Source organism: Gracilimonas sp. BCB1 (assembly GCF_040117685.2).
Lineage (GTDB): Bacteria > Bacteroidota > Rhodothermia > Balneolales > Balneolaceae > Gracilimonas.
The window spans coordinates 57,672-115,342 of sequence record NZ_JBEDYP020000014.1; the positions used below are offsets into that span (position 1 = coordinate 57,672).

The following is a 57,671-nucleotide window of genomic DNA, read 5'->3' on the forward strand; positions in this document are numbered from 1 at the left end:
GATGGAAAAGGCCACGAGCAGGTACTGGCTATTTTAGATAAATACTGCACCGATTACGATGACGTTGAAATTACGGCCAGGAATAATGGTCGATACGATTATGAGTACCAAATCGAATTTATGCATGAAGGTGACAATCGTAAGTTTTTGGAAGAAATGAGAGCTATTGAGCATACGCTGAGGGTTCGTATCACTTTCAAAGGTTTCCAGGAAAACAATTAAAGAGGAGGAATAATGTTCAAGAAAATAAATTCCTTTTATCTGTTTATAGCACTTCTGTTTGCCGGACTTTTTGCTGTGAATTCTCAGTACTTCAAAGGGAGTAAATCTTTTGTTGGAGTCACGTATTCCAAGGTATATAATATTAATATTGAGAAGCCGGCCGTAGTTAAAAAAGTACATGTGGTTCCGGGCCAAACGGTAGAGCCGGGTGAGATTCTGGTGGAATTAGAAAGCCCCCAGCTTAACCTGGAAATAGCACAGCTTCGAAAAGAACTCGAGATTTTTGAATCACAAAAGATTGAGCAACAGAAGCTACTGGAATCCGAACTGGAGTTGTTGGAATCTCAAAAAAGGATAATTCGGAATGAAATTGAGAATGAAGTAAAGCTACTGCAACGGCGCATCCAGTTAAACCGGTCGCTGACGGATTCCATTTTAGAAAACAGAACGGCAAACCTCGAAGACGATACGTTAGGCACTCTTCAGCTTCAAATTAAATCCATCCGACAAAAGGGTGAACTTGAACTGGAAGCTGTGAACATCAGAATTACCGACCTGAATCAGGACCACACCTTTGATCAGTCTCAGTTGGAGGCTAAAATTGAATTGGCCCGACAGGAGTTAAACTGGAAGATGCAGGAAGACAGAAACCTGAACAAGTTTGCCTCCTTTCCGGGAGTTATAGAGAATGTGTATATCAAACCAAATGAGCAGGTTCAGGAATTTACATCATTAATCTCGATTAATCCTGTTAACCCTACTTCTGTAGTGGGATATCTGGTTGGCAAAAAAGACCGCAGCCAACAACTCGGCCAAACAGTAACGGTGCGTTCTATGGAACATCCGGACCTTCAAACTACCGGTTCTATTATTGGATTTGGTTCGGTGGTACTATTACCTGAGGTTTTGCAAAAAACAACTACCATTCAAACATTTGGATTGGAAGTCTTTATAGAAATCCCGGAGAAGAATGACCTGCCAGTTGGAGAGAAAATTATCATAAGATGAGAACCGCTTTTCTATTTCTGACCTCATTTGTGGGTTTTGTGTTTATTAACCCTCTCGATGCAAGAGCACAGCAAACAGTTTCAGACTTTTTACTAACCGCTTTTGAAAGTCGAAATACGGCTCATTTTGATGCTCAAAAAACATTTCTTAAACCCCGTAACTACAGATATCCCATCCTGGAAGAAGTGGAACTCCGTATGGGAAATGACGAACTAACCTATGAAGATCTGCAATATGCTTTACGGGTAAGGCCTGGAAATCCGTGGAGAATTCGGCGAAATAACGCCTTTTTTAATGCGACCCGAAAAGAGCTGGAGCTTCAGAAGAGGTTAGAGTATAAAGAGAACCTGATGATGCGGTATGAGCTGGCATTACAATATTTCTACAATCGGGAGCTAAAAGCACAGGTTGAAGAGAGTTTGGATATCATTTCCCGCAAAGCCAGCATTATGGAAGAAAATTTACAAAGTGAGCTCTTTGATGGTAAAGATTATTCAGAAGCCAAACTGGACCAGGTTGAGGCCATCGAAAACCTGGAAGAAACACTGGTGGAATTAAACTGGGTACAGGCAGAAATAGAGCTTATTGTTGATATTGGTGAATTAAACTGGGCAGATTTTCCGCTTATACAGGTGGAAACCATAAAAGAAGTTGCCGCAGATATCGTAACACAATCAAACCACTCGGCAGAGCTGGATTTAATTTCCCAACAGGCAGAGGTTGCCAGACAAGAGGGCAGGGTAGAGAAAGCGGATTTTGATATCGGGTATGCACAGATTGAATACTTTCCCTTTACCAACAGAAAATCCAATTACGGTTTTTCGGTGGGTCTAACGCTTCCAATTTTTAATGATAATAAGCCTCAGATTGCAGAAAGAAAGCTGGAAGAGCTGGAATTGGAGGGAGAGCTTGAATTTGAACAGTATCGTGATTCGATAAATAAAACCAGAGAGTACGAGCATCTGAAGAATATAATTGCTCAACACCGGCTAATGATCAAGAAAGTAGAGGTCCTGAATTTAGAAGTCATGCAAAACAACCTGGCCAATAGCGAAGATTTTGACCCTCTCACTATTCTGGATTTGCAGGAAGGTATTGCCAAACTGGATGAAGTAATTTTAAAATCGAGGTTCCGGGTATTATCACAGTTTGTCGATTTTCTTTATACTTATGATGCACTCACAAGGAGTCCGCTAACGAATTATTTGTCAGAAGACTTAATGCTCATAGAATGAATATCCTAATTACCGGTGCCACTTCAGGAATCGGCAAAGAACTTGCCATTCAGCTTTCATCAAAAGGACACAAGGTCGGGTTAATGGGAAGGCGAACGGAGCGGTTGCAAGAGCTGAAAGATGAAATCGGAGATCTCGCATTCATCAAGACCCTGGATGTAACAGATCACGAAAAAGCTGAAGAGGTATATAACAGCCTCATCGATGAAATGGGCGGAATGGATATCATGATTCTGAATGCAGGCATCGGACGTATCCAAATGTTGCCACCCTGGGAAGCAGAATCTAAACTGATTGAGGTTAATGCATTGGCTTTTGCCCATGGCTGCCATTTTGCAATGGATTATTTCAGAAACCGTGAAAGCGGCCATATTGTGGGAATGTCCTCAATGGCAGCGCTTCTGGCTCATCACCGTGCAGCTGCCTATACGGCATCCAAGCATTTCATTTCAAATTATATGAAAGGCTATCGGCAAAAAGCAAAGCGGATGGATGGTGATATCACGATTACAGAAATTCGTCCCGGTTATGTTTGGACGGAAATGACGGAACGAGCAAAAGGCATGTTTTGGGTTGCACCTGTAGAAAAGGCAGTCCAACAAATGATTACGGGTATTGAAAAGAAGAAGAACTATGTATATGTAACCAAGCGCTGGCAGCTGTTGGCCTGGGTTGCGAAGTTGGTTCCCGAATGGGTGTGGGATAGGCTCTAAGATTTGTTTCTGCGGCAGCGCTCGCTACAATATTTCACGTTTTCCCAGTCATCTTCCCATTTCTTTCGCCATTTAAAGGGGCGATTGCAAACCGGACACACCTTCTCAGGTAAATCCGATTTCTTTCTCATCTTAGTCATCGCTTTTGATCAGGGACAGCCGGGCTGACTTATTAGTTTGGCTAAGAACAACCGCTTTTGCTTTTCGGGTAATGCTTGCCAATTTTTCGCTTTGCAGCTCTCCGGCCATGGTTCGTACTTCGTCAACGTGATCTTTCCAGACATCGGTAAACAGGTTCTTGGTTACCTCAGTTGGTGAAACAGGGTCTTTCTGACCTCGATTTTTTTTCATCGGAAGGATACGACTTTTATTCTCTTGCTTTGATTTCTTCATAACTTTCCTCCAGGTTTATCATCGGCTTTGGATACGAGTCTCCAATCTCTACGGAATGTAACGTTTGTTGTTCGGGATTCATTTTGTGCGGTTCATGGATAAATTCTTTTGGGACCTTCTCAAGTTCCGGTATCCAGTGTCGTACATACTCACCCTTCTTATCGTACTTATCAGCCTGATTGATAATATTGAAATAGCGGTTTCTCGGGTCGTGACCAACGGTTGAGTTGTAAGCCCAATTTCCATAATTGCTGCACGGGTCGTAATCAAGCAGCAATGACTCGAAGTATTCGGCTCCCATTCTCCAATCTATATTCAGATTCTGAGCAAGAAAACTCGCTACATTTTGACGGCCACGGTTACTCATGTAGCCGGTTGCGTTTAATTCACGCATGTTAGCATCAATAAAAGGAATTCCAGTGTTACCTTCAGCCCATTTTTTAAAATCTTTACGATTGGTTCTCCAATCTCGATCTTTGGATTGGATTCCGGATTGCCAAAAGAGTTTATCCTCGTGCTTCCAGGCCGAGAACCGGAAGTAATCCCTCCATATCAATTCAAAGATCATCCAGTAAGTGGAGACATTGCTTGTACGTTCATCCTCATACTTTTTTACTTCCCAATAAATTCTGCGGGGAGAAAGACAGCCGTTAGCCAGCCATGGAGAAAATTTTGAGGAATAATCAGCTCCAATAAGACCGTTCCGCGTATATTTGTAATTCTTCAATTGGTCTTGTTTCCAGAAGTATTTCTGCAGGCGCTGTAAGGCTTCGTCTTCTCCACCTTTAAAACTTAGTACAGCCCGGTCATCGTTATCCATGGCTTCAATACCAAGATCCTGAAGGGTTGGTAAAGGGGCTGAATCAACATCCGGCACCAAATTAACCTCTTTCCGAAACTCAAGTTCCTTTCGAACTACCGACTGTTTTTCTGTTTTTTTTCTGAATTGCGTGAAAACATCCGGAATTTCGTTCTTTGAGAAAGGAATATCATTGATATGAAAAAGAGTACTGCCCCATACAAAACTCAGCTTATCACCAATAGAACGTTTGATGGCTTCCTCAACATCGATTTCCTCACGGGTAATTTCTTTATGAGTAAAGGCAAGGTCAATGTTATATTCAGACATGAGCTTTGGGATTACTTCCTCAGGTTTACCTTTTTTGATAATCAGATCAAGAGTATGTTTCTGTAAATTGGATTGGAGGTTCTCAAGCGATTCAAGTAAAAACCCGGCTCTGTGCGAACCGGTTTTAGGAAAGCCGAAGGAAGTAGTTTCATAATGCCGGGGATCAAAAATATAAACAGGTAAAATTTCCTCGGCCTGAGCAGCTTTAGCCAGCGCTTCGTTATCGTGCAGGCGTAAATCGTTACGGAACCAAATCAGTGATTTATTCATATTCCTTTTTGGTAGGTAAAAGCTTAAGCGGCTGGCTTTCATTCCAAAAAATAAGCAGGGCTCACATTTGGGAGTTTATATCGGTATATTTACCATTCGAAAATTTTGAAGCCAAATACCGACCAATAAATGAAAAATGTTGTTTTAATCCCCGGTGATGGAATCGGGGCAGAAATCACTAATTCCGTAACTACTATTCTGAAAGAAGCAGGAGCTGAGATTAATTGGATTGAATGCTCGGCAGGGCTGAAAGCCTATGAGGAAACCGGAAATCCCCTTCCTGAAGAAACTATCGAAGCGCTGGATGAGCACCGCATATCACTGAAAGGGCCACTGACTACACCCGTTGGATCAGGTTTCAGATCTGTGAATGTGGCACTTCGCCAAAAATTTAACTTGTACAGTAATATCAGGCCGGCTCGCACGCTGCCTAGTATCGACAGCCCGTTTCGAGGAGTGGATATGGTACTCTTCCGTGAAAACACTCAGGGATTGTACATCGGCAAAGAGGAATGGATTGAGGAAGCAGACAACAAGAAGCACGCAGAAGCTATTGCCGTTGTAACGGAAGAAGCCAGCGAAAAAATTATCAGGGCTGCTTTTGATTATGCCGTAAAAAATGAGCGGAAAAAAGTGACACTTGTCCACAAGGCTAACATTCTGAAACTGACCACCGGTTTATTCCTTGAGGTTGGCAGAAAGGTAGCTAAAGAATATAAAGACATTGAATTTCAGGATCTGATTGTTGACAATATGGCCATGCAGATGGTACTTCGTCCCCAGCAGTTTGATGTGGTGGTAACCACCAACCTGTTTGGCGATATTTTGTCTGACCTTGCATCAGGCCTGGTGGGTGGACTTGGAGTTACCGGTGCCGCCAACATTGGTGACGATGCTGCTATGTTTGAAGCTGTTCACGGTTCCGCTCCCGATATTGTTGGAAAAAATGTAGCGAACCCTATGGCGTTGTTGTTTTCTTCATTAATGATGCTTGAGCATATTGATCAAAAGCAGATTGCTGAAAACATTAGAAAAGCGGTTTATAAAACTCTGGTAGAGAAGAAAGTGTATTGCACCCCGGATATTGGAGGTGAAGGGACTACTTCTACCTTTACCCAAGCCGTGTGTGATAATATTTGATGACCGTTTAAATAACGTAGTATATAAAAAAAGGCTGCCGGGAAGGCAGCCTTTTTTATTTCAATTTGTTGGTTAGCCAAATAACTTAAACAAGGCCCAGCTGATTACAGACATCACCAGCCCAAAAGCCAGTGCCCAACCAAAACTTTTGACTTTGAAACCTTCTACCATGGCATCTACCAGCATAATAAGGGCAGCATTAATCACCCATACAAAGAGCCCAAAGGTAAGAATGGTAATCGGCAAGCTCAGAATTAGAAGAATTGGTTTTACAAATACATTTATAATTGCGAGAAGAGCGGCTACAAAAACAGCACTCCAAAAATTCTTAATTTCAACTCCTTTAAGTAAGCTTGCAGTGGCATATATGGAAACACTATTTAATAACCAGGCCCAAATCATAATGGTAGAATTTTGTTAAAAGTGGCCTTTCTGTACGACCCCGACCGTAGAATGGTTACATTAAACTAAAAATTGATTCGATGGAAATAATATATAAACGATTTGGCAAACTCAGTCCTGTTCAGGTTCAGGATATGTTAAGGCTAAGGCAAAATGTCTTCATCATAGAGCAGCAGTGTTTCTATGAGGATATCGATGGAGCGGATGTTAAAGCCGAACACCTGCTCATCTATAAAGAAGAAAAACTGGCAGCTTACCTCCGAATTTTTCCCTATGGCGTAAAGTATGATAAGGAGGCTAATTTGGGCCGAATAGTTGTTGCCCCGGAGTTCAGAGGTACCGGTTTAGGCGAAATACTTATCAAAAAGGGAATTGAATTGTGCGACAAGAAACCAATACGGATTGAAGCTCAGGCAGCTTTAGAAGTATACTACAATGAGTTTGGCTTCAGGGCAGAGGGAGAAGTCTATGTGGTTGATGATATAGACCACCTGCAAATGGTGTTAGCTTAGCTCGTCCTTTTTACTTGTAAGCTCATCTACTACTTCCAGATATCCTTGCTCAAGTTTATCAATTAAACCGGGGATCGATTTCAGATTGGTTGCCTCCTTACCGAACTTTTCTAAATCTTGGGCAATTTCATTTAAGGCGGTAAGACCCACATATAAAAACATAGGTTTCAGTTTGTGTGATTCGGCTCCTAATTCTTTCCAGCTTTGTTTCCCGTGAGCCTGCTTGATCTTTTTAATATGTTTGGGAGTCTCCGACAACATGAGATCTATCATCTCTATCATTACCTCGTTGTCGCCCCCGGTAATATTTTCTAAATAACTCAGATCAATTTTCCCCATAAACCAATAGTCCTTTAAACTTAATAAAACGAATGTAGGTAACTTTTTATAAATAAAGTATTCAAATATGGGGAATATTTTTCAGGAAGAGATTTTGGATACACAGAATAACCATGCCTTACAACAGGAGAGAAAAGAATAAATGCGGGGGTGAATCAGCCTGTAAATATTACAATACCCACCAGCACAAGCACCACGATTTTAAATATAAAAGCCTTCCAGTTTCTCATTTTAGGATAATTACTAACCAAAGAGGAACTGGATTGAAAGAAATTATCCGGTAAAAGTCAAGTTATCCACAGTGACTAAAATAAAATTTCCAGGGAAATAATTATTTCAGGCTACAAATCATATGTTTTTTGGGCTTCGGATAGTTCAGGCAACGAGTTATCCACAATACCGGTCCATTATTCTACAGTAACGCTTTTGGCCAGATTTCTGGGCTGATCTACATTACAACCACGGTTAACGGCAACGTAATATGAAAGCAGCTGGAGTGGAATAACCGTCAGTAATGGGGAGAGCACATCCATTGTTTCAGGCACAATAGATTTAAACTCAGCGAGTTCTTCCACTTCTTCATTTCCTGGAGTCGTTATAGCAATGATTCTTCCTTTACGGGCTCTAACTTCCTCAATGTTGCTGATCATTTTATCATTGGTATGCTGTGTTGCTGCTATTACAACAACAGGCATCATCTCATCAATCAGGGCAATAGGGCCGTGTTTCATTTCGGCTGCAGGATATCCTTCAGCATGAATGTAGGAAATCTCTTTCAGCTTCAGCGCACCTTCAAGGGCAACAGGGAAACTGTACGAGCGCCCTAAATACAAGAAATTGGGAGCGTAGGAAAACAGATTCGAAATTTCCCTGATCTCATCGGTAGATTCTAAAATTTCTTCTATTTTGGCAGGGATCTGTGATAGCTCACCAATAAGTTTTTTAGCTTCTTTATTGTCGATGGTTTTTTTGTAGAGTCCCAGTTTAATCGCCATCATGGTGAGCACAGTAACCTGTGCAGTAAAAGCTTTGGTGGAGGCAACACCAATCTCCGGACCTGCATGGATGTAAACACCGGCATCTGTTTCTCTGGCAATGGTTGAGCCAACCACATTAACAACACCCAATACCAGTGCTCCGCGGGCTTTAGCCTCCCGGAGTGCTGCAAGGGTATCGGCCGTTTCTCCACTTTGGGAAATCACAATCATTACGTCGCCTTCCCCTATAAGCTGTTCCTTGTATCGAAATTCAGAAGCATATTCTACTTCTACAGGCACTTTAGCCAAATACTCAAAAAGGTATTCGCCTACTAACCCCGAATGCCAGCTGGTACCACAGGCTGCGATGATAATTCTGTTGGCATTAACCAGCTGATCCATAATTCCCTCGATACCGCCAAGCGTAACGGTGCCTTCGTCCGCATTAATTCGACCTCTCAGGCAATCCGAGAGAGCTTTGGGTTGTTCAAAAATTTCTTTGAGCATGAAATGATCATACCCGCCTTTCTCAATTTCTTCAAGACTTAAAGCCAGTTCATGGATTTCCTTGGAGAGCTCAATTTGGTCAGCGGATTCTACTGTGTAATCATCTTTCCTGATTACCGCTATTTCACCGTCATCCAGGTAAATAACTTTGTCGGTATAGGCGGCAACGGCAGATGCATCGGATGCGATCAGCATTTCCCCTTCACCTACACCAAGCAGAAGAGGGGACCCCTTTCTTGCTACTACTATTTGGTCAGGAAAATCAGAATGCACCAATGCGATTCCATAGGTACCGTTCACCTGGTGCAAAGCCAGCTGAACAGCTTTCTTTAGATCCGAAGCATCTTTTTCAAGGAAACTCTCAATCAGTTTGGTAAGAACTTCGGTATCTGTTTCGGAGTAAAAGGTATATCCCTGATCGCTTAATTTCTTTTTCAGAGTGTTATAGTTCTCGATGATGCCGTTATGAACAAGAGCCAGTTTACCGTTTTTTCCGGTATGTGGGTGCGAATTTACGTCATTTGGTTCACCGTGAGTAGCCCATCGGGTATGGCCAATTCCTACAGTTCCATTCTCCGATGGGGTGATCATTTTCTCAAGAGAAGCAACTTTCCCTTTCCCTTTTTTGATCTTCAGCTCTCCGTTTATGACGGCTAATCCGGCGGAGTCATATCCCCTGTATTCAAGTCTCTTGAGTCCGTCAATTATAATTTTGCTGGCTTGCTGATCGCCAATGTACCCTACGATTCCACACATACAGTTTTAACTATTAAAAATTTTTTTTGGCTTATTTAATCCTTAAATATAATGCGAAGTTTAAAGAATGACGATTATAATTTCTTACCAATAAACACGGCTTTATATATGGGGATTTGTTTTTTTAATGATGATCAGGTTGAAAGGTTCCAGCCACTTACCCTGACACGCCCGATGGATGACCTGAGGGTGGGCATACTCACAATTCGGGAAAAATGGCTAAAATCACTTGGCAATACACAGTTTTACCGTTTGCTGCCGGATCATTTGAATGGTGTTTTTGAAACAGGAGAAATAGAAGGTGAGGACGAAGTGCTATGGATTAACTCACGCTTTTTGCCTTCAGGGAATTTTCTGAATGCTTTAAAAAACCTTCAGGAAGGCCAAAAAATAGTATTCAAAGATGTTACTGTTGCGGCAAAAGTAAATGCGCAGTCATCTAAGGAGATGTTCAGTGAAAACAATTTTAATGAAGAAGGTCTGGAAAAGGCAGAGGTTAAGGAAGTTATTCACCTTGAGCATTTGTGGGATTTACTCTCACTGAATTCATACGAAATAGAAAAAGACATTCAACTGTTGGGGCTGAAATCAGTTTCAGAAAAAAAGGGGGAGGTTCCTGAATCCGTTCACCACCCGAAAAATACATTTATAGGAAACGATGTATATATAGAGCCGGGCTGTATTTTTATAGCGGAAAAGGGACCAGTCGTAATTCAGGATGGTGCAACGATCGAAGCTGGTAGTATTCTCAGAGGGCCCGTTGTAGTTGGAGAAGGAGCAACGGTAAAAATGGCAGCGAGAATATATGACGGAACAACTATTGGTCCGGTCTGTAAAGTGGGTGGAGAAGTAGCCGGGTGTATTTTTCATTCCTACTCAAACAAAGCACATGATGGATTTGCTGGGAACTCCATATTCGGGCAATGGGTAAACCTGGGAGCAAATACGATTACTTCAAATCTTAAGAACGACTATAAAAATATCGATGTAACCGACTGGATTACAAAAGATCTTATCCAAACAGGGCGGCAGTTTCTTGGAACGGTGATGGCCGATCATTCAAAAACAGCCATCAACACGATGCTAAACACAGGGACGATTTGTGGGGTAAGTTCAAATGTGTTTATAGATGAACTTTCCCCCAAAGTAATCGACTCATTCACCTGGCTTGGGCCAAGAGGCCCTGCTATTTATCGGTTTGAAAAAGCCATAGAGGTGATGCAAGCGATGATGAAACGCCGTGATGTTGACCTGACCGATGACTACAGGCGAATGATGCAGCACATCTTTACTTCCCGATAATCAAGGGAAAAGTATGTCATCGTACATGTCATCGGTGCGGATTACATTACCTTCCGTATTCCCAAGGTAACGCCGTGATTCGAGGTAACGACCGGTGTTGTAGGCATCATAATTGGATGCGGTGGAATCTACACTGCTGATTCGTACCTGTCTTGAAGAATGAATAAACTGGTTATCCCCAATCCACATTCCAACATGTACTACTCTGCGACTTCTGTTTTCGGTAGCGGGACTTCCGAAAAACAGTAAATCGCCCGCCTGCAGTTGATCCCAGTTTTTCTCATCGTCCACTCTTGTGCCGGCATGGACTTGCTGGGAGGCATCCCTTGGAATAATCAAGCCATTCATCAGGTAAATGGTTTTGGTAAAACCACTGCAATCTACACCTTTTGTGGAGGTTCCTCCCCATAAATAAGGAATTCCCATCATACTGTGGGCAGTTTGAACCAGCGACTCTTGGGTAGCCTCTAAATTTTCATTCCAATCAACAAAAGGCGTGGCCTCATTTTTCGGGATGAAGCCCTCACGCCCATCCGGGTATGAAATTCGATAATAGCTTCCATTTGAATCTTCCAGTTTCAGAATGTTTCCGGCAGCCAGGTCACTTACTTTCTCAGAACTTTTTGAAGGGGATGAGTAAGCAAATCCATAGGTATCCATGTAAATGAGTTTCTCAGCTGACTTCCATTCGAGGTATTCAGTTTCATTCATCCGGTGCATCCCGCCACTGTCTATCCAGGATAAATAGTCTTCAGGAGTGCGAACGTAATACCATCCGCCATCCTTTTTAAGAACCTGAAGTGGCATTCCCAGTAAAGCCTGTGTTGCAAGCTGAGCTGAATGGCGTGGTTCCGACCTGATATTGGATACAGAATTATTGACTACTCCGTAAATTTTCTCTCCCAATTCAGCAGCTGGTAACACCTTAATGCTGTCTATAAAGGAGAAGTTAGCTTTTGCAAGAGAATCGAGCAGAGCTTGCTTAGCTTCAGCATTGGTTGTTTCTCCGGATAAGAGAAACGGACTTCCACCGGAAACCTGCACATTGAATTGATCTACTCTTGAGTCAGGTACAAAAGAATTTTCCACTTGGTCTATTAATCCCCGAAGGGTCTGTTGCCGGGGGCCGCTACAAGCACCCAACAACAGAATTAAAACCAAAGCTAGTTTTAATGGTTGTACTACGTATTTCATTGATTTTATTGATGTCTTTTTCATTAATTCTGATCCCACCACAGTCTGCCATAAATAGAATTCTCTCCACCAAACTGACGCTGTATAGCCTCTTCATAATTTTCGGTATTGTTGAGGGCTTCGTCAGAGGTGTAGCTCTGCCTTAGGGGAACAGTGTTGCCATTTGGCTGCACGAGGTTATCCGGATAACCGGTTCGCCGCCATTCTGCCCAGGCCTGATATCCATGCATAAACAAATGAAGGTATCGCTGGGTTGAAATTTGTTCAACAGCGTTGCCGGGATCGAAGATGATGTCTGGTTGAGCTAAATAAGCTGTAGCCTGGCTGGCATCCCCGGTCCATTGAGCTATTGAGTTTTCGATGGCATTGTTATAGTTGGTTGCGGGATCTTCGGTTGTCCAGTTTAAGGCTGCAGCTTCTGCACGTGCAAAAAGAATTTCCGCATAGGTTACCAAATAAACGGGGGCATCCTGAGCATAAATGTCAGAGCCTAACAGAGAGAAGTCTTCGGTTCCAATGCTGTCTTCTTCTCCAAACTGAAGCCCTGCATATCCGCCTCCATTTCTTACTTCGTTGCCGTAAACAGGCAGACGGGGGTCATTATAAGGATCCATTAAATCAACAAGGCTTACCGTTAAAGCCCACCACTCCCGGATCGGAGGATCTACAATCTGTCCATACCAGTAGTTTTGGTTATTTGCATCAGCTAAATGCCGAAACAGAAAGTTGTCCTCATTGGAAGTGAAAACACCGTCATTCAACGCATCATTAAATTCAGTTTCTGCTAATGATGCGTTTACCTCTGATAGCCGCAAAGCCATCAACAAACGCAAGGAATTGCTGAATTTCACCCATTTCCCCATATCACCTTCGTAAATGATGTCATTGCTCAGGCTACCGGATTCATCAATTTGCTCGGCTGCTGCTTTAAGCTCTGCAAACAAATCTTCATAAATAGATTCCTGAGAGTCGTACACAGGGGTGAATTCCTCAGTGCCTTGTAATGCCTCGGAATAGGGAATATCTCCCCAGCGATCGGTTACGTTCCAGAAAATGTACGCTTTCAGGATTCTGGCAACGGCTTTTTGGTTATCGGTTGTAGCTACTTCTTCTGCGGTTTTAAGATTAACCAGTGGCCCCTGGTACCATCCGTAAAAGCTGGTTCCGCCTTCAGGGTATAATGAAGCATCCACGTATTGCGTTTCGGCCAAATACTGGGCCATGAACTGGGCATTAGGGGATGAACTTAATCCCGGCAGCGAGAGCATCGCGTTTGCTATAAGCTGTGGTGCGGCCGCATCACTGGGCTGGTTGGGATTATTATTTATGTTGTTGAATTCGACCAGATCGCAACTGCTGAAAATCGCAAATGCAATCAGTGTAATAGGTATGAATAATTTTTTCATGGTTCTCTGATTTAAAAGATTAGTTTTACATTCAAGCCATAAGAACGGACGGTATTTAACTGTCCGGATTCGTACCAGGTAATGTCCTGGCTGCCTGATGACAACTCTGAAGGATCGAGACCCTGAGGTGCTTTTTGCCAAATCATAAGCGGGTTATTTGCAAATACGGCTACATTAATCGATTTCACAGGGATTCTGGACATAACCTTGTCCCCAAATGTATAGCCGAGTTTAACCTCGCTTAGCTTGATGTAGGAAGCGTCAATTACCCAATCCTCATAAACTTCATCACCAATAAGGTCGAAATAGTCATGAGCATCTACATAGGCTGTGACTTCCTGCCCTGTTGAAGCAGAGATACCATGTACTTTCACACCGCCACCTTCACTGACGGGGTCACGTACGTTGTTTCCTTTGTCGTTTTTAGCCGCAGTCTGGCTATGTAAACCCGTTCGGGTAGCAAGCATTTCTGACCGACTAAAAAATTGTCCGCCAACCTGGAAACTGATCATAGTGGACAGACTGAAGTTTTTATAGAAGAATAGATTCTGAAACCCACCGGTAAAATCAGGAAGTACAGACCCAAAATTGTGAGTGGCATCTGTCCAGAGTGGCAGGTTATCATCATCAAGAAGAATCATTCCCGTTTCCGAATCACGCTGGTAGGCGCGCCCAACCAGGCTTCCGTAGGTTTTGCCTTCATAGGAATTCAGATAACTGGCTGTTGATGAGTAAACCGTGGAGCCATGATTATATAAATCGATGTCGGGGTGCAATTTTACAACCTGGTTGGTATTGCGGCTCAGGTTAAAGGTGGAATTCCACACAAAATCTCTCTGCTGAACGGGAGTTCCGTTTAAGCTGACTTCAATCCCTTTGTTCTCAATAAGCCCGGCGTTGATAATAGCTGACCCGTAACCCGTGGTTCCGGATATGTTAAGCGGGATAATCTGATTCTTATTCTGTTGCAGGTAATAGGTAAAGTTCATTCCTACACGGTCAAAGAATCGGATGTCGAAACCTGCCTCATACGATGTAGAGAACGATGGCTTAATGTCCGGATTATTGATGTTTGATGGCACATCTAACGTATTCTGTCCATCATACACACTGCCCACATTGTAAACGGGGGTAGTCAGGTAGGGACTTAAATCAGAACCGGCTTGTGCAAAGCTGGCACGGAGCTTACCGAATGAAAGTGCCTCCAGATCTAATAACTCACTAAACACAAAGCTACCTGAGACGGAAGGATACAGGTATGAGTTATTGTCTTTAGGGAGGGTCGAAGATTTATCAGATCTCAGGCTTAAATCAAGGAAGTAGGTATCTGAGAAGCCGAGCGAAACCAGGCCGTAGGCACTTACAATTTTCTTTTGCTCCAGGTAATTAAACACATTTGGGCGATCAACCGAAGCGTTGATGTTGAAGTAGCCCGGCGAAGTAAGTCCACCAACCGTTGACTGGGAGATGTAAGAGTAATTACGATTATACAAGTTAGTTCCAAGGGTGGCATCTAACGATAGATTTGCCCAGCTTTTTTGGTACTGAGCTGATAACTCGTAATTCATCTCCTTGTTTTCGTACTTACCAACTGAATATCCGGGGGTAGAAGTGCCACCAAAATCGGTTTTTCCTTCAATATTCTGGATATAAATATCTCCCCGGATGTTAGCACTTACAACGAGATTGGGCAGGGCTTCAAAGTGAGCGCCTACGTTACCAAATACCCGGTCGCGGCTATCGGTACTTGTATTTTCATAAGCTTCGAAGTAGGGATTGGCCCAGTATAAGGGGGACTTGTTGGTGATTTCTCCGGTCGAAGAACTTGGAGACCTCATATTCCATTGCATTACTGTTCCATCGGGATATCTGTAATCTTTCAGCCTTCCCATGTCAAGGTTTCTTTGGAACCACTGACGGAAGTACCTTGACCCAAACTGAGAGCCCTGTGGAGGTCGGCGGGCTTCATTGGTTGCGTAATTAATATTAGCAGAAAAGTCCCATTTATCACTGGCTTCGATGTTGGCGCTTAACCCCAGGTTATTTCTGTTTAAATACGTATTGGGGTAGACACCGGTAATCTTGGTATCGTTGAAGCTGAGTCTGAAATTCGTGCGCTCTTCACCACCGGAAATAGTAACGCCGTTGTCGGCAGTATAACCGGTTTCAAAAAAGTTTTGAATATTGTTGGGATGAGCATCAAAAGGAGTAAGCTGTCCGTACATCGGATCTTGTGGATAGAAGCTGAAATATTCACGGACCAGAGTTCCATCCATTTTTGGTCCCCAGCTTTCATCCACATTAACCTGAACATACTTATCGCCATTAGGCAATGTTCTCCACGTTTGGGACGAGCCGCCCCCATACTTATTCTGGTAACGCATAAAGTTACCCGCCTGCTGGAAAGAAAGGTTTGAGTTGATTTGAACCTCAATACCTCCGGCTTCACTACCCTTATTTGTGGTAATCATAATAACTCCATACTGTCCCCTGATTCCATACAATGAAGAGGCAGCCGGGCCCTTTAACACGTTCACGGACTGAATGTCGTCCGGGTTTATATCCTGGGCAATGTTACCATAATCTTCTCCGGCACTTCCCGCAAAATTGGCGTTCGAAATAGGCGTGCCGTCAATAACGATAAGTGGTTGTCCTTCACCATTAATGGAATTCACACCACGTATTTTAATAGATTGCGTTCCGCCAAGGCTGGCCCCGGATGATCCCGTTACCTGCACACCGGCTATTTTACCGGCAAGAGATCCGATGACGTTATTTTCATTCGAATAGGTCAGGTCTTCTCCATTTACCTGCTGAGTGGCATAACCTATAGAACGCTCGGAGCGGTTAATGCCAAGTGCGGTTACTAAAAGATCCTGGCTTAGAGGAACCACTACCAGTGCCACATCGATTTGTGTATTTCCATTAATGGGCACTTCCTGTGTTTCATACCCTACAAATGAAAAAAGAAGGGTGTCTTGCAGAGAAGGGGCATCAAGCTCATAGTTTCCATTCGGGTCGGTGGAAGTACCAATGGTTGTTCCCTTAACCTGGATGTTTACTCCCGGTAAAGGTTCATTGGTTTCTGCATCCGTTACCGTTCCGGAAATGGTTTCCGGAATGGGACTTTGGTTAGTTGTCGGTACTTCAACAGGCAACTGTACCGCAAGGGTGTTATCGGTTTGCCGAAACCGCAATCCTGTTTGGCTGGTAACAGTCATTAAAACTTCTTCTACCGTTGCCGTCATTTTCGGAATGGTAATCCGTTTATTGCTCGACTCAATCGCAGAGGTTTCATAAAGAAATTTAAAAGCTGTTTGTTGCTCTATCTCTTTAAAAACGTCCTGAATGGTTGCCTGCTCAAATTCGACGGTTACATCTACTTCACTAACACTTTGAGCCGAAGTTGTTCCGGCCATCAATGCTGTTGCGGTTATGAAACTGAATATAAATCCCCAAATAGTACAGAAAGACATATAAAGGATTGTTCTGAAGGTTATTATTTTCATAGATTACCAATGTTAATGGGCATAAGATGCCTGTTAAAATTAGAGGTCCGTTTTAATCCGATGCGCGAACATGAGTGATTAATTCGGGCCTTTTTTTGTAAAAATCCTACTCGGCAGCTTGTATCGTCACAACCTGCTCTTCAATGGTATATTCTATTCCCAAAATAAATTGAATAGACTGCAACACTCGTTCAAGGCTCATATTCTTGTGTTCTCCTTTAAGCTTAGCATCCTGAAGCTGTTCGCCTTGTAAAATTATATCTACTCCGTACCACCTCTCCAGCATTTTAGCTACTTCAGAGAAAGGCTTATCATTAAAAATCAAAACCTGATCTTTCCAGGCAATCTGTTCCCAGACATTTCCTTCACCTTGTTCAAAAAACTCTCCGCTTTGGTGATAAGTAGCCCATTGATTCTCCTCGAGAATAACGGGTTGTTCGGGTACACTATCTTTATTTTCTTTTGATTTTCCGGATACTCCCACTTTGCCTTCAATTACAGTCACCTGCAATTTCTCATCATTCTTGTAGGCTTTGATATTGAAGGATGTACCTAAAACCCGGGTTGTGGTATTACCTACTTGTACGATGAAAGGACGGTTCTTGTCCGGGGCGATATCAAAAAACGCTTCTCCTTCCAGATGCACTTCTCTGACTTCAGAATCAAATTGTTCGGGGTAGCGCAGAGTGCTGCCTCCATTTAAGGTGATTACAGAACCATCATTGAACCGAAAAGTGGATGTTTGGCCATAGGAGAGTTGCCGTTCATGTAATTCGGCTGTTTGGGGAGTATCGGCTGGCTGGGAGGACTTACTTAGCTGTAGTGTAAAAATGAGGGCTATGGATACCACAACGACCAATGCAATACTCTTAACAATCAAAGCTGTTTTTTGGAAGCCGGTGGCCGAGGTGTCCTGGCTATCTTTTACTTTAGTAGGAGCCGTTTTAGAAAAATAATGGTCAGCAATTAAATCGGACTCAACTTGTCGAAATAATCTCTTTTTGGTTCGTTCTTTATTTACAGAAATATGCTCTGCTTTATTTAGTTTTTCTAAAACCTGTTCTAAAAGCTGAACATTGTCGGGGGATTGAGCCAACCATTGCTCAATGAAATCAAGCTCTTTTGGGGTACAGATCCCCAATAGGTAATTTACCAATACCTGATATTCCGGCTCTTTTCTCATAGGATTTAATTGTTGCCTTTATTACTAATATCCAAAAAAAAGGGCCTACCCTTACTTAAAATTCATATTCTAATAAAAAGAACTTCTGAATACGCTGAGGCGGGGATTTTTTTTATAGGTACTTGAAGTCTTTCAGTTCTTCCCGGAGAATTCGGAGAGCATGACTGATCTGTCCTTCCACTGTTTTAGGGGAAATGTTCATCGTTTTGGCGATTTCCTTGTAGTTCAGCCCTTCTTCGCGACTCAGGAGGTAAGCTTGTTGTGCGCGATCGGGAATTTTTGAGAGTGCTGTTTGGTAGGCATCGTCAAAATTGGGAGGATTTATAACCGGCTCTTTGGGTGGTTTTGTATTGGTCAAATCAAGAATGTGGTTCTGAAGCCAGTTTTCGTACTTCTTCTGATTTCGTAACTGCTTAAGGGCATGATTCCGCGCTGTTTTTATGATATATCCCTTTACGGATGGGTGGTCGGGATCAATGTTCTCTCTGGCTTCCCATATTTTAAGAAAAACTTCCTGGGTCCAGTCCTCAAGCTCTTTTGGACACGATGTGTAATAAGACAAGAAGGAAACAATATCATCGAAGTATTGCTCAAAAAAGAGTTCAAACTTTTTCCTTCCTAACATGCTTGATCTGTAACCTTATGAGGGCTATGCCTTTATGATTTAATCTGAGTTAAAATGTGAAATCAGGTCTAAAAATCATAATAAAAAATTAATGTGGACAGCGCAGCAGATATGATGTAAACGAAAGTTAATTTTATGCATCAGGGTGGTTCTGTGAAAACAGGAATTAACCATTCTCTTTTGTAAACCTTAGAAAAAGTAGTTTAGTAAATTCTTTTTGTGGTTAAATAAGTTTCCAGCCAGTAGGGATGATCCAAACCGGAAATTTTCACCCCATTGGTGGTGGAAGCATGCAGAAATTCCTCCCTGTTAATCATTACCCCCACATGATAAGTAGTCCGTCCGGTTTTGAAGAAGACTAAATCACCGGTTAAAACTTGCGATTTTTTCACTTCTTTGCCGGCCTGCAATTGCTCTCGGGTGGTTCGGGGTATCTGCATTCCAAAATAATCTTCAAACACCACCTGCATGAAATCGGAGCAATCGATTCCATCATAGCCTGATCCTCCTAAGAGATAGGGAGTACCTTTCCAGTCGTTGTAGGCGAGCTCTAAAAATTCCTGCTTTTCCTGAACGGAAGGAGGCATGGAAGACTCAACAAAGGTGCCCGACTCTTTACCGGATCTTGTATCATTTTCGTCAGCGTCAGAAGGAGTGGCAGCCGATGGATTTTTGGGTGAGTTCTCTTCCCACGGAATAGTACCCCTTTCTACCGTTCCACAACCCGCAAACAGAAATAAAGCCAAACCAATAAGTGAACCCTTTGTCATAGCCGGATGATCTTTTATTCTCGTCTGTAAATATAGTGTGATATGCTTACTTTTAAATGTCGAATTCTGATTTCAGAAAACCAACTACAATGCAATGAATTTATTAGTCAATATTGATCATGTAGCTACTCTCAGGAATGCGCGGGGTGAAGGGTATCCCGATCCAATTGAAGCAGCAGAGGTTTGTGAAAAAGCAGGAGCTTCGGGCATCGTATTTCATTTACGGGGAGACCGGCGCCACATCCGGGATGAAGATGTGTACCGATTGAAAAAATCAGTTCGTGGCACGCTGGATTTTGAAATGGCTGCCTCAGATGAAATGATTGATATTTGCACTGACATTGAACCGCATTTATGTACGCTTGTGCCGGAAGGAAGGGAGGAACTGACCACTGAAGGCGGGCTGAAAATGGAATCGGTATTCGATGATTACAAAAACCGGGTATTCCCGAAACTGAAAGGAACCAGTATTGAAATCAGTTTATTTCTGGATCCCAATCCTGAGGACATTGAATTGGCGGCAGAACTCGGAGCCGATGCTATTGAATTACATACCGGAACCTTCGCTAATGCCGATCCCCAAAAACGCAGACATGAGCTTACGAGATTGAGAAAAGGAGCCAAGCTGATCAACGAGTTAGGTATGAAAGTAAACGCCGGCCATGGCTTGAACCTTGATAATCTCCCTGATTTGCTGGAAACGGTACCGTACTTGCATGACGTAAGCATTGGCCATGCACTGATCAGTAAATCCGTTTATTGGGGATTGGAAAAAACAGTAAAGGCTTATTTAGAGATTATGGAGGATTATGCCTGATTGCTAATCCAGGTATTTTCTTAGCGTTTTTTCAAGCTTTGCACCTCTAAGTGCCCCACCCGTTTCTACAATTATTCCTTCAGGATTTACTAGAATTTGAAAAGGATATCCTTGTATTCTGAATAGCGTGTTGAATTCGCCATCGTCAATAACCTGAGGCCAATTTATATCATATTCAGAAATAGTTTTTTTTGTCGAATTTACGGCGTCATAAGCAAGCCCAATAATTTCTAAGTTATTGTCTTTAAATTTCTTGTAAGCCTTCTTTAAATAAGGCAGTTCTTCTATACAAGGACCACACCAGCTTCCCCAAAAATCAAGTAATACATACTTTCCCTTTAAATGTTCTTTGCTGATTGAGTTGCCCTCAAGTGTGGAAGCTTTCCATGTTGGTATCGGTTTTCCAATTTCAATAATAGCTAATTTTTCTTCTGGTTCTTCAAAAGAAGGTCTGAAACGCACCCAGGTTCCATGTGGGTCAACATCAGCAATCTCATACATCTGATTGCCAAGTTGAAAATGCGGGTAGAAATAATATCTATCAGCTCTGTTGATATCATTTACGTTGACACTTAAATCTTCATTTGTTCCCGAACCCATCTGCAACAAGTCATCACTATTACGGTCAACATATACCTGAAGGTTTTCGGTAAAGAGATACTCAAAAAAATTCAGAAAATAGATCGTACGACTTTCACCATTATTTGAAAGCGTAGCCTTTCGTTGTGCAGTTGGAAAAGCATAGGTCAAGTTCGGAGCATCTTTACGGTTACTGGAAGAATAAGCGCTCGGTAAGTCCCTGGCTAGCTTGATCTCAGCTTTTGTAGTGCGGCTAATTATTTTTTCTCCTTCAAGCCTGTCATACTGAATTAGTCCTTTCCAAGTAAAGCTGCTGTCTTGATCCTTGAATACATATTCATCATCAGAAATAATATTGTCGTTATTTTGGTCGACGTAGATAGACCACAGGCTGTCTTTAGGTTCTTTCCCCGAAACCACAATCAAGCTATTATCTGGCGCTTTGGATGTAATTTGATAATATACCACGGTATCCTCGAATACAGGGGTTATATTTCTCAGCAACCCTCTTATTTGATCACCATAGAAGTACCTGACAATATCGTCGGCATAAAGGATAGTACCCATCCAGTCAAAAACATTTTCATTGTACTTAAATGTTTTATTAGTCACTGGTTTAAGTTCTGCTACAGGCCACAGGTGCTCCATATTTTTAGCGGGAATATCATGCCATGCTTCTACGGTTACTTTGACAGTTTCCTCTTCCTCAAAGATGAGTTGGCGCGGATTTCGATAAGTAAAATCAATGTTTTCTTCAGCTGAATAAATAGTCCCCCGGGTAATTTTATAATGCACTGTATCTCCGACAGGTTGAGAAATTGTTAGCTCCCATGTACCATTATTTTTTTTAAAAGGCATGGACCTATCTTTCCAACCAAAACCTTGTCCAGGATCAAAACCATTGATAGAACTTGCAAAAAAGAATTCAGAATTTTTAGGGGTGTTCGCAGGTAATTCAAGCTGTATGGTTACTTGGACAGAGTCAGTATCAGATTGTGCTTTTATCTCAAAATCATAATTAAACAAAAGTATGAGTATGGTTAAAAAAACGGATATCTTCACGACGGATTGATTGTATTTAATGTTTACTAATAAAATAGTATTATACACCTAATAACCAAATTGAAAACCTCTGCCAAACATATCGCCGACCGTATCCGGTTGATGATTGCTACCAAGCAATTCCAGGTGGGTGAAATGTTGCCTTCTACCCGGGAACTCGGGCAACAGCTGGAAGCCAGTTTTCATACCGTAAGAAAGGCCTATCATATTCTGGAAGAAGAAGGACTGATTCTGGGAGAGCAGGGGCGCGGATTCACCGTAAAAAATCAAACACCGCTGCTGGATAAATCTGCCCGACTGGAAGTAGGCGGGGAAAAGATTCAGGCCCTGGTGGAAGAGCTTGTGGGCTATGGGTTGGATGAATCTGAAATAGAACTCCTTTTTCAGGAGCAGCTGGGATTTATGGAGTGGCCCGATCGTATTCAAACCTGCGCAAGTGTGGGGGAAAACTATGAGTTGGGTAAAATGCTCTCAGACGCAATCAAAAAACAGGTGGGTGTAAAAAGTCAGGTTATTGATGTTAACGAGTACGAAAGTGCAGCAAAATACGATGCCCTGTTTGTTCCTATTCACCTGATGAATAGCTTCAGAAGCTTGAGGGAAAGTCTGCTTATCATCCCAATTGTGTATGATTACGATCCGGATATTTTATTATCTATGGTAGACCGGGCAGCCATAGCAACAATCGGTTTGGTGACGGGTACTGAAGAAACCATCCCCAAGATTATAGACGAACTGAAGCGATCTATTCACTTTGAAGGCTCGTTTGTAGCGGGGACTATTTATGGGAAATCATTACCGCTTTTTGTTCGTGAATCAGACCTTATCTTATACACCCCAGAAAGTGCCCGGCTGGTAGAACAGAAAGTGCCGGAGAAAAACCGCCTGAGGCTCGAATACTTGCTCTCTGAGAAAAGTTCAGAAATGATTCGGTCTGAGTTGTGGGATCAGTAGGAAATTTTAAATTTGAAATGCTAAATGTTGAATTACATGAGGTACTAATTCAACATTTAGCATTTAATATTCATCAATACATTGATAAAAAAAGTTATTACGCAGGCCCTTGAAGCCATTGCCAAAGAAATTGAAGCCGTTCGGGAAACCCCATCTACCGATGTGCTGATGAACGGCGAGCTGGAAAAGATTTCAGGAGAGTATATCTATACATTTGAGTCTCAAAATCAGGGGCTTAAGTTCGCCGAAGAGATCCGTGCTAAAATGGATGGAAAGGAATTCAAAGTTCATCCCATAGAATTTAAGGACAAAAAAGTACGGCTTGAATTCCCCGAAAATAAAGGCCCTAAAGTAGATGAAGTATATCTGGAGTGGGAAAACGATTATGTACTCAAAAAGATGCAGGAGCACCTGTTTACCCTTCAGGAAAAATCGAAGGAAGTTCCTCAGCTTAAAGCACTCCTGAAACCGGAAAAGAACTTCAAAGAAAACAATGAAAGCCCGAAACCGGTTTTTGATGACCTTAGGAATCCATCTCAGAAAGAAGCTATCAAAAAGTCGCTGAAGAACAATATCCTATATGTTTGGGGACCGCCCGGAACAGGGAAAACAGCAACATTGGGCTTCATCATAGCTAATTTGTTGAAGGAGGGGAAACGGGTGCTTTTTGTCTCTAATACTAACAGGGCCGTGGATGTAGGGTTGTTGAGTGTGATTGATGCGCTCTATGAAATCGATCCGGGGTTCAGCATGCAGAATACGACCCGATTCGGGGAAGCCGCACTGGATGATCCGCGGCTGGAAGACATCCTGTTTGAGCATCAGGTTAAAACAAAACTGGACAGTAGAAAAGCCGATGCCGTTCAATTGAGTAATACGTTGAGTAAGTATGAGTCGCTGCAGGAAAAGATCGACGATATGATGCGGAATGGGGAGGAAGTGCCGGAGAAACTGGATTTAGAATGTCAGCTGGCGGGCAATAAAGTGGATGAACATGGAGGAGTGGAAGAGCTGGAAGACAAAATTGATCGCTTGATGAACCTGAACGAGCGATATGAGCTTAAAAAGAAGCAGTTGGTAGCAACCACGATGGCAAAGGTGTGTACTTCTGAGCTGTTTTATGGGATTAGTTACGATGCTGTGGTAGTAGATGAAGGCTCTATGGCAGGGATTCCGTATCTGTTGTTGATGGCCGCTAAAAGCAAGAACCGCCTGATTATTGCCGGCGACCCTATGCAACTTCCGCCCATTGCCATCACCAATGATCAGGAAGCGCGGGAATTCTTAGAGCAGGATATATTTACCTACGTTTCAAAATCGGATACGACGGAAGCATTATTTACATGGCACGACGATAATCCGGAGTTTACCTGTTTTTTTGATGTTCAATACCGGCTGAAAGATGATTTGGCAGGGGTGATCAGCTCCGTGTTTTATGAGGGCCGTTTAAAGTCGGATACCACCGAAGAGGAAATGAAAACACTCCCTGATACCTCAGGTTCTGTGGCTTTGGTAGATACGGCGAAATACAATCCTTATCTGGAGCAGGAAACAGGAGAGCGAGGCTTTAAGCCCGTAAATGAGGTTCACCATAAACTGATAGAGGAAAGTTTGAAACGGCTTACCCGAAACTATGCTCCGGAGAATATTGGGATTATTGTTCCATTTAGAAACAGTGTGTATAAAGTCCGAAATCACCTTTGGGAATCCGGGTTTAAAGACATTGAAGTGGGCACCATTCACACTTTTCAGGGGCGGGAAAAATCAGTGATTATCTTTGATACGGTGATGAGCGGAGAATGGCAGAATGGAGGTATGCGTCACTATTCTGTCCGACCGTTTGACGAAGCCAAAAATGGACTCAGCGTGCCACGATTATTAAATGTTGCCTTTTCCCGGAGCAAAGAGTTATTGGTCATCATAGCGGATATGCAGCATGTGGAAAGAGTGTATGGGAAGAAATTTCTGGGTCGCTTGTTGCATTCTGTTAAACAAATATCGATTTAGACGGGATGAGTGTAACTAATCAAAGAAGATTTGAAAAAATTGTGTGTTGATTCAAAAAAAGGTTGAATTGTAGTTCATAACACTCTTATATTTGGTGCTCTCTGAGAGGAGAGAAATTTACTGATAGAAGCGGGAATAGCTCAGTGGTAGAGCATCTCGTTGCCAACGAGAAGGTCGCGAGTTCGAATCTCGTTTCCCGCTCAAAAAGGCAGTTAAGGAGACTTAGCTGCCTTTTTTATTTTGGGGGAGAAATGCACGAAACGTATATCATTCATAGCGAAAGCAAAGACCGGTATTACATTGGGTCGACTTCGGTTGGGGTGGTCAAAAGGGTAGAACGGCATAACGCCGGATGGTCACGCTCCACGAAGTCGGGGATCCCGTGGATCATAAAATATGTAGAGACTTTTGCTACAAAGTCAGAAGCGTTAGCAAGGGAACGCCACATCAAGAAACAGAAAAGCTTAAAATTAAATAGAATAAGAAGGCAGGACCTCCAAGCGTCCGAAGGACCTTGGAGAGTTCGCCGGCAACTAACGCTCACGGTTCTAACCAATCATACCTCTACAACGCTTCCAGGACCTGCGGACGCTGAAAGGTTGCATCAGGTGAACAGTGCTTTGCCTTTCTCATTTCGGTTTTCTTGTTCATTCTAAAAATGCTTAATACAGATTTGGTGATAAGGAGACTTAGCTGCCTCCTAAATTACATAACCACATTTTTTGGTTTGTCGAATGTGTGGAATGTAATCCATTTTTAAGCTGTTCAGAATATTGACTTACAACCAAAACTAATTCAATTATTATGCCAACAAAAAAAGCAGAAGCAGTTTGGAATGGAAATTTGAAATCCGGAAACGGTACAATGAAAGTAGGGAGTGGTTCCTATGAAGGGGCGTATAGTTTTGCTACCCGTTTTGAAGATAAATCAGGTTCAAATCCGGAAGAATTAATTGGGGCGGCTCACGCCGGATGTTTTTCTATGGCATTTTCTAACGAATTGGATAAAGCAGGATTCACACCGAATTCCGTTCACACCAATGCCGAGGTAACTATTGATCCGGGTGCCGGCGCTATTACTACAATTAAGCTGACTTCCAAAGGGAATGTGCCAGATATAGAGAACGATAAATTCCAGGAAATTGCTGAGGCAGCAAAAAACGGATGCCCTGTATCTAAGGCGCTGAGTGGAGTCACCATAGAATTGGATGCCACGCTTGAAAACTAACCGGTAGATAGTAAGAAGTTTAGGTGCCAAACCCGCTTTTAAGCGGGTTTTTTTATATCACAACTTTTTTCATTTATTTAAGCATCTTAAAGAGCCGATAAACACATAAGGCAATAGTTTTTACTATAATCAGTAACCACTTTTAATGATTATGCCTTCAGTAGTTTATCAGTTACTCACTTATTTATTCATAATTATTGCGCTTCAACCCGTTTATGCTATTCAGAATACCAATAGCGGGAATGAAAGTGATAGTAGTCGTGTGCTAATTTGGCTCAGTGAAGCAGAGTCGGACCTTGAACGAAGTAAATTATCTGAGGCTCGAAGAAAGACACAGCTCGCTGACAGCCTTTCAGAGAAATTGGAATTTTCCGAAGGAAAAGCTCTATCCAGCCTTCGTTTTGCGGACATTCTGATTACGGAACGCAGGCAAGACTCCGCTATCGTTATTTTAAATGAAGCTATACGAAAGTATCCCGATAGCAAACTGAGGGCAAATTACAATAACTTGCTGGCAGCGGCTTATTCGTACCGTGGGGAAGAAGCGAAAGCGATAGAAGCTTTTAAAGAAGCGCTTAAATATGTATCCCGATTAGATAGCTCTAAGGTAGACAGAACGAATGCGGCAATTCGGCAGAACATGGCAAATGCTTATATAGACCTGGGGCAAACAGCGTTAGCTTTTGAATACTACCTGGATGCAGTACGTTTTGCGGAAATGACCCGCGACACTTCATTCCTGGCAACTACGCTGAATAATATTGGCCATGCTTACAACATGGAAGAGAATTTCGAACGTGCTGCCTTTTATCTTGAAAAAGCCAGGACCTTATCAAAGCAGAAAAACCTCCTACCTGAGTTATACCGAACAACACTGAATCTTGCAAATACCCGAAACGATCAGGAGAGGCTGCAGGAAGCATTAGACTTGTACAACGAAGCCCTGGAACTGAATAATCAAATCCGCCCGGATTCCCCTCCTGTAATCGTACTATATAACCTTGGAAGACTAAATGGAAAGTTAGGAAATCATGAAAAAGCAGAGGCCCAGTTTCGTGAATCTCTTGCACATTCCAGGCAGATGGGTATCATCCAGGGGGAATACTATAATAACTTCGGGCTTGGCAACTTATACAGAGAAATAGAGCGCTATGAAGAGGCTATTCAATATTTTGAAAATGCCAGGGATATTTCTGAGAGCTTAGGTGCTACTTCTTTAATGCAGGATGTTCGCCAAAAGTTGTATGAAACCAACCGGGAAGCCAACCGGTTCGAAGATGCCCTTCAGTATTTAGAGCTGTACAAAGAATTATCGGATAGTCTGACAAGCATCGAAAAAGAACAAGCACTAGCCGAACTTGAGAATCAATTGGAGTTGGATCGCCAGAATGAGGTAAACCGGTTGTTACAGGATAAACAGGCTCAGCAGGAGAGACGGCTTGAGGTACAATACATATTTATAGTTGTAGCTGCGCTGGTGATCGTATTGATTGTGGTACTCCTGTTTATGATGAGAAAAAGTGCCCGCGAACGGGAAGAAATAAACAGGGTGTTGGAAGAGCAAAAAGAGGAGCTTATAGAGGCCAACAAAGCAAAAGATAAATTATTTGCCATTATAGCTCACGACCTGCGCACACCCATGACTTCCATGCAGGGAATCCTCCACCTTCTTAAAGACAATGTAATCTCAAAAGAGGAACTCACTCAGCTGATTCCTGAACTTGAGATGTCCATTCAAAAGAATGTACATATAATGGAAGACCTGCTAGCATGGGCTAAGGATCAGCTATCAGGAGTTAAAATGGAAATTAGTCCTATTAACCTATACAGCGTTGTGGATGAGATTGTGTCGAGCCATACTTTTATTGCCCAAAAAAAGGGGGTAACAGTACATCACTGTATTCAGGAAGGTGAGCACGTATTGGCTGATCAGAATGCCCTGCAACTGGTTGTTCGCAATGTAGTCTCCAACAGCATCAAATTTACCAGAAACGGAGATGAAATAGAGATTAAAGCTGAGCCTAATTCCCATAATGTGAAGATTATTATCAGAGATACGGGCATAGGAATACCTGAAGAGGAATCCGACAAAGTATTTTCAAACAAAGCCTGGACAAGAGAAGGTACCAATAAAGAAAAGGGAACCGGATTTGGGTTGAGCCTTTCTAAAGAATTTGTAGAGCGTATGAACGGGGAAATCTGGTTTGAAAGCACGGAAGGCGAAGGGTCCACTTTTTACATTGAATTACCTAAAGCGTAACCGAACTAAAAGCAGGGATTCATTTATTGCAATGATGTGAACAATCTGTAGATAACTTCTGTGAGTTCTAATTCCCGAAACCCCGAATCATTTCTTATCTTCAACACTTACTTAATCACTCATTATCTGGAGCTTTGAATATGAGCGACAAGCCTCGCGAATATTGCGGAATCTACGGTATCTATAATCACCCCGATGCAGCCCTTCATACCTACTATGGTTTGCATGCTTTACAGCACCGGGGACAGGAATCGGCCGGAATTGTTACTTCTTATTTTGATGACGACAAAGGACGGTATTCTATGCCGGCTTATAAAGACTTTGGATTAGTGCTTAACGTGTTTAGTAAATCCAAGGTTTTTAAGAAAATATTGAGAGGTAAAAATGCCATAGGCCATAATCGGTACTCAACCTCAGGCTCCTCCAAAAACCCCGCCAACATCCAGCCTTTTCGGGTACACTACCGGAATGGTAACCTGGCCATCGGGCACAACGGGAATCTTTCCAATGCCAAGCAAATCCGCGAGCGGTTCCGCAAAGAAGGTGTTCTTTTTCAAAGTACCTCTGATACTGAGTTAATTCTGCATCTCATTTCCCACAGCGATAAGGAAGACCAGATGGAGCAGATTATGGACGCACTCGAACAAATTGAGGGTGCTTACTGTCTGGTTATTCTAACGGATGACAAACTGATTGCGGTCAGAGATCCCAACGGATTCAGGCCTCTTGCCTTGGGTAAAGTAGATGGTGCATACTGTGTGTCCAGCGAAACCTGTGCTTTTGATATCAACAATGCCGAGTATATTCGGGATGTGCAGCCCGGCGAAGTGATTGTGATTGACAAGGATGCCGACGAAAGCAACGAGCCGAAGTCCTATTTTATACCTCCGCAAGAAGGAACAGGTACCAGCCAGTGTATTTTTGAATATGTGTACTTTTCTCGTCCCGACAGCAAGATTTTCGGCGAGATGGTGGATAAGATCCGACGCAATCTTGGTAAACAATTAGCCAAAGAACACCCGCTGACCGATGTTGTTAAGAACAATACAACGGGTAAGAAGCCGGTTGTTATTTCGGTACCTGATTCCAGTAACACGGCTGCTCTTGGTTACGCCAGCGAAAGCAATAAATTAGGCAATGACTGTAAGTATGATATCGGCTTGATTAGAAACCATTACGTAGGGCGGACTTTTATATCACCGGGTCAGAAATCCCGCGAGCAGAAAGTACGAACCAAGTTTAATCCCGTTCGTGGTGTAATCGAGGGGCGGGTTGTTATTATCGTAGATGACTCGATTGTGCGAGGAACAACTTCCCGCTACCTGGTTGACATGATCAGGGAATGTAACCCGGCTGAGATCCACTTCTTGGTGAGCTCGCCCCCGATTATAAGTCCATGCTATTACGGAATGGATTTCCCGACTCCCAATGAATTAATAGCCAATAAGTTTGATCGGGATATCGAAAAAATGGCAGAAGAAATCGGGGTGGACAGCCTCCGTTATTTGTCTGCAGATGGACTTGTTGACGCCGTAAAAGAAGCGAACCCTTCCGGCCACGATTATTGCACTGCTTGTTTCACAGGTAATTACCCGGTGCCTGTCAATTTTGGTGTTGAGAAAGAAGAAAATGAGCTGGTTTAATGTTTAACGCCCAGCCCAAATTTATTACCAGTGCTACAAAGCTTGAAGAATGCCCACCGGCCACCTTACCTGAGGTATGTTTTGCCGGACGTTCTAATGTCGGGAAATCTTCTCTCATTAATGCTCTTCTGAATAAGAAAAACATAGCCCGGACATCAAATGTGCCGGGTAAAACCCAACAGATGAACTACTATAAAGTGGGAAATGAGTTTTTCATGGTTGATCTGCCTGGTTACGGATATGCCAAAGTTCCTAAAAAGGAGAGAGAGCGTTGGGGTAAAAACATCCGCGACTATTTGTTGGATCGCGAATCTCTGAGTCTGATACTTCACGTTGTAGATGTACGGCATGAACCCAGCCAGCTGGATGAAGACTTTTTCTATTGGATGGCTATGAATGAGAAACCCTTTTCAGTGGTACTCTCAAAGTCAGACAAAATTTCCAGGAATAAAGTAAATCAATCGAAAGCAAGAGTTCGCCGCATCCTGAAAGAAATGAACATTGAGATTCCGATTTTACCGTATTCATCTGATTCCAGAGAAGGTATTCCTGAGATAAAAGATCTGATTACCGAGTTTGTGAATCATTCAAAGTAAAAACCGATTTCGATCTTAGTTAGTCAAAATCTCCGCTTTGATATCGGCCGGCTAACCTTTCTTCATTCACACGTTTGAAGTTTTTGAGCATTTTCGGCGAAAGTGAAGCAACCGTCATTTCCCGCTTCCCTAAAGCACCTTGTGAACGCGCAACTTTCCATCCTGAGGCACACATAGCTCCACGTGCTTTCGAGGCAGCACAATAGGTGGCAAGAACTGCTTGATTAGAGGAATAGGAGGCTAGTTTGGTAAAGGTGTCGGCGGTCCAAAGCTCTTCATTAACTTCCGGTGAAAAAGGGTCATGAAAAATAAAATCGGCTTGTAAGTTTTGTGGAGAAAAATCCCCGAACCGGCCGTAAAAAAGATGGAGCGTAACATCCATATCCTTCAAAGGCTGAATCTCATTCAATCCGGGTTGAATACCGTCAAAGATACCCGGTAGCATATCATTGAGTTCAGGGTGATTCAGATGTTTTTTAAAGTCGAACCCAGAAGCAGTAGCCCGGTCAACGGGAAAAGCCTCTATCGACCAAAACTCCACGGGTATATTGAGCTTTTTCTGTTTAAGAATATCAAGGAGTAACAGGAAATTCAGCCCTGTTCCGAAACCAATTTCCAGAATTGTTAAGGAATTAGCTTTATCCAGAGTTGAAATCAACCCCGGTGTTTCAAAGAAAACGTGCAGGCTTTCTGAGGCCGCTCCATTGGGGTTATGATAAAATTGCTCAAAAGTATCTGAATAGAGAGTCGAAGAACCGTCTTTGGTTTGGTGAACTGTAGGTGTCATAGGTCAAAGATAATGCATCAGTCATCATTTAGAAACAGGTCATTCTGTTCGTCATCAAACTATTAGGCAGAGTAAAGCACAATTAAAAAAGGGCTTTAATTGCTTAAAGCCCTTTTGAAATAAAACTCGGTGAGTAGGTACTTATTCCTTCTCAACCGGTTCAAGTTCTATAATCACTTCTATGGAAGGTGATTCCATTTTGGTTGTTTTTACCTTTTTCTCGTACTCCTTATAACCCTCATGGTCAATTTTCAGAGTGTAGGTGTTACCGGTAGTTAAATCTTCAGTTATGAATTCGCCTTCTTTATTGGTTTCAAGGGATTCATCTAATTTTGTGACTTCAACCTCTACCTCCGGTATAGGGTTTTCTGTTTCAGCATCTACAACCGTCCCTATTAAAGTAACATCTTCATTAGCTTCAACCTGCATGTACTCTTGATCAGGGCTGGTCGTCTGGGCCGTCATCGCAATTGTGAATACTCCGAATAAAGCTGCGAACAATCCTGTACTTATTTTTTTGAGTGTACTCATAAAAGTAACCTCTCCTTATCTTTTATTAGCGATTTATGCATGTTATATGCACATATGCCAATGGCAGACACTTAGAAATGTTCAGAATTCTAATCTTTGTAAACCCTTTGATGTCAAAGAATAGGGTGAATGGTCTATAAAAGAGGGTTAAAGAAAGAGGATTTTAATTAGCAGACTTCAGCGTGACTCTTCCGTAGCTCGTTTTTGCTGATACTGAAGCCTCTCCGGAGCCTATGGTTCCGTTAGCAGCTCCGGAAGTCTGTGTCCCTTGAAAGCTAAGATCGCTGCCGATTTCAACTTTATTTCCGGACAGGTCAAACCTTGCGTTAGTGGTTTCAGAAATCAGGATAGAGATGGTTCCGGCACCGGTGTTTGCCTGAGAAGAGTTTTGCATATCCACAAAGTGAAGCTCAATATTACCGCCATTTGTGTGTGCCTGAACGGAGCCGGAGAGTTCTTCAGCAACTAAATTTCCGCCGGAGGTTTTCATTAATACAGAACCGATGATATGCTGAGCTTTTATATGTCCACCAAGAGAGTGCAGATTAAATTTTCCTTCCGAATTGATTACCGAAATATGGCCTCCGCTGGTTTTGGCACTAATATTTCCGGTTACATTTGTAAGATTAATGTGTCCGCCCCTGGTTTCGTAAACTTGTTCACCTGCTACATTATCAGAGGTAATATGTCCGGCTTGAGTTCTGGAAGTAATTTTCATGGTTTCCGGCAGAATCAGTGTAGCCTGAAGATGAATGTTTTGATCTTTGGATAAAGCTCTTCGGCTACTGATTTCAAAATTTGCACTACCCGAATGTATGTTAGCTGAAGTATTAATCCTCGATTCAAGATCGGCCTCGTTAGAAACTTGCCCGGACGCTTCAACAGTAAATTTGATCTGATTTTCCTGGCTCCCTTTAACTGTAATGGAGCCGAAGGGTAGTACAATATTGGCATTCTCTACATTTAAAGCATCAAACTCTTTCACGTAAGCAAAAACACCCGGCGAAACCACTGTCCAGTTTCCGGGACTTGCTGCCATCTCTTTATTGATGGATACAATTCCCTCTTCACGATTTATATCAACATTGATGCCTTCCTGTTCAAGTTCTTCGAGCGCCTGATTTATCTCAGCTTCAATCTCCTCTTGAATTTCAACAGGCAAGAAATTGGTAATATTTTTGAGGTTTTCGAGATTCTTTAAATTCTCAAGGTTCTTCAGGTTCTCTAAATTTTCAAGATTCTCGAGTTTTTTAAGCTCAACTACATGGAGCTTTTCACCATCTAAATTAATGCGAATACTATCGGCTGCAAAGGCTGATCGGTTGGGCTTTTTAGGTTCTGAGTGCTGCCCTACGATGTATAAGGCAATACCTACAAATAAAAGGCCGGCTAATATTATTTCCCAGGATGTTCTCTTCATGTGTCCTTCATTTTTTGTAACCCGTAAAGGTACGATTCATTCATTCAAAGGTTACGTTGAATCGGATAATATCCTTATCATCAGCTAAGGTTTGAATTCAACGAATACGCATGCATTCTCAAATTAAGAAACTCTCGGAAAAATACGTTCAGTACGCGATAGAAACCCGAAGATATTTACATCAGTATCCTGAGGTAAGTTACAAGGAATTTGAAACTACAAAGTTCATAAAATCTGAATTAGAAAAGATAGGAATTCCTTTCGAAAGTCCACTAAAAACAGGTTGTGTGGGGATAATAGAAGGTGAAAAAAAATCAGATCGGGTCATTGCTCTCCGGGCAGATATTGATGCGCTGGCAATGGAAGAAAATGGGGAAGCAAAAGAAGATTTTATCTCTCAAAATCCGGGAGCTGCACACTGTTGTGGGCACGACGCCCACACTTCCAATTTGCTAGCGGCTGCTAAAATTTTGAAGGAGCTTCAGGCTGAAATTGAAGGAAAAGTGCTGCTTGTATTTCAACCGGGGGAGGAGAAGTTGCCTGGAGGAGGGAAGCTTTTAAGTGAAACGGGGTTTCTACAGGATCAGGGAGTCCAGGCTATATATGGATTGCATACCTCCCCGATGCATAATCCGGGCACAATTGCGACCAAAGTTGGGCCGTTAATGGCAGCGCCTGATGAATTTGAAGTTGAAATTATTGGCAAAGGCGGGCATGCAGCCCGGGCTCATGAGGCGATTGACCCGGTAGTGTTATCTGCGCAGTACATCAACGCAGTTCAAACCATAGCCAGCCGAAGCGTTGACCCAACCGAACCGGTGGTTGTTACTGTTGGCAGGGTTGAAGGAGGAACGGCTCATAATATTATCCCTGAAAAAGTTAAGCTCTGGGGTACAGCCAGGACGCTTACCCCTGAAACGGCAGAACTAGTGCATAATCGATTGGAAGCGTTGGTAAAAGGAATTACGGAATCGGCAGGAGGGAGCTACAAATTTCAATTAAACAAAGGATATCCTCCGGTTATAAATACAGAAAATGAAGCCCGCACCGTACTCAGCACAATGTCGAACCTGTTTGGTGAAGAATCAGCCATTGAGCTGAAGCGACCAGTCATGGCCGGTGAAGATTTTTCGTTCTATCAGCAGCATTTTCCGGGAGCGTTCTTTTTTGTGGGGAGCGGCAGCGAAGAGTCCGATTCCAAGTATCCCTGGCATCATCCAAAGTATAATGTAGATGACCGGTTTTTTGAGGTTGCAACTCCGCTCATGGCTTCTTTAGTTTTTGAACACAAATGATTAAAGCAGAAAGATCTTATTGGGAATCCGAACTGTATGGTCGGAAGTTTGACTTAATTGTACTGGGAGCCGGCTTGACGGGCCAGTCCATCGCACATTTCTATAAAAAAGGAAATCCTGACAAAAAGGTGCTGGTAGTAGACCGGGGATTCTATCCCATAGGTGCCAGCACTCGAAATGCTGGATTCGCATGCTTCGGTTCAGTTACCGAACACATGGCGGACATGGAAATTGAGGAAGAGGCTAAGATTATCGATCGGATCCGGAGAAGAATACATGGGCTGGGTTTGCTACGTAAGACTCTGGGTGATGAAAATATTGGATATCGGGAACCGGGGGCTTACGAAATTTTTACTGATGCCGGGGTTTATGAACAGGCTTTAGAGAATCTGGATGTTTGCAACCGGTGGCTGCGCGAGGCCGCAGGTTTAGAAGATGTGTACCAAAAGTGTGAGCACAATGGGTTCCCCGCAATAAGTATAAAACAGGAGGGCTGCCTGCATCCCGGCAAAATGATGCGAACTCTTTATGAAAAAAATCTGGCTGCTGGAGTAGAATTCAGGTGGCAGTCTAAGGTGCAAAAAATAGAACAAGACGATGGTGTTCTCTTGCTTGAGAATGGTATTGAACTTCAGGGGCAGCAACTGGCTGTAGCCACCAATTCATTCACCTCAACATTGTTGGAAGATATTGACATCAGGCCGGGTCGTGGATTCGTGTTTGTTACCAAACCTATACCGAACTTGAAGTGGAAAGGGACATATCATTTTGACCGCGGATATTACTATTTCCGTGGAGTGCAGGGAGATCGGTTTCTGCTTGGAGGCGCACGAAGTTTAGACATTGATGTTGAAACAACAACTGAATTTGGGACAAATCAAAAAATCAAAAAGAGCCTCTTATCCTTCGCTAACGATGTTTTGAGGCTTCCTGAAGGCTGGGAAATAGATACCGAATGGTCAGGGATTATGGGGTTCACGAGCACTAAAAGCCCAATGCTACAGCGTATCAATAATAAGACAATCGTGGTTGCAGGCCTAAGTGGAATGGGGGTTGCCTTAGGTATGCAGCTCGGAAAAGAAGCGGCTCATTTAGTGATTAAATGATAAAGTGATAGGGTGATGTTTTTTAAAAATCACTCCCTCACCATATCACATCTTCACCCCTCACTTTGTTTTAGCCGTCATGATCTCTTTCCATTCTGTGGTATATCGTTTACTCAGGTAATTCTGGTTCATTTTCCAGCTGGCCTCTTCACTATTTTTTCGGTGTTGCCCTGTGGCAGCAAAGGCGGCCGTGTTTCGTCCGTGGCGCGTGTTAATCCGGTCTATGCAATTCATTAAGTGAAACTGTTTCTGCGTATACAATTCAGGATCAAATAAGTCCATTTGTACTTCGCGATGGGGAACAATTCCGGTCAACATGACTGCTGCTTTTTTGTACTTGGTATCCGGCTGGAAAACAGATTTAGAAATGGCCATTCCGGCTTGTATCATGGTGGGGGTATGGGCCGTTGGAACCTGGAAAAAGTGTCCGCCGCCATATCTATACTTACCCTTCAGGTTGTCGTAGCGGTCTCCAATAAGAGTTACATGCATACAAGATGCCACACTTTTTTGCGCCCTAAGCTTTTCCCCGGCACGACTGATGTATGTTGCCACGGCTTCCTGAATGGGGGCAAGATCATACAGGGGCTTTCCAAACATGCGCGAAGTGAGAATGCCTTTTCGGGAATCGAGGGCTTCGCTGAGCTTCATGCAAGGGAGTCCGTTAAGCTCCAGTACAGTTCGCAACCCTGTCACATTCAGATGTTTTCGCACCCACCGCTTATAGTCGACTTTTTGTTTTAGGTCAAAAGCGGTTTTTACGTCAAACCGGTTTAAGCGGACCGTGAGTCCATGCCCGATTCCCCAGACTTTTTGCAATGGCATGTTTTTCAGAATTTGGTCTATCACAGGGTTATCACACAAACTTAACACACCACTATAGTCGGGATTACGTTTTGCTGTCTCGTTAGCAATTTTTGCCAGTGTTTTACTTGGGGCAATGCCTACAGAAACCGGAATTCCCGTCCACTTATAAACCGTCTCTTTGATGTGGCGTCCATACTCCTCTAAATCAGAAAAGGTATTGGTAGAAAGTTCAGCAAATGCTTCATCAATGCTATAAACCTCAATATCATGGGTGAGGTGTCGCAAGGTTTTCATAACCCGGTTCGACATATCTCCATACAGCGGATAGTTCGAAGACCGGACAGTCACGTTCTTTTCCCTGAAAAAAGTACGAAACTTAAATTCGGGTGCCCCCATCGGGATATCGAGGTCTTTGGCCTCCTCTGAACGGGCAATGACACAGCCGTCATTATTGGAAAGGATGACAATAGGCTTGCCCTCAAGAGAAGGATTAAACACCCGTTCGCACGAAGCGTAAAAATTATTACAATCAATCATCGCATAAGCAATGGAGCTCCGGTTATTGAAATTCTCGAGGTTCAGGATCATACTTCATACCGGTGAATGACATGCGTGATTACACCCCAGATGAGCCAGTTGGTGTCAGGGTGAATGGTGATCGGTTCAAACCGGGTATCATCAGAAATTAAAAACAGCCGCGACCCTCTCTTAACCAGCCTCCTGATTACGGGCTCTTCTTCGATCGCGGCTATTACAATATTTCCATCCGAAGGATGTACGGATCTGTCAACCACAAGGATGTCTCCATCCTGCACCCCCGAAGCCTTCATCGCATTTCCTTCTGCCCGCACATAAAACGTAGCAGCGGGGCGGTGTACAATTAATTCTTCCAAATCCAACGGTTTTTGGAGATGATCAGCTGCCGGAGATACAAATCCGGTTTCAGCTTTTTGTGAGAGTTTAACCTCATTTCGCTGTTTTTTAGCTGACCCTCCCTGGTAAATTTTCAGTCCCTCCATACGTACCTCTTTGCTTACATATATTATATGTGTAAAATATGTGTATCGCTGGTAAGAGTAAACTATTATCTCAAAAATTTAGTTTGCTAATCGGAAATCAGGATACAATATTAGCACAAATCAAAAGGGCAGTATGGATTGGCTTTATTTAATTGGATTTATTGGTGTGGGTTTTGCGGGGATGGAGATTGTATCCTACTGCGTGCACCGTTGGTTATTTCATGGAATACTCTGGAACATTCATGAGTCGCATCACAAACCAAATCATGGAATGTTTGAGTTGAATGACATTTTCTCGGTCTTTTTTGCCGGAATTTCTATTTGGCTGATGGTTGATGGAGCTGCTACTATGTTTAGCGCGCCTGCATTCGGGATTGGGGCGGGGGTTGCTGTTTATGGGGTGCTATATTTTATCATCCATGATCTGTTCGCCCATAAAAGGTTCGTGCCTTTCAGCAGTGACAGTAAAATTATGAAACTAATCCGGCGGGCTCACCAGCGTCATCATCAGGATGTAGGTAAAGAGGGGCATGAGCCGTATGGACTGTTTCTCTTTCCTTATGACGAATATCCGGAGCGGGAGCGCAAATTTGACCGGTGATGAACCTCATGTTTGTGTACCGGAAAAGATCTGTACAACAATGAAGTATTGGATTAAGCATACCAAGTATTCCGGGTCACAAGCAAGCCGTTTACGGCTGCGGCTTAATCTTCAGTAAACCGCTCTTTTAATTCTTTCATCTGCTCAAAATGTCTGCGCTGGTGGGCTTCCTGTACGCCGAAGCAGGCTGTTAATGACATAGGTACAAACTTAACAATAGGATTGCGCGTTTTTATCCGGTCCAGGTTTAGCTGTTCCAGTTTAGCTTTTTTGATCAAGTGAATGAACTCATCCTGAAGGGTAAAGAAGTCCGCCAGTACTTCTTCCTGATTAATGTCGGCAGCACTCTTTGGTTCAAATGGCTTGATCGTTGGAACGGCTCGTTTATACTGAGGACTTACAACATGTATGAACCATCGGAAGAAGAAGTTTGGGGTGAATGGTTCACCGCCTTTCGCTAAATCTTCATCGGGTTTGTTTAGTCCCTTTTTGATTTGAGGTAAATACTCATTTCCTGCCTGCACAAGGTGATTTAAAATTTCGCCCATACACCATTTATCAGCAGCCGGTTTTCGGAGAAAAACAGCCTGATCCACACTCTGAGTTAGTTCTTTGGCTGTACCTTTAGCCTGTTCGAAAGCATCGAGAAAATTGTCGTAGGTGTAGGATGAGTTTTTCATGGCAGAGATAGTAATGAGGTAAAAGATTCCAAAACCAGCAGATTTAGGATTTCATCTGATGCCGGAATCCATTTTATTTGAAGCATCAATTTCATCAAAGTATAGAATCATGTATTCACAAAAAAATCGTTTGTTCTTCACTTTAATTGCAGCATTTCTTCTTCCGGTTTGGGCTACGGCTCAGGGGGTATTGAGTTTCGAAGATGTTATGAAGTTCGAAGACATTGGTTCCATTGAACTCTCTGCTAATGGAAACTGGGTAGCGTATGAAGTATGGCCTGATCGTGGTGATGGCCGGGTAGAGGTGAAAAGGACGAATGGGCGGAATACCTTTTCTATTACTTCAGGAGCATCGCCTAAAATCACACCAAATGGGGAGTGGGTAGCTGCGTTCCTGAGAGTACCACTGGCGGAAGAACTCAAAGCCGAGAAAAATAAACCCAAGCAAGGATTATCTTTGCTATCAACCAATGATGGCTCAATCACTGAGTTTGACAGCGTTCAGTCTTTTACTTTTTTTGAGAATGGAAACTGGCTGGCTATTCAGCATCATCAATCCAGAGAAGTAGAGGAATTGAAATCAGGGAATAAGAAATTGGGTACAGAGGTCACGCTTTGGAATACCGAATCCGGTTCTGCTTTTTCCCTGCCATTTGTTCGGGAAATGGAGTTTGATAGCCTTTCCAGTTACCTGGCCTATTCCGTGGTTGATACATCCGATGCTGAAAACGGACTCTATATTTTTGATCTGAATAACCAGGAGTCACGTTCCGTAGAAGTAACTGAAAAAGGATTATTTAGTAACCTGACCTGGGACTATAATCAGGAGAAACTGGCATTCACTAAGACCACATACGATACTTCTTATGTTGAAAGCAATGCGTCAGTTCATATATGGGACGCGCAAAATGGAGAAATGAAGACGTTGTTAAATACCGATGCCGGAAAAGAAGGATTTGTGTTGCGATCTAACAACGAACTCACCTTCACCAACGATGGCCGACGATTGTTTTTTGGATTCATGGATGCAGAAATGGCCGCGTTAGACACCAATAAAGATGGCGGTGAAGACGATGAAGTAGATATCTACGACGTGGCTGATATCGTTGAAGACCGGGGATTGGATATCTGGCATGGTGATGACCCCCGCATTAAAACGCATGAGAAGAAGAGCTGGAATTCAACCAAGAACCATCTTTACATGGCGGTATATCATTTGGATAGTGATGAGTGGGTACAGCTGGCCGATCATGAAATGCCCGATATTAATGTTGCCCATAACCCGAATGTGGTGCTGGGCAGTTCACAGATTCCCTACATGAAAGAAATGACATGGGAAGGGTTCTTTAACGACTGGTATTACGTGGATCTTGAAACCGGAGAGCGTACGTTGATCGGGAAGAAGTTGTCGGAAGGGGTTAGCCTTTCACCGGAAGGTAAATTTGCTGCTTTTTATGTGAATAAACACTGGAATTTACTTGATATAGAAAACGGTGTGACTCGAAATATTACCGCTCATCTGGACGTGCCATTCTATAACGAAGATCATGATTACCCATCCAGGGTTCCCGATTACGGCATAGCCGGTTGGATTGAAGGTGACCGGGCGTTGATGATTTATGACAAGTACGACATCTGGAGGTTCCCCACAGATTTTAGTGAGCCAATGGCTATTACCGATGGAGCAGGGCGTGAAGCCAAGCGCATTTTCCGTATAGAAAGAATGAATAAGGATTGGGGAGAACCATATACCAATAATGAAGAGTTGCTGCTGACTTCCTATCACGATCTCAAAAAGAATTTTGGGTTCTATTCGGCTAAAGCAAACCGATCCGGTGTTAACCGATTGATGGAAGAAGACAAGAAATTCACCTTTGTGGAAAAAGCGGAAGATGCGAATACGATATTGTATAAACGGGAAGCTTATGATGAGTTTCCAAATATTTGGGTGGCCGGTAACCGTCAATTTAAACGAACAAGTAAGCTAACCCAACTTCATGAAGATCTTCAAAAAAAGTGGAATTGGGGTAAAGCTGAACTTATCGACTGGCTAAGCTTAGATGGGAAGTTTATTCAGGGTGTGGTCATCAAACCGAATAACTACGATCCTGATAAACGGTACCCGATCATGACCTACTACTACCGCTTCTTTAGCGACCGCTTGCACGATTTCAATGAGCCAAAGACCAATCACCGGCCGGTTTTTGCTCAATACGTTAGCGATGGATATGTGGTCTTTCTTCCGGATATTCGATTTGAAATAGGTCGGCCCGGTTTTGCTGCCACAAAGAGCCTGGTTCCCGGAATTCAAAAGCTCATTGAAATGGGAATTGCTGATGAAGATAAGCTGGGACTTCACGGACATTCGTGGAGTGGCTATCAAACAGCTTTTATGGTAACTCAAACTGATATTTTTGATGCTGCGGTTTCAGGTGCTCCGGTCAGTAATATGACCAGTGCATACAGTGGCATTCGATGGGGATCAGGGCTGGCGCGCCAGTTTCAGTATGAACGTACTCAAAGCCGAATCGGGCAAAGCCTGATTGAAGCTCCGGAAAAATACATAGAGAACTCCCCGGTGTTTTTTGCCGATAAAATAACCACCCCGATGCTCATTATGCACGGTGATGCAGACGGAGCGGTGCCGTGGTACCAAAGCATTGAGATGTACCTGGCTATGCGTCGGTACAATAAAGATGTGGTATTCCTACAGTATCACGATGAACCGCATCATCCGCAGAAATTTTCCAATAAGCTGGATTATGCCATCCGGATGAAGGAATACTTCGATTATTACCTGAAAGGAGTAGGAGAACCGGAGTGGATTATAGAAGGAGAAGCTTATATAGGAAATTAGAAATTTGAAATTATGAATGCTGAATTACAATGATTCTGCATTCATAATTCAAAATTGCCGTCCCATTCAGATAAGAACTGATCAATAAAGCCCTTCATGAACTGATGGCGTTTTTCAGCTTCTTTTTTGCCAGCCATGGTATTCATGCGATCTTTGAGCAGAAACAGTTTCTCATAAAAATGATTGAGAGTTGGTCCGGTGCTTTTCTTGTAGGCTTCAAAAGTAGTGTGACTCTCAGGCTTAATTTCCGGGTTATATAGTTCACGGACCTTATGTCCGCCATAGGCAAAGGCGCGGGCAATCCCGATGGCACCCAGGGCATCCAGCCGGTCTGCATCCTGCACTACTTTTCCCTCTATGGATTCCATTGTTGTTTCGACCCCGGCTCCTTTGAATGAGACATCCCGGATGATGATGCAAACTTTCCGGATGACTGCTTCATCCACACCCAAGTTTTCTAGCCAGTTCCACGCAGTGGCAGGCCCAATTTCTTCATCGCCGTCATGGAATTTATGGTCAGCTATGTCATGTAATAAAGCGGCCAGTTCCACGATAAAGAGGTCAGCTTTTTCAATTTCACCTAACCGAAGAGCCGTGTTTCTTACCCGGTGTATGTGCCACCAATCATGTCCGGTACCTTCTCCCTGTAGTTTATTTTTGACGTACTCTTCTGTCTTATTGATGATTTCTGAATTCATGATCAAAAATTCATGCAGGAGCAAAGCCCTTCGATTACGTTTATTTTGAGGGAATCAATGCGGGCAAGAGAGGCTTCTACCCGTTCCTTTTCGATTTTTCCTTCCCTAAGAAGCTGTTGTATTATCCCGATAGCTTTTTCAGCGATTTGTTCGTCGTAGGTGTGATTATTTCCTAAAACCAGGATATCGACACCGGCATTGATGGCTTGTTGAATGGCGGTTTCCAAACTATATTTACTGGTTATGATGGGTTTTTGCAGGTCATCTGAAAGTATAACACCTTCAAAACCGAGGGAATCGCGAAGTAATCCGGTGATTGTTTTCTCAGACAGTGTGCCGGGCCAAACAGAATCAATATGGGCATTAAAGCTGTGTGCGGTCATGATCCCCCAAATTTCCCGGTCTGATGATAATAAGTCACGATAGGGGTGCAGGAAATCATCTGTCCAAACATCCGTGACATCATTGGTTGAATCTGTCGGGTGATAGTCACTGCTATAACCGGGGAAATACTTGGGTACACTGAAAAGCAATTCTTTGTCATACTCGTCAAGAATATAACCGGCTTGTTGCGTTACTACTTCGGGATTTGATGAGATTATTTCAGGATTCGGGGCATTAGTCGTTGGAGTTTGCAGGTCTAACCGAGGGTTGAAATTGGTGTTGAGGCTTAGAACCCTGAATTCCTGAGCGTACTTCCTGGAATATGAAACCGTGGATGATGAATCCTGAAGAAAATCTTCTTCCAAAGTATCGCCGTCATCATATAAGCTGCTAAGCGGCGATTGGAAGCTTCCGTCGTGGTGAACAGCGATTATGGGTGAAATGGGAGCGTTAGCAATTAAATCGCTGGATAGTTTCAGCAATTGATCTTGTGACTCTGTGTTTCTTCCAAAGCTTTCAAGTTCATAATCGTAATCATAAAGAATAACCCCGCCAAGATTGAACTCTTTCAGGTCTTTAACCAAAGGGTGTTTCTGGTCTATTTCTATCCCCCGGAAACCTACAATCAGCATTTGTCCCAGCCTTTCTGAGTCGATAACCTCTTCTTTTTGCGCCTTTTTAGTACAGCTTGTTATTGCACTCAGAATTATCAGAATGGATAAAAGTCGGATCATTAGTTCATTTGGTTTTTATACTCGGAAAGTAAACTGTCTAATACAGTAGAAAAATTAAAAGAAGGCCGGATATCATTATATCGTGAAATTTTTCCATCCGGATCAACTAAAATATAGAATGGAATTCCTCCGCCTTTGTAGGCTTTAAAGGTTTCTTCATTGAAGCCATTCCCTCCATAAAGCTGCACCCAGGGGAGTTCCAGTCTATTTATATCCTGCACCCAAACCAGGCTGTCTGCTTCATTGGAAATGCCAATTATTTCCAGCTCATCACGCGAGTAGTTTGCATAAAGGTCTTTCATATAGGAAAACTCTTCGAGGCAAGGCTGACACCATCCGGCCCAAAAATCAAGTAACACAAATTTACCCTGGTAATCTTCCATGGTGTGAATATTGCCATTTATATCTGGAAGGGAAAAAGGAACCGCAGGCTGGCCGGGAGAAACCGATTTAATTTCATTATAGAAATAAGTGAGGAATTCGGTGTACTCAGGATAATCAGAAAACTCTTCCAGATAATCCTCATAACTTGGAGTGGCCGTTTCCAAATCCTGTTCTCCGATTCTCTCAGCAACCAGATACATGCGAGCATGGGCCAGAGCATCACGACTTTCCATATGATCTAACACCTGAAGGCGTTTTTCATTCAGTTCCTTGTAGGCTACTCGTTTGATATCATATTCGGATAAATCTTGCCCATAAGCAGATTTTACACTGTCATAAATGCCGAAGGTGCGAGCATAATAGTGGGCGAAGTCACGAATGCCGGCTCGTTGAGCTTTAAGTGATTCTATGGAGAAGAAATTGAGAGAATCTGCCAAAGTAAAAACTAGGTTCCGGGCAGAATCAGCATCAAAACTTTCATTAAACCGCTGATTGTACTCAATGGCACGCACCTTGAAAACCAAATACTCGCCGATGGTTTTCAGATAATAATCGTGAAGGGGTGTACCGGCAAGGCGTTTTTCAGCAAGTTGATATTTTCTTTCGCTGAGCTCGAGTAAATTGTTCTTTTCTCCTACTTTTATCTTTTCTTCCTCAACAGGTATTTGGTTCTCAATTTCTTCAATTTCAGTCAGATATCTGTTGTAATATTCATCCCAGTCATCCGGATAGCCATCAACAAATACATTTTGTGGAAAATCGGCCCTCTGTATAGTAATGTCCAAATCTGTTCCCGGTGAAAAGACAAGGGGATACGATTCATCGTTTATTTGCAGCAATCGTATGTGTCGGGATGATACAGGGGTGGTAAATGAGAAAGTACCTTTTTCAGTAACGGAAAGGGTATCTCTTTGAACCGGAGAATATTTATAATGAACGGGTTGATGCTGAACAATGAGGTTGGCATCTCCGAGATAATCTATGTCACCTTTAATGGATACCTGATTATTGCCACAGGAAACGAAAAAAACGGCGAAAACCAATAAATACTTAATAGTGTCGGCAGAAGGCATGAAAGTCCAATGATTAAAATCGTTTAATATTCTTACTGATTAAGGAAAATACTGTAACATTATTGCGTGAGATACTCTTCTAAATAAAAGAAGTAAAGTGTGAAATATCTTTTTTTAAAAATATTGAAAAAAATGTGTAACAATGAACGATCAGTTTACTCTTGTCAGAGATAATTTGATATGGGTAGTACAAATGACGGCAATTATGAGGTATAAAAGTGGTAACTCTCCAAGTTATTTGTTGTTGAACGTTTCATTATCAAATCACAGTTAGTAATCACAACTATTATAACAACGAAAATGATTGAAAGTAAGATTAATAAAGAATTAGAGAGGAAGATTGATCTGTATGTAAACGGCAGGCTTGATGCCGAGCAGGTTGACGAATTGTGGTCCGAGCTTATTCAGGATGAATATTACATGGACTATATGAAAAGCGTTGCCAATATAAAGGCCGTCATCGACCGTAAGCAAAAAGCAAAACCATCTTCCAAAGTACACTCTTTCAGAAAAGTTGCTCAATATGCTGCAGCAGCGGCTGTAATTCTGATTGTATCGGTAGTTGGGGTGTTGAATTTCAATCCTTCCGGTGACTATTCAGTAAGTCCGATAGCCGAAATTGGGTTGGATATTGTTCGGGATAATGAAGGCTTTTCTCCCACAGTTACCAGCGATGTAATTCGAAGAGCTATAAGGCTGGCTACTGATGGGGAAGTTCAGGAAGCCATTTCACTACTCCAAACAGAACTGGAGGAAGCTACAGAACCACAACTTAAAGCTGAAATCGCACTGAGTTTAGGTTCAATACAATATAATACAGGTAATTATTCATCCTCTATCGAAAATTTCAAAATTGTTACTGCACAAGAAAACATAGAAATACTTACTCTTGAAAAAGGGTATTGGTTTTTAGGTAACACGTATTTCCAGTTGGATAAACTTGAAGAAGCTGGAGATGCCTTCCAAAAAGCGTATGAACTCAATGGTGCTTATAGCCGTGTTGCAAAAACATATGTAGATGCCCTGGAAAACGTGAGCAGATAATTAAAAAACTTGTGAATGACCCGTTATAATTAGAAAAAGCTACTACTCTACTAATTAAAAGGCGCTTGCATATTAGGTAAGCGCCTTTTTTTTGTGACTCAAGATCAAGAGGATTGGCAGTGTAGCTTAGTTTATTTAGCGCTCTCTTTTCTGTAGGTGACAAACCCGGTTAGCAAACCTGTAAGAGCTAACAGAGAAAACAATAGGCCGGCATTTGTTGATTTGTTTGTAACCGGCGAAGGATTCCCTATCATCATATATGCTCCCCAAAAATGCGGATTGGCATTGGCTCGCCTTAACTGGTTGAGTTTTGCCTGCCTGATAGCTTCACTTTTAGTTTCACCTTCGTTCAGTAAATCATAAAAATCGGTAGCAAACTCCGAAGCTACTTTATCATTAACCGACCACAGATTTAAAGCCAGGCTTTTAGCGCCTGCATATCTGAGCGCACGACTAATTCCCATAATACCACTTCCCTGAATATAACTCCCAGAACCGGAACTGCATGAATTCAACATAATGAATTCACTGTTCAGCGGGGTATCAAACAATTCATAGGCATAAAGAGCCTGGTCAGACTGTAAGGTATCGGAGTCGGAGGAATTCCTTAAATAAATAGTAGAGAACAAAGGATCTTGCTGGGAGACTTCACTATGTGTAGCAACGTGTACAAGCCGAGAAGTGCCTACTTTTTGCTTGAAAATATTTTTAGTGGCAGCGTCACCCACAAATACTTTTTTGTTATTGAAGGATGAAAGAACATTGGTGATGTTATTCGTCTCTACCGTGGCGTAGGGAAGAGAAGGTAAGTTTGCACTTTCAAAATTCTGAAAGTCCGAAATGGCAAAGCCTGAAAAATCAGTCTCTGTATAAGCAGAGAAAGAACGCTGGTTGCTGTCAAATTCTTTTAGCGATGTAAAATAACGGAAGTGATAATCTTCAATTAAATACCGGGTGCTGCCGAAGCTAATCGGTGAATCAGGTTTTTCAGTAGGCAGAACTTCAAGAGGGATTCGGTACAGGTAATTATCCGGTACAACCGAAATTTGATTAATCTGACCTGGAATGTCCTTCAGATTTAGAATTTCGTGAAGTTGGTAAAGTTCCAGGAGGTTTGTTCTTCCGGATGCAAGGTTATCCCCAATTTGTGAAAATAAAGCCTGACGTTGTTTATCGAAGGTATAATACTTTATGCTGACTTGGGAGGAAGTCAGGTAACTGACATAAAGTTTTGTGCCAACTTCGGTGAAATGAAGCAACAACTCATCTTCATCTAAGGAACGCTGTATAGACCAAATCGGCGGGAGAGGTTCTTCTTTGTCCAGATTTACATCAGCCAAAATTTGTTCCCGCGTCGCAGAAATTCGGTCAATTTCTGCATTTATTCTAAAACGTTCTTCTTCATTTGCATTAAGATATTTTTTTCGGAGTGACTGAATCCGCTGATTTAACCTTTTTTCTTCAGCTAATTCTTCTTCGCTAAGCTTCGATGCTTTGACCAAAGGGCTGTTGTAGAGGGTTGCATCATTGATAGTTTTTAGCCGATCTAAAATGGAAAGTGCTTCAGGACTTCTATTATTGTCAATAAGTAGTTCAACAATTAGTTCAAAAGCATCCAGGTATTCGTCCTCAACCGACCAATACCCTTCCTGTGCATCGGAGTTATTCTTGGCACGGTCGATCACCTGATCAATAATGGGTAAAAGGTTATCTATAGCTGCCCGGTCATTACCGGTTACTCTGAGGTAGTTAGACTTAACAGTTTGATATTTCACTGAAAGTTCAAAATCCATGTTATCAAGCGAGTAGAGCTGGATGTCATCCAGATTTTTTGCTGCATCTTTGATCCTATTCTGCTTTAGGTCAATAAGAGTGAGATTTATTACAGCGTCCAAATAATCGGGAGTATCAGAGCGGGAAAGGGTTAATTCCTTAGCACTTTGAAATAGTTCTTTTGCCTTAGAAAGTGAATCTATTTTAGTTAGAATGATACCCTTCTCAATGAGTAAATCGGTGTATGTATCGTAATTATCTTCGGCTGACAGTACCTTAGATGCGGCATTAAAATTAGCCAGTGCTTTCTCTGCGTCTTTGTAATTGTTCCAGTAAAAAGAGCCTAAAAATGAATTTATAAGCGCTAATTCAGTAGTGTCCTGGTGTTCAGTAGCTATTTCACGTGCTTTATTAATATAATTGAGGGCTGTATTTACATCATTTATGGAACTGTAATAGATGAATAGGTTCCGGTAGATACCAAGTAAACTGGAATAACTATTAATATCTTGTTCTAAAGCTCTTAACTGAAAATCAATGTATTTATCTGATTGCCCCAACTTCAGATAATTAATCCCAAGGTTCGTGAATAAAGAGTATTGGTTTTCAAAACTTAAAGATTGATTGTATAAGACTTCATATATCTTTTTTGATTCCTGATATTTTCCTAATGAAAATAATGAAGCACCTTGAGTAAGTTTGATGGAATAAAGGCTGGATTTAATGCCTAAAAAAGTGGTAAGGGGTTCAAGGTACTCTCGGGAAACTTCTAATGACTTGTCGTAATTACCGGTAGCATATAATGTATAGTCAATCGCACCAAGTAATCTTTGCTTTGTTTTTGAGTTTGGTATGTAGTCATTCTTAACAAATTCTGCATAATTCTTAATTACTACGCTAAAATTATCTAGGGCATATGCAGAACGAATAATGTTTGATAATAAGAGAGCATAAGAGCCACTTCTTTTATTTTGATAGTCAGATTTTAATTCTAACCAACTTACTAGGGCTTGTTCTAAATATTCAGTTGAGTAATACTCCCTGACATTTGGGCTCATAAGGAGCTGATAATGGAATAGCAAAGGAGAATTAAACTCAATATCACCTGGCATCAATGATATATCACCATTTTGAACATCGCTGAATAATTTCTGCTGAGTTCGAGGCCAAGGACTTTCAAAATCATACTTCTCTATATCTGAAATAGTAGAACAAGAAAAATTTTGGTAATTACTTAAATATTCCGAATAGGTTGAAGAGTATAACTGAACTTGTTTTAAACCTTCACAGCTCGAGGTTGCAATTTCGTTTAAAGCCCAAAGAGTGTATTCATTCCCATTATTTTCCCCAGTTAGTTGCGCTGTATAATGAGCAACTTGCATTTTAGTTTGTTCAGCTATATCAGCAGAATCTTGTAAAAATAATAATGCAAGAAATAAGTAGATCAAAGATTGAAGTGTTTATGCATTCAGACTTTCTCTGAAAGTTTAGATTACTGATAATGTACATTATTTACCAGGGGCGTTCTACAATAGGCTTCACGTCGTTACCGCCGGAGAATACGCCGTTGTCGGTGGTGGTGGTTTCGATGGTTGGCTGACTGGTCAGTTCGTCGTTAAGGGAAGCGTCGGTAACCGAAGCACATCCGAATGACAGGGAAACGATAGCAATGAGGGCGAAAAGAGATTTAAGAGATTTCATAACAGTAATGATTGTGTAATTGATTGAGTTAAGTGGTTATTGGGTAGTAGTAACTACCAGGGACGTTCTACAATAGGCTTCACGTCGTTACCGCCGGAGAATACGCCGTTGTCGGTGGTGGTGGTTTCGATAGTTGGCTGACTGGTCAGTTCGTCGTTAAGGGAAGTGTCGGTAACCGAAGCACATCCGAATGACAGGGAAACGATAGCAATGAGGGCGAAAAGAGATTTAAGAGATTTCATAACAGTAATGATTGTGTAATTGATTGAGTTAAGTGGTTATTGGGTAGTAGTAACTACCAGGGACGTTCTACAATAGGCTTCACGTCGTTACCGCCGGAGAATACGCCGTTGTCGGTGGTGGTGGTTTCGATAGTTGGCTGACTGGTCAGTTCGTCGTTAAGGGAAGCGTCGGTAACCGAAGCACATCCGAATGACAGGGAAACGATAGCAATGAGGGCGAAAAGAGATTTAAGAGATTTCATAACAGTAATGATTGTGTAATTGATTGAGTTAAGTGGTTATTGGGTAGTAGTAACTACCAGGGACGTTCTACAATAGGCTTCACGTCGTTACCGCCGGAGAATACGCCGTTGTCGGTGGTGGTGGTTTCGATGGTTGGCTGACTGGTCAGTTCGTCGTTAAGGGAAGCGTCGGTAACCGAAGCACATCCGAATGACAGGGAAACGATAGCAATGAGGGCGAAAAGAGATTTAAGAGATTTCATAACAGTAATGATTGTGTAATTGATTGAGTTAAGTGGTATTGGGTAGTAGTAACTACCAGGGACGTTCTACAATAGGCTTCACGTCGTTACCGCCGGAGAATACGCCGTTGTCGGTGGTGGTGGTTTCGATGGTTGGCTGACTGGTCAGTTCGTCGTTAAGGGAAGCGTCGGTAACCGAAGCACATCCGAATGACAGGGAAACGATAGCAATGAGGGCGAAAAGAGATTTAACAGACTTCATGATATATATTATTTAAGTGATTAAAAATTGGGTTAAGTACAAGAGTACTTTGAATCCTATTTGTTACAATTTTTTTAAAAGTCAATTTTTTAGTTGTAAAACATAGATATACTCCAGTATAGGAGTGTTTTTTAACCTATTTGTTACACATCTAATCTAAATTTTAATATTTATAGCTGCCACTAAAAGATTAAAAAGGATTAATAATTCAAAAAAAATGACTTATTATTGAAGCTGTTAACATTTTGACAGATTATAAGATGTGATAATCACATGCCGGTTATCACATAAGGAAAAGGCACAAAGAGTGCTGAAAATTTTAATTAGTGGTTGGTTAGTTTGGCACAACTCAGAGTCGATTATTCAGAATTAGTAGAAGCGCTCCAGAAGGGGAATGATGAAAAAGCCAGTGAGCTTTTGTCAGAAGTAATCCCAAGGCTTGAAGATTACCTTCAGGTAGTGATGAGTGCGGAAGCCAACGCTGCAAAAGAATGTGTTCAGCAGGCCTTTTTGGATGTGTTCGAGCAGGTTAGGAAAAACAACATCAAGAATAGTAAGTACATCTTTAGTTATCTGATCAAAGCTTGTCGCCACGAATACCTTCGTTATGTAAAGCGACAGCATAAGTTTAATTACGACGATGAAGCTTTTAATGAAGTATATGAGCCCGAAGAACAGTTTAGGAATTTACTGGATAAAGAACGGCAGCGAATACTCGAAGAATGCCTGAGTGAACTTCGAAAGAAATCACGTGAGTTTATTGAGTATTTCATGGATAAACCGGATGCCAGCACCGATGATGCTGTTCAGGAGTTCGACCTTTCTAACGCTAATGTACGTACCCGAAAGCACCGGATATTAAGTCGTCTTCATCACTGCTATAAACGCAAATCTAATCAATAGGATCAGAAGTTAATCCTGAAACCGGAAGCAGTTATCTCTAGGTTTTCGGTGAGCTGTAGCAAATCGGTAGTAATAGGACTATGCATTAGATACAGTACAATGTCGAAAGCGAGTAAGAATCCTCCCTGCAGAATGAGTGATTTACCATAGCCTTCCAGCCGGCTGGATTGTTTGCGTATTCCCCGCTCCCAAAGCCAGGCACCTGCAGCTATATAACCTACATCCAAACCGGCGTTCAAGAGCAAAATCTGGTCCAGTTTTCGGAGTTCATTCAGGGATTGAGCGTAACTTATTGCAGATACATCAACCTGGGAAATATTGTAGAGAGCAAAGCCGGCGATGCCAGCATTTACAAGATTCCACCCTGCATTCATTTGGTGAAAATATTTGGTCGGTTTCTCGCTCAAAAAATACCCGGTTGAGCCGGATAAAATGTTCAAAGTTGCCCAACTTCCGAGAAAAATCATTCCCTTTTTTTGCAAATCATATGATTTTTGTGCGTAGAATTGAGCGTCAAAAGTGCCATTTTGTGCGTGTAATATTTCTGGAGAAATGAGAAAATATGCGGCAAAAAAAAGGAAGGTAATTGGCAAAATTTGCTTGTAACGCATTTTTAGTCAAGGCTAAGAATTGGGCGGTATTTGAATAACTTTTTGCTCAACAATCGCAAAAACAAATTCATTCTGTGCGGGATAAATTCGATAGCTGCCTGTGAAGCTTCCAAATGCCGGAAGCAGTGCAGAATTTACTCCAAAGTAAAAGCAGGATACATGAAGGCTCTGACGCCCCTTCCCCTTCAGTTTCACTGCCGGATGAATATGCCCGGATATACAATAAGAGGACTCATCCGAATGGTCAGATTGATCGTGAAGAAAAGTAAATGGGGGGACTTGAAACCGGTTAAGGCAATTCAACCCCATTTTCTCATACTCGAAACCGGTTAGCAAGTCATGGTTTCCGATAGTAAGTATCATTTCTGTAGCTGCATGAGCCTGCCTCCATTCTTTGAATTGCTCGACTTCATTGTTCGATTCACTATGAAATAAATCGCCAAGGAAGAGTATTTTTTCAGGTTTTATCTTCTCGACAAGTTCATTTAACCGGGTGATGTTGGACTCATTAACAGAGTTTGGTACCGCAATGCCATGTTTGCGGAAGTGTCCGGATTTACCGATGTGCACATCCGAAACCACTAACATGTTCTGTTCTTTCCAAAACAATGCTTTCTGAGGGAGCAACTGAAAAGTCTGTTCTTTTAACCTAAACTCTTGGATGTTCTTCAAATTCATTTAACATGTTTTTCTAATTGCAGCTGCATTTTTTGAATGCGGTCGGTCAACTTTTCAGAGCTGAGTTTTTCTCTGAGGCGGTCAACCATAATCGGAAACGCATATGGTGTAAAACGTTCAGTAAGGTTGAAAACAATTTCCTGTTCTGAAATCTTTTTAAGAGCTTTTCGAAGCCGGACCTCATCAAGTTGTATGCTCATCACCTCATCAAAAGCTTGCTGAATGAGTAAATGGTCAGGTTCGTGCTCCATAAATACATCGAAAAAGAGGCTGCTCGACATTTGAAGGTGCTTGTTGGTTTTGGGCTGACCCGGAAATCCCTGGAATACCAGACCTGCTATTTGACAGATTTCTCTGAACCTGCGCTTGGCCAGTTCAGCACTGTTGATACTGGCCATAATATCATCAACAAGATTCTCTGAAGAAAAAAGATCGTTCTTCAGAGCCTCCTCGATGGGAATATCCTGATCGGAAAGTAATTCAAACCCATAGTCATTCATAGCAATGGAAAATGTGATGGGAGTCATCTTAGAGAGCCGGTGGGCGATGAGGGCCGACATACCTTCGTGCACATAGCGCCCTTCAAATGGAAAGAAAAATACGTGGCACCCTTCACGCGAGAAGGATTTTTCGATCAGGAATTGATCTTCATCAGGGAGGATAGACCAATCACGCTGAATGTCAAAAAGCGGGGCAAGCTTTATCAGTTCAACATCATCAGAATCACCTGAAACGGCCTGATGCATTTTCTTACGAAGAATGTGGGTCATGTTAGAAGACAGCGACATTCTTCCGCCCATATAGCTGGGAACTTTGGATGAACTTCCTTTGGCTCTCCGAACATACACCGTCATGTCCTTCATTTTTATGAGTTCGAGATTACGCCCGGCAAACCAGAAGGTGTCTCCAATATTCAGTTGAGCTATAAACCACTCTTCAACGGCCCCCAGAGATTTCCCGCTCATATACTTTACCCGAAGCATGGCATCGCTGGCAATAGTGCCAATGCTCATTCTGTGCCTGCGTGCAATTTTCCGACTGGTGACTTTGTATAATCCGTCTTCATCAATTTCTACTTTTGAATATTCGTTATATCTGCTCAGCGATTTACCACCTGCGGTGATGAACTGCAGAATGTCTCTCCATTCTTTTTCTGAAAGGGTTTGATAGGCGAACGTATTTTTTACTTCCTTAAAAATGTCATTGGGGAAGAAACCATCTGATACGGCTAGTGTAACCAGGTACTGAATCAGCACATCATAAGGTTTTAGGACCGGTTCCCGGCTTTCCATTTCTTCAGAATTGATGGCTGATTTAAGAGCCGAAGCTTCTACCAATTCCAACGAATGGGTAGGTACAAAGTAGATTCTGCTGGTTGAGCCAGGTTGGTGTCCGCTGCGCCCGGCACGTTGCATAAATCGTGCAACTCCTTTAGGGCTTCCAATCTGGATGACGGTTTCTACAGGTGTGAAATCAACCCCCAAATCTAAACTTGAGGTGCAGACAACTGCTTTCAGAATTCCCTCATGCAGAGATTCTTCCACCCAATCCCTTACTTTTCGATCTAAAGAGCCATGGTGAATGGCAACGGCTCCGGCTAAATCGGGTCGGACTTCCAGCAGGTTTTGGAACCAAATTTCAGATTGAGCCCGTGTGTTCGTGAAAATGAGGGTGGACCGGCTTTCATCTATAATGGGTAGAATTTTGGGGAGCAGCTTTAGCCCAAGGTGTCCATACCAAGGAAAGTTTTCCATTTCGTCTGGAAGAACTGAAATGGCTTCGATATTCTTTTTGACGTTGGCTTTGACAATTACTGGTTGTTCTTTTTGATTTGGACCGAGTAATACGTCCATGGCCTCTTCGAGATTTCCAATAGTAGCTGAAATTCCCCACACTTGCAGTTCAGGAAGTAATCCTCTTAATCGTGATAATCCCAATTCCGTTTGAATGCCTCTTTTTGATCCCAATAACTCATGCCATTCATCTACAATCACAGCATCCAGGTTTTTAAAATGCCGTTCATAGTTTTTCTGTGCTAATAAGATATGTACGCTTTCCGGAGTAGTGATGAGAACTTCAGGCATCTTCCGGTTTTGCTTTTGCTTTACGGATTGGGATACATCACCAGTGCGTCGTCCGATTTCCCAGCGAATTCCCATTTCATCAACAGAAGTTTGAAGAGCTTTTTGAATATCTTTAGCAAGTGCTCTGAGCGGGGTGATCCAAAGTAATTTTAGCCCGTTCTCTTCTTTAAGTTGGTAATCACCGGGGTGCTCATCAATCCATTTGATAAGATTCGGCATAAACAAGGCAAAGGTTTTACCACTACCGGTCGGGGCATTCAGCAGTCCCTGTTTCCCGTCAAGAAAGGCATTCCATACTTCCTGCTGAAAAGGAAAGATGTCCCACTCTTGGGATTCGAACCACTGTTCAATAATTTCTGTGCCTTTACTCATCAATAACAATACATTCAAAAAGGTTAAATCTTCTCAAAACGAGAGTTTGACTTGATTATCCGCAAAAAAACCTTCAACATCAGCAAAATTGAATAACCAAACTGAATAAAAAATGTGGCTTAATATAAAATCGTTCGACGAGTACAAAGAGAACTTCCAGGAAAGTGAAAAAGACCGGTTGAAGTTCTGGGATCATGAGGCCGGGACGTTCTATTGGCGAAAGCGGTGGGATAAAACCCAAAGCGGGAGTTTTGAAGATGCAAACATCAAATGGTTTGAAGGCGGCAAGCTGAATATCACAGAAAATGCATTAGACCGCCATCTGAATACTATTGGTAATAAAACGGCATTTATATTTGAACCGAATCACCCGGATTCCTTTCGTCGAACCATTACCTATAAACAGCTGCATGAGGATGTTTGTCGTTTTGCAAATGTACTGGAAAGTAAAGGCATCAAAAAAGGCGATCGGGTAGTTATTTATATGGCGATGACTCCTGAACTGGTAATCGCGGCACTTGCCTGTGCCCGTATTGGAGCGGTTCATTCTATTGTATTTGCAGGCTTTTCAGCCCAGTCACTATCTGAGCGAATCAACGATTGCGAGGCGAAGATGCTAATTACGAACGACGGACTTCGCCGTGGTGATAAGCACGTTCCACTTAAAGACATTTCTGATGAAGCACTGGAAAGCAGTCCATCTATTGAAAGTGTAATTGTTTGCCAGCGCACCAACCGTGAAATAGACTGGAAAGAAGGGCGTGATGAATGGTGGCATAACCTGATCCGGAATGCATCGAGAGAGCATGAAGCGGTTGAGATGGATGCTGAAGACCCGTTATTCATATTGTATACCTCAGGTTCTACTGGTAAGCCCAAAGGAGTTGTACATACCTGTGGCGGGTATATGGTTTATACCAGCTATTCGTTCCGGCAGGTGTTTCAGGTAGGAGCCGATGACATCTATTGGTGTACAGCGGATGCCGGATGGATTACGGGACACAGCTACATTATTTACGGTCCATTATTTAACGGAGCAACCGGAATTATTTTTGAAGGAACGCCTACCTATCCGGATGCCGGCCGGTTGTGGGAGGTCGTGGAAAAATATGAAGTAACCCATTTCTATACGGCGCCGACAGCTATTCGTGCGCTGATGTCATACGATATTGATTATGTGAAGAAGTATGATCTGAGCTCACTGAAGGTACTGGGTACAGTGGGTGAACCGATTAATGAAGAAGCCTGGCATTGGTATGATGAACACATTGGCGGCGGTGAATGCCCGATTGTAGATACCTGGTGGCAGACCGAAACCGGAGGTATTATGATTTCACCACTGGCCGGGATCACCCCAACCAAGCCCGGATTTGCGACTTTGCCATTACCGGGGGTTTTCCCAGTGTTAATGGATGAAGATGGAAATGAGATTGAAGGAAATGACGTATCCGGAAACTTATGTATCAAACATCCATGGCCATCTATTGCCCGAACGGTGTACGGAGATCATGACCGGTATATTCAAACCTATCTGAGTACTTACAAGGGCTATTATTTTACCGGCGATGGTTGCCGCAGGGATGAAGACGGCTATTACCGAATTACAGGCCGCGTGGATGACGTGCTGAACGTTTCCGGCCACCGTCTGGGAACTGCCGAAATTGAAAATGCCCTTGATGAGCATGAGAAAGTTGTGGAAACAGCGGTTGTTGGATATCCGCACGACATTAAAGGGCAGGGCGTATTTGCCTTTATGATTTGTGATGAGGAAATCAAAGATCCGGAAGCATTCAAGAAAGAGCTGAATGATCTGGTTACCAAGATTATCAGTCCGATTGCCAAACCGGATAAAATTCAAATCGTTGCGGGATTACCGAAAACGCGTTCAGGTAAAATCATGCGCCGTATTCTTAGAAAGATTGCCGCCAATGATCTGGACAATTTAGGTGATACTTCTACCTTGCTGGATCCAAGTGTGGTGGAAGATATCAAGAAAGGAACCGCTTATTGATTTAGCAAAAGTGAAGTTTTCAATAGAATTTCAACCCTGTCCGTATAAAAAAACGGGCAGGGTTTTTTATGATTCGTTGTCAAAATTATTCGGATCAGGTTGATTCTGATTGTTTAGAATGTAAGTACATAACCAACCGGAAGCAGAAGGAGACTGATCATCAGTATAATCAGTCGAAAGCGTGTTTTGACGAACATCGGGTGAAAGAAGAGTCCAAAGGTGAGGGGCTTTTCGTTGGTCATCCAATCGTAATAGTGGTGGCGGTGAACAGAGCCCAATGCCATGGTCACGTGACCATGCAATATGGTAAGCATGAAAGGAACGGCAAAGAAAAAAGCCCCGATATATCTGAACAAGATATCCATACCGATTAAACCGGCTCCAAAATAATACGGCCACGCAAAAAGCACCATC

54 protein-coding genes and 1 tRNA gene (2 of these 55 cut by a window edge) are annotated in these 57,671 nt (G+C 42.5%); 23 read left to right on the plus strand and 32 right to left on the minus strand.

What is annotated here, in order from left to right; genetic code table 11:
* The 4 genes in view from ABFW99_RS11005 to ABFW99_RS11020 are tightly spaced (at most 12 nt apart) and all read left to right on the plus strand, a layout consistent with a single transcriptional unit that may run on beyond the window.
* Positions 1-222, plus strand: partial view of a DUF4956 domain-containing protein gene (locus ABFW99_RS11005; protein ID WP_349354069.1) — the end only. Its footprint begins 456 nt before the window's first position; 222 of the gene's 678 nt are visible here — the last part of the coding sequence; its start codon lies off the left edge, out of view; it ends in the stop codon at positions 220-222.
* Positions 223-234: 12 nt separating this feature from the next.
* Positions 235-1,230: an HlyD family secretion protein gene (locus ABFW99_RS11010; protein WP_349354070.1), complete on the plus strand. Its 996-nt coding sequence runs from the start codon at positions 235-237 to the stop codon at positions 1,228-1,230.
* Entirely contained in the window at positions 1,227-2,465 is a 1,239-nt protein-coding gene (locus tag ABFW99_RS11015) for a hypothetical protein (protein ID WP_349354071.1), read from the plus strand. The genes ABFW99_RS11010 and ABFW99_RS11015 overlap by 4 nt, the downstream gene beginning before the upstream one ends.
* On the plus strand, positions 2,462-3,178 hold the full coding sequence (locus ABFW99_RS11020; RefSeq protein WP_349354072.1) for an SDR family NAD(P)-dependent oxidoreductase: 717 nt from the start codon (positions 2,462-2,464) through the stop codon (positions 3,176-3,178). The genes ABFW99_RS11015 and ABFW99_RS11020 overlap by 4 nt, the downstream gene beginning before the upstream one ends.
* On the opposite strand, the gene ABFW99_RS11025 is transcribed toward ABFW99_RS11020, so the two are convergent.
* Genes ABFW99_RS11025 through ABFW99_RS11035 form a run of 3 tightly spaced genes read right to left on the minus strand, consistent with a single transcriptional unit; the run spans position 3,175 to position 4,970 of the window.
* Positions 3,175-3,318, minus strand: coding sequence for a DUF2256 domain-containing protein (locus ABFW99_RS11025; RefSeq protein WP_349354073.1), 144 nt, complete (start codon positions 3,316-3,318; stop codon positions 3,175-3,177). The two genes, ABFW99_RS11020 and ABFW99_RS11025, sit on opposite strands and share 4 nt — an antisense overlap.
* Complete coding sequence (locus tag ABFW99_RS11030; protein ID WP_349354074.1) at positions 3,311-3,529, minus strand: DUF3253 domain-containing protein; 219 nt, start codon at positions 3,527-3,529, stop codon at positions 3,311-3,313. The genes ABFW99_RS11025 and ABFW99_RS11030 overlap by 8 nt, the downstream gene beginning before the upstream one ends.
* A 16-nt stretch (positions 3,530-3,545) precedes the next feature.
* Entirely contained in the window at positions 3,546-4,970 is a 1,425-nt protein-coding gene (locus ABFW99_RS11035) for a DASH family cryptochrome (protein WP_349354075.1), read from the minus strand.
* 129 nt (positions 4,971-5,099) lie between these two features.
* Here ABFW99_RS11035 and ABFW99_RS11040 point away from each other — a divergent pair, with 129 nt between their 5' ends.
* Complete coding sequence (locus tag ABFW99_RS11040; protein WP_349354076.1) at positions 5,100-6,110, plus strand: isocitrate/isopropylmalate dehydrogenase family protein; 1,011 nt, start codon at positions 5,100-5,102, stop codon at positions 6,108-6,110.
* A gap of 72 nt (positions 6,111-6,182) precedes the next feature.
* On the opposite strand, the gene ABFW99_RS11045 is transcribed toward ABFW99_RS11040, so the two are convergent.
* Complete coding sequence (locus ABFW99_RS11045; protein WP_349354077.1) at positions 6,183-6,512, minus strand: phage holin family protein; 330 nt, start codon at positions 6,510-6,512, stop codon at positions 6,183-6,185.
* A gap of 80 nt (positions 6,513-6,592) precedes the next feature.
* On the opposite strand from ABFW99_RS11045, the gene ABFW99_RS11050 reads away from it, so the two are divergent.
* Positions 6,593-7,024 carry a GNAT family N-acetyltransferase gene (locus tag ABFW99_RS11050; protein WP_349354078.1) on the plus strand — a complete coding sequence of 144 codons (432 nt, stop codon included), beginning with the start codon at positions 6,593-6,595 and terminating at the stop codon, positions 7,022-7,024.
* Here ABFW99_RS11050 and ABFW99_RS11055 read toward each other — a convergent pair.
* Complete coding sequence (locus tag ABFW99_RS11055; RefSeq protein WP_349354079.1) at positions 7,016-7,363, minus strand: Hpt domain-containing protein; 348 nt, start codon at positions 7,361-7,363, stop codon at positions 7,016-7,018. The two genes, ABFW99_RS11050 and ABFW99_RS11055, sit on opposite strands and share 9 nt — an antisense overlap.
* Positions 7,364-7,770: 407 nt before the next feature.
* Complete coding sequence (gene glmS / locus ABFW99_RS11060) at positions 7,771-9,603, minus strand: glutamine--fructose-6-phosphate transaminase (isomerizing) (protein WP_349354080.1); 1,833 nt, start codon at positions 9,601-9,603, stop codon at positions 7,771-7,773.
* A 51-nt stretch (positions 9,604-9,654) separates the two neighbouring features.
* Here glmS and ABFW99_RS11065 point away from each other — a divergent pair, with 51 nt between their 5' ends.
* Entirely contained in the window at positions 9,655-10,905 is a 1,251-nt protein-coding gene (locus ABFW99_RS11065; RefSeq protein ID WP_349354081.1) for a putative sugar nucleotidyl transferase, read from the plus strand.
* On the opposite strand, the gene ABFW99_RS11070 is transcribed toward ABFW99_RS11065, so the two are convergent.
* From ABFW99_RS11070 to ABFW99_RS11095, 6 genes are all read right to left on the minus strand, one after another.
* A complete protein-coding gene (locus ABFW99_RS11070) occupies positions 10,906-12,099 on the minus strand; it encodes a C40 family peptidase (protein WP_349354082.1) in 1,194 nt (397 codons plus the stop codon).
* A gap of 23 nt (positions 12,100-12,122) precedes the next feature.
* A complete protein-coding gene (locus ABFW99_RS11075; protein WP_349354083.1) occupies positions 12,123-13,505 on the minus strand; it encodes a SusD/RagB family nutrient-binding outer membrane lipoprotein in 1,383 nt (460 codons plus the stop codon).
* Positions 13,506-13,516: 11 nt separating this feature from the next.
* Positions 13,517-17,014: a SusC/RagA family TonB-linked outer membrane protein gene (locus tag ABFW99_RS11080; RefSeq protein ID WP_349354084.1), complete on the minus strand. Its 3,498-nt coding sequence runs from the start codon at positions 17,012-17,014 to the stop codon at positions 13,517-13,519.
* Positions 17,015-17,120: 106 nt separating this feature from the next.
* Positions 17,121-18,197 carry a FecR family protein gene (locus ABFW99_RS11085; protein WP_349354085.1) on the minus strand — a complete coding sequence of 359 codons (1,077 nt, stop codon included), beginning with the start codon at positions 18,195-18,197 and terminating at the stop codon, positions 17,121-17,123.
* A gap of 112 nt (positions 18,198-18,309) precedes the next feature.
* The gene (locus ABFW99_RS11090; RefSeq protein WP_349354086.1) at positions 18,310-18,822 is read right to left on the minus strand and encodes an RNA polymerase sigma factor; all 513 of its coding nucleotides are present in this window, start codon (positions 18,820-18,822) and stop codon (positions 18,310-18,312) included.
* Positions 18,823-19,025: 203 nt separating this feature from the next.
* Positions 19,026-19,592, minus strand: coding sequence for an NlpC/P60 family protein (locus ABFW99_RS11095; protein WP_349354087.1), 567 nt, complete (start codon positions 19,590-19,592; stop codon positions 19,026-19,028).
* 94 nt (positions 19,593-19,686) lie between these two features.
* Between ABFW99_RS11095 and ABFW99_RS11100 the strand changes: the two genes are divergently transcribed.
* A complete protein-coding gene (locus ABFW99_RS11100; protein WP_349354088.1) occupies positions 19,687-20,409 on the plus strand; it encodes a pyridoxine 5'-phosphate synthase in 723 nt (240 codons plus the stop codon).
* A 3-nt stretch (positions 20,410-20,412) separates the two neighbouring features.
* Here the strand turns inward: ABFW99_RS11100 and ABFW99_RS11105 are convergent, their stop codons facing one another.
* The gene (locus ABFW99_RS11105; RefSeq protein ID WP_349354089.1) at positions 20,413-22,050 is read right to left on the minus strand and encodes a TlpA family protein disulfide reductase; all 1,638 of its coding nucleotides are present in this window, start codon (positions 22,048-22,050) and stop codon (positions 20,413-20,415) included.
* Positions 22,051-22,110: 60 nt separating this feature from the next.
* Here ABFW99_RS11105 and ABFW99_RS11110 point away from each other — a divergent pair, with 60 nt between their 5' ends.
* From ABFW99_RS11110 to yihA, 8 genes are all read left to right on the plus strand, one after another.
* Entirely contained in the window at positions 22,111-23,004 is an 894-nt protein-coding gene (locus ABFW99_RS11110; protein ID WP_349354090.1) for a GntR family transcriptional regulator, read from the plus strand.
* Positions 23,005-23,085: 81 nt separating this feature from the next.
* Positions 23,086-25,011, plus strand: a complete 1,926-nt coding sequence (locus tag ABFW99_RS11115) for an AAA domain-containing protein (protein WP_349354091.1) — start codon at positions 23,086-23,088, stop codon at positions 25,009-25,011.
* A 129-nt stretch (positions 25,012-25,140) separates the two neighbouring features.
* Positions 25,141-25,212: transfer RNA gene (locus ABFW99_RS11120), tRNA-Gly, on the plus strand.
* A 50-nt stretch (positions 25,213-25,262) separates the two neighbouring features.
* Entirely contained in the window at positions 25,263-25,667 is a 405-nt protein-coding gene (locus ABFW99_RS11125; protein WP_440707500.1) for a GIY-YIG nuclease family protein, read from the plus strand.
* Between the two features lie 148 nt (positions 25,668-25,815).
* Positions 25,816-26,238, plus strand: a complete 423-nt coding sequence (locus ABFW99_RS11130) for an OsmC family protein (RefSeq protein WP_349354093.1) — start codon at positions 25,816-25,818, stop codon at positions 26,236-26,238.
* 151 nt (positions 26,239-26,389) lie between these two features.
* Positions 26,390-28,498 carry a tetratricopeptide repeat-containing sensor histidine kinase gene (locus tag ABFW99_RS11135; protein WP_349354094.1) on the plus strand — a complete coding sequence of 703 codons (2,109 nt, stop codon included), beginning with the start codon at positions 26,390-26,392 and terminating at the stop codon, positions 28,496-28,498.
* 140 nt (positions 28,499-28,638) lie between these two features.
* Positions 28,639-30,141: an amidophosphoribosyltransferase gene (purF, locus tag ABFW99_RS11140; RefSeq protein ID WP_349354095.1), complete on the plus strand. Its 1,503-nt coding sequence runs from the start codon at positions 28,639-28,641 to the stop codon at positions 30,139-30,141.
* Positions 30,141-30,737 carry a ribosome biogenesis GTP-binding protein YihA/YsxC gene (gene yihA, locus ABFW99_RS11145; protein ID WP_349354096.1) on the plus strand — a complete coding sequence of 199 codons (597 nt, stop codon included), beginning with the start codon at positions 30,141-30,143 and terminating at the stop codon, positions 30,735-30,737. Before purF ends, yihA begins: the two co-directional genes overlap by 1 nt.
* 19 nt (positions 30,738-30,756) lie before the next feature.
* Here the strand turns inward: yihA and mnmD are convergent, their stop codons facing one another.
* The 3 genes from mnmD to ABFW99_RS11160 form a co-directional block, all read right to left on the minus strand.
* Positions 30,757-31,524, minus strand: coding sequence for a tRNA (5-methylaminomethyl-2-thiouridine)(34)-methyltransferase MnmD (mnmD, locus tag ABFW99_RS11150; RefSeq protein WP_349354097.1), 768 nt, complete (start codon positions 31,522-31,524; stop codon positions 30,757-30,759).
* 141 nt (positions 31,525-31,665) lie between these two features.
* The gene (locus ABFW99_RS11155) at positions 31,666-32,055 is read right to left on the minus strand and encodes a carboxypeptidase-like regulatory domain-containing protein (RefSeq protein ID WP_349354098.1); all 390 of its coding nucleotides are present in this window, start codon (positions 32,053-32,055) and stop codon (positions 31,666-31,668) included.
* Between the two features lie 163 nt (positions 32,056-32,218).
* Entirely contained in the window at positions 32,219-33,475 is a 1,257-nt protein-coding gene (locus ABFW99_RS11160; RefSeq protein ID WP_349354099.1) for a DUF4097 family beta strand repeat-containing protein, read from the minus strand.
* Between the two features lie 110 nt (positions 33,476-33,585).
* Here ABFW99_RS11160 and ABFW99_RS11165 point away from each other — a divergent pair, with 110 nt between their 5' ends.
* Both ABFW99_RS11165 and ABFW99_RS11170 read left to right on the plus strand, forming a co-directional pair.
* Positions 33,586-34,770 carry a M20 metallopeptidase family protein gene (locus tag ABFW99_RS11165; RefSeq protein WP_349354100.1) on the plus strand — a complete coding sequence of 395 codons (1,185 nt, stop codon included), beginning with the start codon at positions 33,586-33,588 and terminating at the stop codon, positions 34,768-34,770.
* Positions 34,767-35,876: an NAD(P)/FAD-dependent oxidoreductase gene (locus ABFW99_RS11170; RefSeq protein WP_349354101.1), complete on the plus strand. Its 1,110-nt coding sequence runs from the start codon at positions 34,767-34,769 to the stop codon at positions 35,874-35,876. Before ABFW99_RS11165 ends, ABFW99_RS11170 begins: the two co-directional genes overlap by 4 nt.
* A gap of 60 nt (positions 35,877-35,936) precedes the next feature.
* Here the strand turns inward: ABFW99_RS11170 and ABFW99_RS11175 are convergent, their stop codons facing one another.
* Positions 35,937-37,271 (minus strand): Y-family DNA polymerase, encoded by a 1,335-nt coding sequence (locus ABFW99_RS11175; RefSeq protein WP_349354102.1) that lies wholly within the window; start codon positions 37,269-37,271, stop codon positions 35,937-35,939.
* Positions 37,268-37,702, minus strand: a complete 435-nt coding sequence (locus ABFW99_RS11180) for a LexA family protein (protein ID WP_349354103.1) — start codon at positions 37,700-37,702, stop codon at positions 37,268-37,270. Before ABFW99_RS11180 ends, ABFW99_RS11175 begins: the two co-directional genes overlap by 4 nt.
* Positions 37,703-37,835: 133 nt before the next feature.
* On the opposite strand from ABFW99_RS11180, the gene ABFW99_RS11185 reads away from it, so the two are divergent.
* Positions 37,836-38,303 (plus strand): sterol desaturase family protein, encoded by a 468-nt coding sequence (locus ABFW99_RS11185; protein WP_349354104.1) that lies wholly within the window; start codon positions 37,836-37,838, stop codon positions 38,301-38,303.
* A gap of 104 nt (positions 38,304-38,407) precedes the next feature.
* Here ABFW99_RS11185 and ABFW99_RS11190 read toward each other — a convergent pair whose 3' ends face one another.
* A complete protein-coding gene (locus ABFW99_RS11190; RefSeq protein WP_349354105.1) occupies positions 38,408-38,983 on the minus strand; it encodes a DinB family protein in 576 nt (191 codons plus the stop codon).
* A 109-nt stretch (positions 38,984-39,092) separates the two neighbouring features.
* Between ABFW99_RS11190 and ABFW99_RS11195 the strand changes: the two genes are divergently transcribed.
* The gene (locus ABFW99_RS11195; protein ID WP_349354106.1) at positions 39,093-41,840 is read left to right on the plus strand and encodes an alpha/beta hydrolase family protein; all 2,748 of its coding nucleotides are present in this window, start codon (positions 39,093-39,095) and stop codon (positions 41,838-41,840) included.
* Between the two features lie 41 nt (positions 41,841-41,881).
* Here the strand turns inward: ABFW99_RS11195 and ABFW99_RS11200 are convergent, their stop codons facing one another.
* Genes ABFW99_RS11200 through ABFW99_RS11210 form a run of 3 tightly spaced genes read right to left on the minus strand, consistent with a single transcriptional unit; the run spans position 41,882 to position 45,113 of the window.
* The gene (locus ABFW99_RS11200; RefSeq protein ID WP_349354107.1) at positions 41,882-42,538 is read right to left on the minus strand and encodes an HD domain-containing protein; all 657 of its coding nucleotides are present in this window, start codon (positions 42,536-42,538) and stop codon (positions 41,882-41,884) included.
* Between the two features lie 2 nt (positions 42,539-42,540).
* The gene (locus tag ABFW99_RS11205; RefSeq protein WP_349354108.1) at positions 42,541-43,656 is read right to left on the minus strand and encodes a glycoside hydrolase family 3 N-terminal domain-containing protein; all 1,116 of its coding nucleotides are present in this window, start codon (positions 43,654-43,656) and stop codon (positions 42,541-42,543) included.
* Positions 43,656-45,113 carry a TlpA family protein disulfide reductase gene (locus ABFW99_RS11210; RefSeq protein WP_349354109.1) on the minus strand — a complete coding sequence of 486 codons (1,458 nt, stop codon included), beginning with the start codon at positions 45,111-45,113 and terminating at the stop codon, positions 43,656-43,658. Before ABFW99_RS11210 ends, ABFW99_RS11205 begins: the two co-directional genes overlap by 1 nt.
* Positions 45,114-45,413: 300 nt before the next feature.
* Between ABFW99_RS11210 and ABFW99_RS11215 the strand changes: the two genes are divergently transcribed.
* Complete coding sequence (locus ABFW99_RS11215) at positions 45,414-46,157, plus strand: tetratricopeptide repeat protein (RefSeq protein ID WP_349354110.1); 744 nt, start codon at positions 45,414-45,416, stop codon at positions 46,155-46,157.
* Positions 46,158-46,288: 131 nt separating this feature from the next.
* On the opposite strand, the gene ABFW99_RS11220 is transcribed toward ABFW99_RS11215, so the two are convergent.
* The 6 genes from ABFW99_RS11220 to ABFW99_RS11245 all read right to left on the minus strand — a co-directional run bounded on the left by ABFW99_RS11220 (position 46,289) and on the right by ABFW99_RS11245 (position 50,598).
* On the minus strand, positions 46,289-48,988 hold the full coding sequence (locus ABFW99_RS11220) for a CHAT domain-containing protein (RefSeq protein ID WP_349354111.1): 2,700 nt from the start codon (positions 48,986-48,988) through the stop codon (positions 46,289-46,291).
* A gap of 454 nt (positions 48,989-49,442) precedes the next feature.
* Positions 49,443-49,631, minus strand: a complete 189-nt coding sequence (locus ABFW99_RS11225) for a hypothetical protein (protein WP_349354112.1) — start codon at positions 49,629-49,631, stop codon at positions 49,443-49,445.
* A gap of 53 nt (positions 49,632-49,684) precedes the next feature.
* Positions 49,685-49,873: a hypothetical protein gene (locus tag ABFW99_RS11230; RefSeq protein ID WP_349354113.1), complete on the minus strand. Its 189-nt coding sequence runs from the start codon at positions 49,871-49,873 to the stop codon at positions 49,685-49,687.
* 53 nt (positions 49,874-49,926) lie between these two features.
* Positions 49,927-50,115: a hypothetical protein gene (locus tag ABFW99_RS11235; protein WP_349354112.1), complete on the minus strand. Its 189-nt coding sequence runs from the start codon at positions 50,113-50,115 to the stop codon at positions 49,927-49,929.
* Positions 50,116-50,168: 53 nt separating this feature from the next.
* Entirely contained in the window at positions 50,169-50,357 is a 189-nt protein-coding gene (locus ABFW99_RS11240; RefSeq protein WP_349354112.1) for a hypothetical protein, read from the minus strand.
* A gap of 52 nt (positions 50,358-50,409) precedes the next feature.
* Entirely contained in the window at positions 50,410-50,598 is a 189-nt protein-coding gene (locus ABFW99_RS11245; protein ID WP_349354114.1) for a hypothetical protein, read from the minus strand.
* Positions 50,599-50,937: 339 nt separating this feature from the next.
* Between ABFW99_RS11245 and ABFW99_RS11250 the strand changes: the two genes are divergently transcribed.
* Positions 50,938-51,501, plus strand: a complete 564-nt coding sequence (locus ABFW99_RS11250) for an RNA polymerase sigma factor (protein WP_349354115.1) — start codon at positions 50,938-50,940, stop codon at positions 51,499-51,501.
* Positions 51,502-51,503: 2 nt separating this feature from the next.
* On the opposite strand, the gene ABFW99_RS11255 is transcribed toward ABFW99_RS11250, so the two are convergent.
* Genes ABFW99_RS11255 through ABFW99_RS11265 form a run of 3 tightly spaced genes read right to left on the minus strand, consistent with a single transcriptional unit; the run spans position 51,504 to position 55,246 of the window.
* Positions 51,504-52,112, minus strand: a complete 609-nt coding sequence (locus ABFW99_RS11255) for a DUF6992 family protein (protein ID WP_440707501.1) — start codon at positions 52,110-52,112, stop codon at positions 51,504-51,506.
* A 12-nt stretch (positions 52,113-52,124) separates the two neighbouring features.
* A complete protein-coding gene (gene pdeM / locus ABFW99_RS11260) occupies positions 52,125-52,784 on the minus strand; it encodes a ligase-associated DNA damage response endonuclease PdeM (RefSeq protein WP_349354117.1) in 660 nt (219 codons plus the stop codon).
* A 2-nt stretch (positions 52,785-52,786) separates the two neighbouring features.
* A complete protein-coding gene (locus ABFW99_RS11265; protein ID WP_349354118.1) occupies positions 52,787-55,246 on the minus strand; it encodes a ligase-associated DNA damage response DEXH box helicase in 2,460 nt (819 codons plus the stop codon).
* A gap of 112 nt (positions 55,247-55,358) precedes the next feature.
* Between ABFW99_RS11265 and acs the strand changes: the two genes are divergently transcribed.
* Positions 55,359-57,257, plus strand: coding sequence for an acetate--CoA ligase (gene acs / locus ABFW99_RS11270; protein WP_349354119.1), 1,899 nt, complete (start codon positions 55,359-55,361; stop codon positions 57,255-57,257).
* Positions 57,258-57,370: 113 nt separating this feature from the next.
* On the opposite strand, the gene ABFW99_RS11275 is transcribed toward acs, so the two are convergent.
* Positions 57,371-57,671, minus strand: partial view of a hypothetical protein gene (locus tag ABFW99_RS11275; protein ID WP_349354120.1) — the 3' portion only. Its footprint extends 68 nt past the window's final position; only the last 301 of its 369 coding nucleotides appear in the window; its start codon lies beyond the right edge, outside the window — the gene reads right to left on this strand; the stop codon is at positions 57,371-57,373.

Excerpts from the sequence above, each read along its gene's own strand:
- ABFW99_RS11010 (WP_349354070.1), top strand. The coding sequence starts at position 235 with ATGTTCAAGAAAATAAATTCCTTTTATCTGTTTATAGCACTTCTGTTT.
- ABFW99_RS11015 (WP_349354071.1), top strand. The coding sequence starts at position 1,227 with ATGAGAACCGCTTTTCTATTTCTGACCTCATTTGTGGGTTTTGTGTTT.
- ABFW99_RS11020 (WP_349354072.1), top strand. The coding sequence starts at position 2,462 with ATGAATATCCTAATTACCGGTGCCACTTCAGGAATCGGCAAAGAACTT.
- ABFW99_RS11025 (WP_349354073.1), bottom strand. The coding sequence starts at position 3,318 with ATGACTAAGATGAGAAAGAAATCGGATTTACCTGAGAAGGTGTGTCCG.
- ABFW99_RS11030 (WP_349354074.1), bottom strand. The coding sequence starts at position 3,529 with ATGAAAAAAAATCGAGGTCAGAAAGACCCTGTTTCACCAACTGAGGTA.
- ABFW99_RS11035 (WP_349354075.1), bottom strand. The coding sequence starts at position 4,970 with ATGAATAAATCACTGATTTGGTTCCGTAACGATTTACGCCTGCACGAT.
- ABFW99_RS11040 (WP_349354076.1), top strand. The coding sequence starts at position 5,100 with ATGAAAAATGTTGTTTTAATCCCCGGTGATGGAATCGGGGCAGAAATC.
- ABFW99_RS11045 (WP_349354077.1), bottom strand. The coding sequence starts at position 6,512 with ATGATTTGGGCCTGGTTATTAAATAGTGTTTCCATATATGCCACTGCA.
- ABFW99_RS11050 (WP_349354078.1), top strand. The coding sequence starts at position 6,593 with ATGGAAATAATATATAAACGATTTGGCAAACTCAGTCCTGTTCAGGTT.
- ABFW99_RS11055 (WP_349354079.1), bottom strand. The coding sequence starts at position 7,363 with ATGGGGAAAATTGATCTGAGTTATTTAGAAAATATTACCGGGGGCGAC.
- glmS (WP_349354080.1), bottom strand. The coding sequence starts at position 9,603 with ATGTGTGGAATCGTAGGGTACATTGGCGATCAGCAAGCCAGCAAAATT.
- ABFW99_RS11065 (WP_349354081.1), top strand. The coding sequence starts at position 9,655 with ATGCGAAGTTTAAAGAATGACGATTATAATTTCTTACCAATAAACACG.
- ABFW99_RS11070 (WP_349354082.1), bottom strand. The coding sequence starts at position 12,099 with ATGAAATACGTAGTACAACCATTAAAACTAGCTTTGGTTTTAATTCTG.
- ABFW99_RS11075 (WP_349354083.1), bottom strand. The coding sequence starts at position 13,505 with ATGAAAAAATTATTCATACCTATTACACTGATTGCATTTGCGATTTTC.
- ABFW99_RS11080 (WP_349354084.1), bottom strand. The coding sequence starts at position 17,014 with ATGAAAATAATAACCTTCAGAACAATCCTTTATATGTCTTTCTGTACT.
- ABFW99_RS11085 (WP_349354085.1), bottom strand. The coding sequence starts at position 18,197 with ATGAGAAAAGAGCCGGAATATCAGGTATTGGTAAATTACCTATTGGGG.
- ABFW99_RS11090 (WP_349354086.1), bottom strand. The coding sequence starts at position 18,822 with ATGTTAGGAAGGAAAAAGTTTGAACTCTTTTTTGAGCAATACTTCGAT.
- ABFW99_RS11095 (WP_349354087.1), bottom strand. The coding sequence starts at position 19,592 with ATGACAAAGGGTTCACTTATTGGTTTGGCTTTATTTCTGTTTGCGGGT.
- ABFW99_RS11100 (WP_349354088.1), top strand. The coding sequence starts at position 19,687 with ATGAATTTATTAGTCAATATTGATCATGTAGCTACTCTCAGGAATGCG.
- ABFW99_RS11125 (WP_440707500.1), top strand. The coding sequence starts at position 25,263 with ATGCACGAAACGTATATCATTCATAGCGAAAGCAAAGACCGGTATTAC.
- ABFW99_RS11130 (WP_349354093.1), top strand. The coding sequence starts at position 25,816 with ATGCCAACAAAAAAAGCAGAAGCAGTTTGGAATGGAAATTTGAAATCC.
- ABFW99_RS11135 (WP_349354094.1), top strand. The coding sequence starts at position 26,390 with ATGCCTTCAGTAGTTTATCAGTTACTCACTTATTTATTCATAATTATT.
- purF (WP_349354095.1), top strand. The coding sequence starts at position 28,639 with ATGAGCGACAAGCCTCGCGAATATTGCGGAATCTACGGTATCTATAAT.
- yihA (WP_349354096.1), top strand. The coding sequence starts at position 30,141 with ATGTTTAACGCCCAGCCCAAATTTATTACCAGTGCTACAAAGCTTGAA.
- mnmD (WP_349354097.1), bottom strand. The coding sequence starts at position 31,524 with ATGACACCTACAGTTCACCAAACCAAAGACGGTTCTTCGACTCTCTAT.
- ABFW99_RS11155 (WP_349354098.1), bottom strand. The coding sequence starts at position 32,055 with ATGAGTACACTCAAAAAAATAAGTACAGGATTGTTCGCAGCTTTATTC.
- ABFW99_RS11160 (WP_349354099.1), bottom strand. The coding sequence starts at position 33,475 with ATGAAGAGAACATCCTGGGAAATAATATTAGCCGGCCTTTTATTTGTA.
- ABFW99_RS11165 (WP_349354100.1), top strand. The coding sequence starts at position 33,586 with ATGCATTCTCAAATTAAGAAACTCTCGGAAAAATACGTTCAGTACGCG.
- ABFW99_RS11170 (WP_349354101.1), top strand. The coding sequence starts at position 34,767 with ATGATTAAAGCAGAAAGATCTTATTGGGAATCCGAACTGTATGGTCGG.
- ABFW99_RS11175 (WP_349354102.1), bottom strand. The coding sequence starts at position 37,271 with ATGATCCTGAACCTCGAGAATTTCAATAACCGGAGCTCCATTGCTTAT.
- ABFW99_RS11180 (WP_349354103.1), bottom strand. The coding sequence starts at position 37,702 with ATGGAGGGACTGAAAATTTACCAGGGAGGGTCAGCTAAAAAACAGCGA.
- ABFW99_RS11185 (WP_349354104.1), top strand. The coding sequence starts at position 37,836 with ATGGATTGGCTTTATTTAATTGGATTTATTGGTGTGGGTTTTGCGGGG.
- ABFW99_RS11190 (WP_349354105.1), bottom strand. The coding sequence starts at position 38,983 with ATGAAAAACTCATCCTACACCTACGACAATTTTCTCGATGCTTTCGAA.
- ABFW99_RS11195 (WP_349354106.1), top strand. The coding sequence starts at position 39,093 with ATGTATTCACAAAAAAATCGTTTGTTCTTCACTTTAATTGCAGCATTT.
- ABFW99_RS11200 (WP_349354107.1), bottom strand. The coding sequence starts at position 42,538 with ATGAATTCAGAAATCATCAATAAGACAGAAGAGTACGTCAAAAATAAA.
- ABFW99_RS11205 (WP_349354108.1), bottom strand. The coding sequence starts at position 43,656 with ATGATCCGACTTTTATCCATTCTGATAATTCTGAGTGCAATAACAAGC.
- ABFW99_RS11210 (WP_349354109.1), bottom strand. The coding sequence starts at position 45,113 with ATGCCTTCTGCCGACACTATTAAGTATTTATTGGTTTTCGCCGTTTTT.
- ABFW99_RS11215 (WP_349354110.1), top strand. The coding sequence starts at position 45,414 with ATGATTGAAAGTAAGATTAATAAAGAATTAGAGAGGAAGATTGATCTG.
- ABFW99_RS11220 (WP_349354111.1), bottom strand. The coding sequence starts at position 48,988 with ATGAGCCCAAATGTCAGGGAGTATTACTCAACTGAATATTTAGAACAA.
- ABFW99_RS11225 (WP_349354112.1), bottom strand. The coding sequence starts at position 49,631 with ATGAAATCTCTTAAATCTCTTTTCGCCCTCATTGCTATCGTTTCCCTG.
- ABFW99_RS11230 (WP_349354113.1), bottom strand. The coding sequence starts at position 49,873 with ATGAAATCTCTTAAATCTCTTTTCGCCCTCATTGCTATCGTTTCCCTG.
- ABFW99_RS11235 (WP_349354112.1), bottom strand. The coding sequence starts at position 50,115 with ATGAAATCTCTTAAATCTCTTTTCGCCCTCATTGCTATCGTTTCCCTG.
- ABFW99_RS11240 (WP_349354112.1), bottom strand. The coding sequence starts at position 50,357 with ATGAAATCTCTTAAATCTCTTTTCGCCCTCATTGCTATCGTTTCCCTG.
- ABFW99_RS11245 (WP_349354114.1), bottom strand. The coding sequence starts at position 50,598 with ATGAAGTCTGTTAAATCTCTTTTCGCCCTCATTGCTATCGTTTCCCTG.
- ABFW99_RS11255 (WP_440707501.1), bottom strand. The coding sequence starts at position 52,112 with ATGCGTTACAAGCAAATTTTGCCAATTACCTTCCTTTTTTTTGCCGCA.
- ABFW99_RS11265 (WP_349354118.1), bottom strand. The coding sequence starts at position 55,246 with ATGAGTAAAGGCACAGAAATTATTGAACAGTGGTTCGAATCCCAAGAG.
- acs (WP_349354119.1), top strand. The coding sequence starts at position 55,359 with ATGTGGCTTAATATAAAATCGTTCGACGAGTACAAAGAGAACTTCCAG.